This is a genomic window from Modestobacter versicolor (genome assembly GCF_014195485.1).
Classification (GTDB): Bacteria; Actinomycetota; Actinomycetes; order Mycobacteriales; family Geodermatophilaceae; genus Modestobacter; species Modestobacter versicolor.
Map to the genome: position 1 here is coordinate 1411402 of NZ_JACIBU010000001.1, position 56547 is coordinate 1467948.

A 56547-nucleotide genomic window follows, 5' to 3' on the forward strand; every position below is an offset into this window, starting at 1 on the left:
CGAGATCGCCGACCAGGTGTCCTCCGACTCGGTGCTCCGGCTGTTCGCCGAGGGCAGCACCGTCGTCCTGCAGGGCCTGCACCGGCTGTGGCCGCCGCTGGTCGACTTCGCCGGCCAGCTCGCCGAGGACCTCGGGCACCCCACCCAGGTCAACGCCTACGTCACGCCGCCGTCCTCACGCGGGTTCTCCCCGCACTACGACGTGCACGACGTCTTCGTCCTCCAGGTCGCCGGCGAGAAGCACTGGACCATCCACGCGCCCGTGCTCGCCGACCCGCTGCGCACCCACCCGTGGACCGACCGCTTCGCGGAGGTGGCCGCCGCAGCCGAGCGCGCGCCGGTGATCGACACCGTGCTGCGCCCCGGCGACGCCCTCTACCTGCCCCGCGGCTACATCCACTCGGCGGTGGCGCTCGGCGAGATCAGCGCCCACCTGACCGTCGGCGTGCACTCGGTGACCCGCTGGGGCGCGGTCGAGTCGGCGCTGGACCTGGTGCGCACCCTCGCCGCCGAGGACCCCGCGCTGCGCGGCTCGCTGCCGCTGGGCGTCGACCTCGCCGACCCCGGCAGCACCACCGAGGACGTCGCCGCGGTGCTCTCCGGGCTGCAGCGGTGGCTGGGGCAGGTCGACCCGGCCGCCGTCGCCGACGCGCTGCGGGCCCGCACCTGGGCCCAGGTGCGCCCGGCCCCGGTGTCGCCGCTGGCCCAGTCCGGCGCCGCCGCCGCGCTGACCGCCGGCACCGTGCTGCGGGTGCGCCCGCTGCTGCGGCTGCAGCTGCGCGAGCCGGACGGCGACCGGGTCGCGCTGGTCGCCGGGCGGCGCACCCACGACCTGCCGGCCGACACCCGGCCGGCGCTGGCCGCGCTGCTGGCCGCCGGCGAGCTGAAGGTCGGCGACCTGCCCGGCCTGGACGCCGCCGACCAGCTCACCCTGGCCCGGCGGCTGGTGACCGAGTCGATCGCGGTGGTGCCCGACGCCCGGGCCGGGTCGACCGGGCACGATGGGGGTCGTGGCGACACCGGTGGGGCCTGAGCCGACCGGACCGGTGAGCGCCGATCCGGAGTTCTGCCGGGCGCCGGAGGCACCGGTGCTGCGCTCCACCCCCGCGGGCCGGCTCGACGACGCCCGCTGCTCGGTCCAGGCGCTGCTGCGCGGCGACTCCCCGGTGGCGACCGCGCCGCCGGCCCGCCGCTGGCTGCTGGTCGAGCAGCCGGGCCCGTGGGGGCGCGACGCGCTGCTGGAGTCCCGCTTCGACCGCCGGGTGGCCTCGCGGCTGGCCGCCCGCGCCCGCGAGCTGGGCGTCCGGGTCCAGCTGGTGCGCCGGGCCGGCGAGCGGCTGTCGGCCTCCGGGCGGCGGTGGGCGGTCGCCGACACCACCCCCGGCGTGGAGACCATCTGGTGGTCCACCCGGGACACCGACGCCGACCTGCTCGAGGTGCCGTGGGACGGGTCGGTGGGCACGCCGTCCACCACGCCCACCTACCTGGTGTGCACGCACGGCGCGCACGACGTCTGCTGCGCGGTGCGCGGCCGGCCGCTGGCCCGGGCGCTGCCGGCCGGCGGCGCGCCGGTCGACGTGTGGGAGACCAGCCACCTGGGCGGCGACCGGTTCGCCGCGAACGTCGTCGTCCTGCCCTGGGGGTTCGTCTACGGGCAGGTGCCCGAGGACGGCAGCGCCCTGGTCGCCGCGCACGCCGCCGGCCAGGTGGCGCTGCCGTGGCTGCGCGGCCGCGCCGGGCTGGTGCCCGCGGCCCAGGCGGCCCAGCACCACGCCCGCGGCGAGCTCGGCCTGCTTGGGGTGCACGACCTGCCGCCCCGGCGGGTCCGCGCGCTGCCGGCCCCGGCCCCGGGCATCGACCGGTTCGACGTCACCCTCGCCGGGCCGGCCGGCGACGTGCTGGTGACCCTGGAGAGCCGGTTGTCGACGTCGGCGCACCGGCTGACCTGCGCTGCACCCAACCCGGGGCACTGGCGCACCTGGCACCCGCTGGCGCTGCAGGTCGCCGCGCCGGCCTGACTAGCGGAGCGCGCGGCCCCGGGCGGCCAGCAGCGGGATCGCCAGCTCCGCCGGGGTGAGCGAGCCGTGGAACGCGGCGAGCAGCGAGCTGTGCGGCTCGGTGGCGACGTCGGTGAACGCCCAGCTCCCCCGGGCCAGCGCGACGACGTCGCCGACCCGGTCGGCGACCGACTCCACGACGTCGCCGAACAGGCCGCGCTCGATCGCCTCGGCCCGGCTGAGCACCCAGGCGCGGTGGCCGAGCACCGAGCGCCAGGTGGCCAGGACGTCGTCGGCGGCGCCGGGCTCGGTGTGCACGTAGCGGGCCCGCGGCTCGCCGGTGAGCAGCCGGACCCCGTCGGTCAGCCCCGGCTCCTCGCCGACGTCGAGCCGGGTGTGGTCGGGGACGTCGACCATGCCGTGGTCGGCGGTGACCAGCAGGACGGCGTCCTCGGGCAGGCCGGCGGCGAGCTGCTCGACCATCCGGTCGACGACGCCGAGCTGGTGCCGCCAGCTCGCCGAGTCGACGCCGCGGACGTGGCCGGTGAGGTCCAGGTCGGCGGTGTAGCCGTAGACCAGGCTGCGGTCGCCGGTGGCCAGCGCCGCGTGCACCACCGCGACGAGGTCACCGGGGCTGTAGGCGTCGGCGTAGTCGGCCCCGCGGTAGGCGGCCGCGGTCAGCCCGGAGCGGGCGAAGGCGTGCGGGCCCACCGCGGTGCAGGTGACGCCGTGCGCGGTGGCCTGCTCGAAGACGGTCGGCTGGGCCTGCCACTGCCGCGGGTCGGGGTCGTCGCGCCACTGGACGTGGTTGAGCGTGCGGCCGGTACCGGGCACCTCGGTGACGAAGCCGAGCACGCCGTGGCTGCCCGGCGGCAGCCCGGTGCCCAGCGTGGCGAGGCTGACCGGGGTGGTGCTCGGGCAGGGGGCGGACAGCACGCCGGCCGGGGTGCCGAGCGCGCTGAGCACCGGGGCCTCGTCGGGGTGCGCGGCCAGCAGCTCCGCCCCCAGCCCGTCGACGAGCAGCACGGCGACCCGGCGGGCGCCGCCGAGGGCCGGGGTGAGGTCCAGCGGGTCGACCGGCAGGTCACCGCGCCGGACCGGCACCCCGAGCGCGGTGGCGACGCTGGGCAGCACGTCGGCGAGGGTGTTGTCGCCGTACTGCGGGACCGCGAGGTCGTCGGGGACGCTCATCGGGGTCGGTCAGGCCCCCGGGCGGGTGGCCAGCACGTGCAGGGCGGTGGCGACGTCGCGGTAGGGCGAGGTGCCGGCCAGCGAGAGCTCCAGCGCCCGCAGCGCGTCGGAGTCGGCACCGGTCGAGGCCCCGAGCAGGTCGGTGACGACGGAGACGCCCCGCCACTCCCCCGGCTCCAGCCCGGCACCGGCGATCAGGGCGAGCAGCTCGTCGGGGCTGAACCGGCGGCGGGCCGGGCCACCCCGGGCAGGGGCCGGGTCCTGCCCGGTGACCAGCGCCCGCGCCTCGACCGGGTGGCCGCCGATGGCGCGGGCCAGCACGGCACCGGCCCGGTTGGCCGAGGCCGCCGACAGCCGGCCGCCGGGGCGCAGCACGCCGGCGATCTGCTGCAGCGTGCTGGCCGGGTCGTCGACGACCTCGAGGACGTAGTGGCACAGCACCAGGTCGTAGGGCTCGCTCGAGGGCAGGGCGTCGAGCATCCGGTCGCCGTCACCCTGGACGCCACGGACCCGCTCGCCGGCGCCGGCGGTCGCGGCCCGGCGGTGCAGGGTGGCGAGCGCGTCGGCGCTGGGGTCGACGACGGTCACCTGGTGGCCGAGCTGGGCCAGCGGGACGGCGAACATGCCGCTGCCCCCGCCGACGTCGAGCACCTGGAGCGGCGGCCCGGCGCTGACGACCGGGTCGAGGGCGGCCCAGATCGCCGCCGTCCGCGCCGGGGCCTGCGCTGCCGTGGCAGGAGGGGTCGTCACCCAGCGGAGCCTAGTGGCGGGGGTCGCCGGTCACCCGGCGCGGACCGGTCGGCGGTCAGGCTGCGCGGAGCCGGCGACCCGGCTGAAGGACATGGTCCAGTTTGGCGTCCAGCTGGCCCCGTCGTCGAAGGAGAAGGACTGCTGCCAGAGCGGGGTGTCCGGGTCGGCCCGCCACTCGAAGCGGACGAGCACCGGTCGGCCGCCCAGGACGTCGGCGCAGTCGAACACGCCCCGGTCACTGGTGAAACGGCCGACCACCGGTGGGTCGAGCCGGCCGGGCGCGCGGGTCGAGCTCCACCAGATGCGCCAGGTGCCCGAGGTCGGGTCGTACAGCCGCAGGCTGAGGCCCTCGAACGGCGGGCCGTCCGGCGGGTCGGGCACCTCCATCAGGTCGACGTTCCCGAGCCCGTGCTGGACGGGGCGCACCTCACTGGTGGCGTCGAAGTCGACCCAGTCGTGGCAGCCGGGGTCGGTGACGTCCCGGAGCTTGCGGTTGTGCACCTGCCAACGGCCGTGCAAGAAGTCGAAGGCGTCGGTGCCGGCAGCGGTCATGCCGCGGACCATGGCAGCCGGGTCCGACAGGTCCGTCCCGGCACGAGCCGGCCGCGGCGGTGCTGGAGCGCCGCGCGGGACTGTTGGGCTGGATGAGGCCGCGAGTTCGTGCGCCTGCCGCACGGTGTGCGAACAGCGGCCCTACCTTGCCCGCCATGCCGAGCTACCGACTGCTGGACGGGTACGGGTACCCGACCGACACCTTCACCGCTGCCTGCGACGACGAGGCGAAGGCCTTCGGGATGGCGCGCGCCCAGGAGCACCCCCGCCCGGAGCCCCGCTTCGGCGCCCGCCGGGACTTCCAGGTGCACCGCGAGGAGGGCGACCGCTGGCGCCTGCTCGTCGCCTTCGCCCCGGTCTGAACGAGGACCCCGCTGCCCCCCCACCACTCGCACGCTCGTGGCGGGGCCCTGCAGCGGGGCCGTTCCAGCACGTCACCTCCGGGTCCTTCGTCAGTGGCCCGAGCTGCCGGGGCTGGAGTGCCACAGCTTCCGCGGCGGTGCGGCGGCCGCCCGGCGCGCAGCGGTCGCGGCGTCCTCGCCGGCCGGCTTGATGTCCGCGTAGGGCGACATCCGGAACCCGGTCGGGTGCACCAGCACCGGCCGGACGACGACCGGCCGCGACCCGCGGGACGCCGCCGCCCCGGCGATCGCCTGCTCGGTGTACTCCCCCGGCGCGGCCATCAGCTCCGCGACCGCGGCCAGCCCGCCGGTCTCCCACGCCTCGTGCAGCGCCGGCAGCTCCCACGCCCCGGTGGCCCGCATGGACACTCCGCGCGGCCCGGTGCGGCGCATCACCCCGCGGACCACCAGCAGCCAGGAGTGGAAGACCGTCGCGGCGTAGGGGCCCTGCACGTCCTCGAAGAAGGTCGAGTCGGCGCAGCCGGTGCCGTCGTCGAGGGTCACGAACACCACCCGGCGGCCGGACCGGATCGGCGGGGTCTGGGTCGCCACCTTCACCCCGGCCACCAGCACCTCCGCGCCGCTGCGGCAGCCGAGCAGCTCGCCCGCCGGCACCGCGCCGAGCGCGGCCAGGAACGGCCGGTAGAACTCCACGACGTGCCGGCTGGCGTCCAGCCCCAGCACCTCCAGCTCGGCGCGCACCCGCTCGGCGTCGGTGAACTCCGGCAGCCCGGAGCTGACGAACTGCGGCGCCCCGGCACCCTCCTCCTCCACGTCGAACAGCCCGGGGGCGTCGTCGCCGGCCTCGGCACCGAACAGGTCGAGCCCCAGCTGCCCGGTGCCGGCCGCCTTGGCCCCGCTGCGGCTCCACCGGTCGAGCTCGCCGATCTGCAGCAGCAGGTCGCGGCGGGTGACCGACTGCCGGTGCCGGGTGGGGCGGCCGCCCTCGCTGTCGCGCACCTCGAACCCGTAGACCGCGTCGAACCCGCCGGCCAGCACCAGCCGCTCCACCACCGGCCGGGAGACGTTGGCCCGGGTCCAGAAGTCGGCCAGCGAGCGGTAGGGCTGCCCGGCGACGACCCGGGCCACCTCGTCGTCGGTGATGCCCTTGACGTCGGCCAGCGACAGCCGGATGCCGTACCGGCCGGGGTCGGGCATCGACGCCGGCATCCACGCCGGCCGCGGTCGCTCCCCGGCAGCCTCGTCGTCGGCGGCGTCGACCCGCTCGACCCGGTAGCTGCCGGTGGAGGCGTTGACGTCGAGCCCCAGCACCCGCACCCCGAAGTTGCGGGCGTCGTCGAGGATCAGCCGCTTGGGGTACATCCCCGGGTCGTGGGTGAGCACCCCGGCCAGGAACGCCGCGGTGTGGTGGGTCTTCAGCCAGGCCGACTGGTAGGTGGGCAGCGCGAACGCCGCGGCGTGGGCCTTGCAGAAGCCGAAGGACCCGAAGGCGACCAGCACCTCCCACACCTGCTCGACCACCGCGACCTCGAAGCCCTCCTCCAGCGCCCGCGGCGCGAACCAGGCCTTCACCTCCGGGTGGGCGTCCTTCTCCCCCAGCGCCCGGCGCACCTCGTCGGCCTCGGCCAGCGAGCAGCCGGTCATCGCGGACACGATCATCAGCACCTGCTCGTGGAAGACCACCACCCCGGCGGTCTGCTCCAGCGCCGGCTGCAGCGCCGGGTGCAGGTACACCGGGTCGCGCCAGCCGTTCCGGGCCATCAGGAACGGGGTGACCATGTCGCTCTTGACCGGGCCGGGCCGGAACAGCGAGATGTCGACGATGAGGTCCTCGAAGGTCTGCGGGCCGAACTTGCCGACCAGCTCGCGCTGCCCCGGCGACTCGATCTGGAACATGCCGAGCGTGCGGGTGCTGCGGATCAGCTCGAAGGTGGCCGGGTCGTCGCGCGGGACGGCGTCGATCTCCACCTGCTCGCCGTCGACCCGGGCGACCTCGTCCATCGCGTGCGCGATCGCCGACTGCATCCGGATGCCCAGCAGGTCCAGCTTGAGCAGCCCCAGCTCCTCCACGTCGTCCTTGTCGAACTGGCTCATCGGGTAGCCGAGGTAGCTGAGCTCGACCGGGGTGCGGTCCAGCAGGGTCGCGTCGGACAGCAGCACCCCGCACGGGTGCAGGGCGATGTGCCGGGGCAGCCCGTCGAGCCGGGCGACCAGGTCGAACATCAGGTCCAGGTCGCCGGTGCCGCCGCCGCGCCGGGTGCCCAGCCGGCTGGCCCGCAGCTCCGGCAGGTCGTGCAGCGCCGCGTGCACCTGGTTGGCCCGGATGTGCGGGAACGCCTTGGCGACCGCGTCGACCTCCGCCGGTGGCAGCCCCAGCGCGGCACCGACGTCGCGGATGGCGTGCCGGACCCGGTAGGTGTCCATCATCGAGATGCAGCTGACCCGCTGCGCCCCGAAGCGCTCGATCACCGCGTCGTAGACCTCCATCCGCCGGGCGGACTCGACGTCGATGTCGATGTCGGGCAGCTGGACGCGCAGCGGGGAGAGGAAGCGCTCCATCAGCAGCCCGTAGCGGACCGGGTCGACGTCGGAGATGCCCAGCAGGTAGGTGACCAGGCTGCCGGCGCCGGACCCGCGCGCCGCGGCCCGCACCCGCAGCTCCTTGATCAGGCCCACCACGTCGGCGACGGTGAGGAAGTAGGAGGGGTAGCCGAGGGAGTCGATGACCGACAGCTCGTCGTCCAGCCGTTCCCGCACCGCGGCCGACGGCGTCATCGCCCGGCGGCCGAAGCCGGCCTCGCAGCGCGCCCGCAGCACCGCCGAGGGGCCCATCCCGCGCTCGGCCGCGGTGGTGACCACGTCGAGCTCGGGGTAGCGGACCGTGCCGATGCCGAGGTCGTCCCGCACGTCGACCGCGCACTGCTCGGCGACCCGGGCGGTGGTGACCAGCAGCCGCTGGGCGGCGTCCCGGTCGGGGCCGGCCAGGTCGTCGGCGAGGTCGGCCATCTCCTTGCCCGACTTCAGGTACCCCTCGGCGGTGCGCCGGTCGACGTGCCGCTCCCCCAGCGGCACCAGCCGGCGGGCGGCGTCGAGCACGTCGGCGGTGGGGGCGTCGAGGGCGTCGACGTAGCGCACCGCGTTGGTGAGCACCGCCGGCACCCCGGTCTCGGCGGCGAACCGCAGCATCGCCTGCGCCCGGGACCGGTCGCCCCGGCCGCGGTGGTGCACGACCTCGAGGACCAGCGCGGACCCGTCGTCGCCGCTGCCGAACACCGACCGCCAGGCGGCCAGCCGGGCGCGTGCCAGGTCCTCGTTCCCCGCGGCGAGCGCCCGGCCCACCGAGGAGTCCGGGCCCAGCAGCGCCAGCAGGCCCGAGGAGTGCTCGCCGGCCAGCTGCAGCGAGCTCACCGGCTCGCCGCGGGTGCCGCCGAGGTGGGTGGCGCTGGTCAGCCGGCACAGCGACGCCCAGCCGGCACCGTCGCGGGCCAGGAAGGTGACCCGCGGCAGCCGGGGGTCGACGCTGGCCCCGCCCCGGGCCGGTGACCGCCGGCCGGCCGGGTGGCGGGCGCGGTGCAGGTCGGCGGCCCGGACCCGGCCGGGCTCGCCCGGCTCGCCGCCGACTGCCGGGTCGACGGCGAGGTCGACCCCGAACAGCGGCCGGATCCCGGCCGACCGGCAGGCCAGCGCGAACTTCACCGCCCCGTACAGGCCGTCGCGGTCGGTCAGCGCGAGAGCGCCCATGCCGTGCTCGGCGGCCCGGGCGACGAGGTCGGCCGGGTGGTTGGCGCCGTGCCGCATCGAGTAGCCCGAGGCGACGTGCAGGTGGACGAAGGGGTCGTTCACGAACCGGGGCGACCGGCGGGGCGGCGGCGGCCGCCGTCCGTCGAGCGCAGCCGGGCCGGGCTCTGCGGGGGCACCGCGCGGCTGATCGCCGCCTCGACGACACCCAGGAAGGTGGTCACGTCGCGGACCAGGTCGTCGGCCTCCCGCTCGGTGACCGCGTGCGTGATCCCGGCCTCGGCCGCGGCGCGCTTGGCCGCGCCGGCGGCGAAGAACGCCGCCCACTCGGCCAGCTCCGGGGCGACCTGGCCGATGAGCACCCAGGCGCTGCGCGGCCGGCGGCGGCCCGGCTCGGGGCGGGTGCGGGCGGCCAGCACGGCAGCCGCGCCGCGCAGGGCGGCCAGGTGCGCGGTGGCGTACCGCCAGCCCGCGTCGGGGGAGGCGGCCGCCTCGGCCAGCCCCCGGTGGGCCTGGCCGAGCAGCTGGGCGGCGTGGGCCGGCAGCGGCGGGGGCAACGGGAGCTGGTCCTCGAACGACATGGCCCGTGCGGCGCCCATCAGTCGTGCACCCGGACGAGCAGCCACTGGTTGGCCGTGGGCTCCCAGGACAGGTCGAACACCCCGGCGAAGTCCATCCGGGAGCGGCCGGCGCGGACCGCCTCGACCCGCCAGACCTGCCGGGTGGCGACCAGCTCCGCCGACGCACCACCGCCGGCGTCGGCCTGCCACCACGGCGCGGTCTCGACCCAGGAGTCGAGCAGCTCGCCCACCGCGTAGCGGGTCTGCCCGCGCCAGAACTGGGCCGGCCCCGACGACCCCTGCTCGACCTGCACCTCTTCACCGACGCGGCCTCCGGCCCCGACGAGCACCCGGCTCATGACAGACTCCCGCACTCTCAGCCCCCCACCGGCCGGCCCGTCGCCCGGCCCGGCGGGGAAGCGCACGTGCACCGAGGTGCACGGCGGCCCGGGCCGGTGGACGGGTCCACCGGTGTTCGAACAGGTGTTCGAACACCTAGAAGTAGACCGGAGCCCGCCTGCAGCGTCAAGCCGACGCGGGCGTGTCCGCGGCCGTGTCGTTGCAGTCACTGCACCGAACGCCCGGCGGTCGGCCCGACCACCCGCCGGCGGGACCGGCTGACCGGCGCTGAGCACCGCGGATGCCGGGTGCGGCACGCCGCCCGGGCCGGTGGGAGGATCGCCGCATGACCGGAGCGGAGCCCCCGCACCACCCCCGGGTCGCCGAGGTCGCGCAGCAGCTGCGCGCGGCCGGGGCCGCCGGCGAGGTGCACGTGCTCACCGACAGCGCCCGCACCGCCGCCGCAGCCGCGGCGCAGCTCGGGGTCGAGGTCGGTGCGATCGCCAACAGCCTGGTGTTCGACGTCGGCGGTGAGCCGCTCCTGGTGCTCACCAGCGGTGCCCACCGGGTCGACGAGGCCCTGGTCGCCGACCTGCTCGGCGTCCCGGCGATCACCCGGGCGACCCCGGAGTTCGTCCGGCGGCACACCGGGCAGGCCATCGGCGGGGTCGCCCCGCTCGGGCACCCCGCCCCCATCGGCACCCTGGTCGACGTCGAGCTGGCCCGCCACGACCGGGTCTGGGCCGCCGCCGGGCACCCGCACACCGTCTTCCCCACCACCTACGACGAGCTGCTGCGGCTCACCGAGGGCACCCCCGCCGAGGTGGGTCCCGGTCCGGTCGCAGCAGCGCAGGCCGACGCAGAGGCGACCCACCGATGACCGACACCACGCCCGCCACCCGGGTCACCGAGCTGCCCACCCGCTGGCTGCGCGACCACCTGCACGAGGCGCTGGCCATCTACGGCGCGGCGATGGGCTACGGCGAGTCCGTGGTCGCCGGGCGCTACGGCTACGCCGTCCAGCACACCGAGCGCCCCGGCTTCCGGGCCGTCGGCGGCTTCGCCGAGACCGCGCAGGGCGAGCAGCTGGTCGGCTTCGGCTACGGCTACCTGGTGGCGCCGGGCCAGTGGTGGCACGACCAGGTGCGCAACGCGCTGGACCGGCGGACGGCGAAGCAGTGGCTGCCCGGCGCGTTCGAGGTCTGCGAGCTGCACGTGCACCCCGACCACCAGAGCCGCGGCCTGGGGCGCCAGCTGCTGCACGCGCTGGTGGCCGACCTGCCGCACCCCGCCGCGCTGCTGAGCACCCCGGACACCGACACCAAGGCCTTCCGGCTCTACCACGCCGACGGCTTCGTCGACCTGGCCCGCGGCTACCACTTCCCCGGCGACGCCCGGCCGTTCGCCATCCTCGGCGCCCGGCTGCCGCTCGCACCGCCCCGACCGAAGGACTGATCACCGTCGCCGGACTGCCCGACGTCACCACCGACGCCGTCGTCATCGGCTCCGGCCACAACGGGCTCGTCGCCGCCTGCCACCTCGCCCGCGCCGGCCTGCGGGTGGAGGTCGTCGAGTCCGACGAGGTGCTCGGCGGCGCGGTCTCCACCGTCGAGCGCTGGCCCGGCGTGCGGGTCGACCGCGGCTCGAGCGCGCACGTGATCATCCGGCACAGCGGGGTGGTCGAGGAGCTGGAGCTCGAGCGGTTCGGGCTGCGCTACGTCGACTGCGACCCGTGGGGGTTCGCGCCCGCGCCGGTGCCCGGCGACCCGGGCCCGGCCGGCCGGCCGCTGGTGTTCTCCGTCGACCTGGACGCCACCTGCGCGTCGATCGCCGCCGCCTGCGGGGAGGCCGACGCGACCGCCTACCGCCGGTTCGTCGAGGTGTGGGGCCCGCGCAGCGCCGCCGTCGTCCAGGCCTTCGGCGACCGCCCCAGCCCCGGCCGGCTGGTGCGCCACCTGTGGCCGATCGGCTCCCGGCGCCCCCGGACCCCGGGCGGGGAGATCGCGGTGGACTTCCTCGGCTCCGGCGACGCGCTGCTGGACCGCTGGTTCTCCTCCGAGCGGCTCAAGGCCGCGCTGGCCTGGTTCGGCGCCCAGTCCGGCCCGCCGATGTCCGAGCCGGGCACGGCCGCCATGGTCGGCTGGGTCGCGCTGCTGCACGACGTGCCGCCCGGCCACCCGGTGGGCGGCTCCGGCGGGCTGACCCAGGCGCTGGCCGCCCGGCTCGCCGCCGACGGGGGCACCGTCACCCTGGGCGACGGCGCGGCGCGGCTGCTCGTCGACGGGCCGGACGGCGACCGGCGGGTCACCGGCGTGCAGACGACGTCGGGACGGCGGATCACCGCACCTGTGGTCGTCGCCGCCTGCCACGTGCTGGCCACCCGGGCGCTGGCCGGCGACGACGCTCCCCCGGCCCTCGCCGACGCCGACCCGGCGCTGGGCAACGGCTTCGGCCTGGTGCTGCGCTGCCAGACCGACGCGCTGCCCGCCTACCCCGGCGTCGGTGACGAGGCGGTGCAGGGACTGCAGCTGCTGTGCACCGACCGGGCCCAGCTGGCCCGCGCGCACGGCGACTACCTGGCCGGGGAGATCCCCCGCGAGCCGGTGCCGCTGGCGATGTCGTTCTCCGCGAGCGACCCGACCCTGGCCCCGGCGGGTCAGCACGTGGTCACGATCTGGGGCCAGTGGTACCCCTACGCGCTCGCCGACGGCGGCGACTGGGACGCCCTGGCCGAGCCGGCCGCCCAGCAGCTCATCGCGGCGGTCGACCGGTACGCGCCCGGCTTCGCCGACTCGGTACAGCGGCTGTACGTCCAGACGCCGCTGAAGCTGGAGCAGGAGCTGTCCCTGCTGCGGGGCAACGTCATGCACGTGGAGATGAGCCTGGCCAGCATGTTCGGCTTCCGGCCCACCCCGGCGCTGTCCGGGCACCGGGTGCCCGGCCTCGGCGGGCTGTACCTGACCGGCGCCTCCACCCACCCCGGCGGCGGGGTCTCCGGCAACTCCGGGCGCACCGCGGCCCGGGTGGTGCTCGCCGACCGCCGTCCGGCCGCCCGGCTGCGCGCCGGGGCCGGCCGCCGGCTGCGCGGCCTGCGCCGGTGACCCGCTCGCTCGCCGTCCGGCGGCCGGCCACCCGTTCCTGGCTGCCGCTGACCCTGGCGCTGCTGCTGGTGGCGACCGCCATCGCCTACCCGCTCACCGACGGCGGCACCCGGGACGCGGTGAGCTGGACGATCGTGCTGCTGGGCTCGGGCGTCTCGGTCAGCCACGCCGCGCTCAGCCGCGGCCTGCGCACCGGCCTCGGCGTGCTCGGCCTGGTCGCGGCGGTGGCCGTGCTGGTGGAGGCGCTGGGGCTGGCCACCGGGTTCCCCTACGGCGAGTACACCTACAGCGACGCCCTCGGGCCCACGCTGCTGGGCGTCCCGTTCCTGGTGCCGCTGGCCTGGCTGCTGATGGCCTGGCCGAGCTGGGTGCTCGCCGCCCGGCTGGTCCCGCGGTCCCGGCCGCTGCGGATCGGGGTCGCCGCCTACCTGTTCGCCGCCTGGGACGTCGTCCTGGACCCGCAGATGGTGCAGGCCGGCTACTGGCGCTGGGCGCACCCGGAGCCGGGGCTGCCGGGCATCGACACGGTGCCGCTGACCAACCTGGCCGGCTGGCTGCTCGCCGGTCTGGTGCTGATGACCCTGCTGGACCTGCTCGTCGAGCGCACCGCGCGCCCCGGCCCGCCGGCCATCGGCGACGTCGCACCGCTGCTCACGCTGGGCTGGATGACGCTGGGTGGCGCGCTGGCGCACGCCGGCTGGCTGGACCTGCCGGGCTCGGCCGTCTGGGGCGTGCTGCTGGCGCTGCCCGTGCTGGTCGCCGTGGTGCGCCGGGAACGGAGCCGGCGGCGGTGATCCGCGGGGTGGTGCGCGCCGGCGCGGGCCTGTCGGTGCTCGGGGCGCTGCACGCGGCGGTCAACACCCGGCTGCTGCGCCGGCCGCCGGACGCCCCCCGCCCGGTGCGGCGGCCGGTCACCGTCGTGCTCCCGGTCCGCGACGAGGTGGCGCAGGTGGCCGGCTGCCTGGCCGCCGTCCTCGACCAGCGGGGTGTCCCCGACCTGCAGGTGGTCGTCGTCGACGACGGCTCCACCGACGGCACCGCCGAGCGGGTCGTCACCGACGACCGGGTCCGGCTGGTGCGCGCGGTCCCGCCGGCGCCAGGCTGGCTGGGCAAGCCGAACGCCTGCGCGCAGGGCGCCGCGGCGGCCCCCGACGCCGAGGTGCTGGTCTTCCTGGACGCCGACGTCCGGCTGATGCCCGACGCCGTCGCCTCCGCCGTCGCGGTGCTCGACGACGCCGAGCTGGACCTGGTCTCCCCCTGGCCCCGGCAGCTCACCGGCAGCGCCGCCGAACGGCTGGTCCAGCCGCTGCAGCAGTGGCTGTGGGGCACGCTGCTGCCGCTGCGGCTGGCCGAGCGCTCGCCCCGGCCGTCGCTGGCAGCCGCCAACGGGCAGTTCCTGGTGCTCCGGCGGGCGGCCTACGACCGGGCCGGCGGGCACGCCGCGGTGCGCGGTGAGGTGATCGAGGACGTCGCCCTGCTGCGCGCGGTCAAGGCCGCCGGTGGCCGGGGCGTCGTCGTCGACGGCTCCACGCTGGCCGCCTGCCGGATGTACGACGGCTGGCCGGGCGTGCGCGACGGCTACGCCAAGTCGCTGTGGTCGGCGCTGGGCGGGCACCCGGCCGCCGCGGTCGGGGCGGCGGCCGCGCTGAGCGCCGTCTGGCTGCTCCCGCCGCTGGCCGCGCTGACCGGTTCGCGGGCCGGGCTCGCCGGCTACGCCGCCGGGGTGGCCGGCCGCGCCGCCGTCGCCGCCCGCACCGGCGGCCGGGTCTGGCCCGACGCGCTGGCCCACCCGGTGTCGATCGCGCTGCTGGACGTGCTGGTCGCCCGCTCGGTGGCCGGGCACCGGCGGGGCGCGCTGCACTGGCGGGGCCGCCCGGTGACCGTGCCCGCGCCGGACGCCGGGCCCTCGGCCACGATGGGCGCGTGACCTCACCTCCCCGCGTGCACTTCGACCCCGCCGAGATGGAGCCGGGCGCCTTCTACCGGGTGCTGAACTCGGTGGTGGTGCCCCGGCCGATCGCCTGGGTGTGCACCCGCTCGACGGCCGGCGTGCTCAACCTGGCGCCGCACTCCTTCTACACCGTGGCCTGCGTCGACCCGCCGGTCGTCCAGTTCACCTCGGTGGGCCGCAAGGACTCGCTGACCAACGCCGAGCAGACCCGGGAGTTCACCGTCAGCCTCACCCCGGAGTCGCTGTTCGAGCAGGTCAACGCCACCGGCACGGACTTCCCGCCGGACCACGACGAGGCCGAGCACACCGGCGTCCGGCTGGAGCCCAGCGACGTCGTGGGCGTGCCGCGGGTCGCGGAGTCGCCGGTGTCGCTGGAGTGCGTCCTGCAGGGCACGGTGTCCTTCGGCGACAGCACCGTCGTCTTCGGCCGGGTGGTGCACATCGCCGTCCACGAGGACGCCGTGCGCGACGGCCGGCCGCGGATCGAGGCGCTGCGGCCGCTGGCCCGGCTGGGCGGCAACGAGTGGTCGACGATCGGCGAGGTCAAGGAGATCCGCCGGATCCCCTACCGCGACTGGAGCGCGGACCCCGGCATCGGCGAGCGCCTGCGCGGCGGCTGACGAGGGACCACCCTTCCCCCACGCCTCGCAGGCTGGGCGCGGGACCCTGGAGGGCGGCCGTTCCGGTCCGTCACGAAGCGGGCAGGAAGGGGGCGACCTCGTCGGCCGCGTCGGCGCCGAAGGCCTCGGCGAAGCGGGCGAGGAACGGCTCGCGGGGCAGGGTGTACTCCTGGGTGCCGATCACCTCGACCGCCGCCGTCGCCACCGCGGAGCCGACCTGGGTGGCCCGCTCGACCCCCAGCCCCCACTGCCGTGCGGCGACGAAGCCGGCGCGCAGCGCGTCGCCGCCCCCGGTCGGCTCGACCGGCTTGGTCTCCGGCACCGCGATGACGTCGATGGGTGCGGTGTCGGCCTGCTCGACCCGCACCCCGTTGGCCGCCCGGGTGGTGACCCAGGTGCCGACCCGGGCGAGCACCTCGGCCTCGGTCCAGCCGGTCTTCTGCAGCAGCAGGGCGTGCTCGTACTCGTTGGTGAACAGCAGGTCCGCGCCCTCGACCAGCTCGCGGATCAGCTCGCCGTCGGCCCACGCCAGCTGCTGGGAGGGGTCGGCCAGGAACGGGTAGCCGCGGTCCCGGCACTCCTGGGTGTGCTGCGCCATCGCCTTCGGGTCGTTGGGGCCGACGATCACCAGGTCGACGGTGCCGACCCGCTTCTCGACCGGGGCCAGCTCGATCAGCGAGGCCTCGGACATGGCGCCGGAGTAGAACGACGCGATCTGGTTGTTCGCCACGTCGGTCGTGCAGGTGAACCGGGCGGTGTGCTTGAGCTCCGACCAGTGCACGCTGCCGGTGTCGACCCCGTGCCGGGTCAGCCAGGCGTCGTAGTCGTCGAAGTCCGCGCCGACCGCGCCCACGAGCACCGGGCGCAGACCCAGCAGACCCAGCCCGTAGGCCATGTTGGCGCCTGCCCCGCCGCGGTGCTGCACCAGGTCGTCGACGAGGAAGGAGAGCGAGACGTTCTCCATCTTCCCCTCGACGAACTGGTCGGTGAACTTGCCGGGGAAGGTCATCAGGTGGTCGGTGGCGATGGAACCGGTCACGACGACGGGCATGAGGGGGGCTTCCTCCGGGACGGCGGCCACCAGCGGCCGGCGGGCCCGGCCGGGTACGAGCACCGGGGCGGGTCCAGCGTAGGAGCAGCGGCCCGGGGCCGCCCGGGGTGGGCCGTCAGTCGGCCAGCGCGCGGCGCAGCTGGACGCCGAGCTGCGCCGTGCCCACGACGCCGAGCAGGCAGCCCACCGCGGCGCCGGTGGTGACCACCACGTCGGTGAGCCCCGCCCCGGCCACCACCCCGGCGCCGCCCAGCGTGAAGCCCGCCATCGCCACCCGGGTGGGGCGCTCCCACACCGAGATCGCGCCGGTCTCGCTGACCCCGGCCTGCCCGGCCCGGGCCCGCAGGTAGTCCGGCAGCCAGCACAGCGCCCCGAAGGCGACGGCCAGCCAGCCCGGGGCGCCGGCGACCCAGAACGCCACGGCGTAGGCCGCCTCGGTGAGCCGGTCGACCGCGGAGTCGAGCACGAACCCCCGCCGCGACGCCCGCCCGCCGGCGATCGCCAGCGCCCCGTCCAGGGAGTCCAGCAGCCCGGACAACCCGATGAGCACCCCGGTCGCGACCAGCCAGGCACCACCGGCCGCGGCCGGGCCGATCGCGGCGGCGGCGACGGCCAGCCCCAGCGCGGTCGCCACCAGCGGCGACAGCCGGGCCAGCGGCACGGCGAGGGTGTACGCCAGGGTCAGCCAGCCGTGCACCAGCCGGCTGTCGGCCGGGTCGGTGCCGCCGTGCCAGCGGGACCAGGCCACCAGGTACTCGTCCCGGGTCAGCACGGACCCAGTCCACCACGCGCGGCGCTCGGACGAGGGACAGTGGTGGGGTGCTCGCCGGCCTCTCCCCCGCCCGCCGCCGCCTCGTGCTCGGGCTGCTGGCCCTCCTCCTGGTCGCCGCCGCCGTCGTGGCCGCCGTCGTCGTCCCCCGGCTGGCCGGTGACGACGCGGCCCCGGCCGCGCAGGACGACACCCCCGGCCCGGTCCTGCTGGTGCCCGGCTACGGCGGCTCGACCTCCTCGCTGCAGACGCTCGCCGACCGGCTGACCGCCACCGGCCGGGACGCCACGGTGGTCGCCGTGCCCGGCGACGGCACCGGCGACCTCACCGACTCCGCCGACGCGCTGGCCGCCGCGGTCGACGACGCGCTCGACCGCACCGGCGCCGACAGCGTCGACGTCGTGGGCTACTCCGCCGGTGGCGTGATCGCCCGGCTGTGGGCCGCGGACGGCGGCGCGGCGCAGGCCCGGCGGATCGTCACCCTCGGCTCGCCGCACCACGGCACGACCGTCGCCGACCTGGCCTCGGGCATCCTGCCCACCGAGTGCCCCGCGGGCTGCCGGCAGCTGACCACCGACAGCGAGCTGCTGGCCGGGCTGAACGCCGGCGACGAGACCCCCGACGGCCCGACCTGGGTGTCGGTGTGGACGACGGCCGACCAGACCGTCACCCCGCCGGACTCCGCCGAGCTGGAGGGCGCGCTGGACCTGCCCGTGCAGGAGGTCTGCGCCGACTCGCGGGTCACGCACGGGCAACTGCCCTCCGACGCCCTCGTGCAGGGCATCGTGCTGGCGCAGCTGGCGGCCGGTCCCCCGGTCGAGCTGGGCGCCGGTGACTGCGCCCGGCTCCGGCAGGGCTGACCGGCCGCCTCCTAGACTGCGCCGGATGTCCCGCCGCCTGCTCGCCGCCGTCCTGGTCGCCGCCCCGGTCCTGCTCGGCGGCTGCGGGTCCGGCAACGACGGGCCGCTGGACGCCGCCCCCTCCTCGCCGTCCACCTCGTCGGCCGCGCCGTCGACCAGCGCGACGCCGACCCCCACCCAGCGCCCGGTGTCGCAGTGGTTCGACGCCGGCGGGGAGGCGACGCTGGCCGCGCTCGGCGAGACGATGAAGCTCGAGGGCCTCTCCGTCCCGCCGGTCGACCAGGCCACGCTCACCGCCCGCTGCGAGCAGGTCACCGCCGCCACCGAGGCCGCTCAGGCGCTGCCGCCCTTCCCGGTGCCCGAGGTCGAGGCCGCCCTGCGGGGCAGCTACCCGGGGGTGCTCGACGTCGCGCAGCGCTGCCTGGCCGAGGCCGCCGCCGGGGTGCAGGACCTGCTGCGCAGCGGGCTCCTGGTGGCCATGGTCAACGCCTACGGGCCCTTCCAGATCGCCCGGGGCGACGCGATCGCCGCCCTCGCCACCGGCTGAGGGTCAGCTGGTGACGTCCTTGGTGGTGAAGTTCGCCCAGGCGGCACCGAGCAGCACCGCGACGTAGACGCCCTGCAGCGCCAGCCCGCGCACGATGTCGCGCCACTCGATCGGCGAGCGGAAGAGGTCGACGAAGGCCAGCCAGTAGCGGGTCGGCAGGTACGGGGCGAACGACGACGCGGCGTCCAGGGTGAACAGCAGCGACGAGGCGACCAGGATGCCCAGCGCGCCGAGCATCGCCGCCAGCGGTGAGTCGGTGAGCGTGGAGAAGAACAGCGCGAACGCCGCCACCCCCAGCATCGAGACGGCGACGTAGCCGATCGCCAGCACCGTCCGCCCGGCGATCTGCTCGGGGGTGAGCGTGGTCCCCGACAAGGACGTGCCACCGAGGGGCTGGACGTCGAAGAGCAGCTGCCCGGTGACGTAACCGACGGCGGCGACCACCAGGACCGTCACGAAGACGAAGGCGAAGACCGACACCAGCTTGGCCACCAGCAGCCGGGTGCGCCCGGCGGGGCGGGCCAACAGGTAGCGGAGCGTGCCGGCCTGCGCCTCGCCGGCCACCGAGTCACCGGCGATCAGCGCCACCGCGATCGGCAGGAACAGCGGCAGGACGATGGCCAGGGCGGCCAGCGGGTAGAGCGTGCCGTTGGTCAGCACGGCGGAGAGGAACACCGGGCCCTCGCCCGGCCGCGGCGCCAGGTCGGTGAGCGCCAGCAGCACCGCGACCAGCACGGGCAGGGCGTTGAGCAGCCCGATCGTCACCCAGGTCCGGGGACGCCGGAACAGCTTGCGCAGCTCGACGGCGATCACCGGCGCGACCTCTCCCCCGGTGCGTCGACCCGGTCGGCGCTGGTGCTCGCCGCGGCCAGCACCACCTCCTCCAGGGTCGGGCGCTCCAGCGCGAGACCGGTGACCGGCACGCCCGCGCCGACCAGCGCCGCGTTGACCTCGGCCGGGTCGTCGCCGCGGACGACGGCCCGGCCGGCGCCCACGCGCAGCACCCGCCCGTCCAGGGCGGCCCGGACCCGCTCGGGGTCTGGCGTCTCGACGATCGTCGCGCCGGTCGGGGCGGTCAGCGTGGCCAGCTGGTCCTGCAGCACCAGCCGCCCCCGGTCCAGCACCCCGACCCGGGTGCACAGCTGCTCGACCTCGGCCAGCAGGTGGCTGGAGAGGAAGACCGTCGTCCCGCCGCGGTGCAGGTCCAGCAGCAGGTCGCGGATCTCGTGGATGCCCTGCGGGTCCAGCCCGTTGGTCGGCTCGTCGAGCACCAGCAGCTCCGGGCGGCGCAGCAGCGCAGCGCCCAGGCCGAGCCGCTGCCGCATGCCCAGCGAGTAGGCCTTGACCGGCCGGCGGCCCACCCCGGCCAGGCCGACCTGCTCCAGCACGGTGTCGACCCGGGCGGTGCGGGTGCGCCGGGAGCCCCCCGGGCCGGCGGCGTCGAGCAGCGCCAGGTTCGCCCGGCCGGAGAGGTGCCCGTAGTGCGCCGGGCCCTCGATGAGCGCCCCCACCCGGGGCAGCACCCGGCGGGCCGCCCGGGGCATCGGCTCGCCGAGCAGCTGCACCGAGCCCGACGTGGGCAGGACCAGGCCGAGCAGCATCCGCACCGTGGTGGTCTTGCCCGAGCCGTTGGCGCCGAGGAAGCCGTAGACGTCGCCGGCCCGGACGTCGAGGTCGATGCCGTCGACCGCGCGCAGCTGGCCGTACCGCTTGGTCAGGCCCTGGGTGCCGATGACGGTGGTCAGCTGTCCCCTCCGGTCAACTCGGTGGCCGCGGCGGCCAGCGCGTCCAGGCTGACGGTGCCGACCAGCAGCACCGGGCCGTCGGGCCCGCGCAGCAGCATCAGCCCGAGCGGGCCGGCCGAGATCCGGACGCCGAGCTCGTCGACGACCGCCTCGGGCGAGGCCAGCAGGGCGTCGCGCAGCGGCGAGGCGACCCGGCCGGGCAGCGGGCTGACCGCGAGCAGGGTGATGCCGCGGCCGTAGACCCCGACGCCCCGCGGCGCGCCCTCGATGGTGCGCCGCGGCAGCCCGGCCAGCTCCGCCGGGCGGGCGACCCGGTCGCCGTCCCGGCCGGCCCGGTCCGCTGCCTGCAGCAGCCGCGAGTCCTCGCCGGTGCGCACGTCGGCACCCGGCGGGACGGCGAAGGCCAGCACGTCGTCGGCCGGGGTGTCCAGGGAGAAGTCCAGGAAGCCGGTGTCCAGGGCGGCCTCTGCGCCGGCGCCGGCGGCGTCCTCGCCGAAGACCTGCACCCGCAGCGGCACGCCGCTGGCCGCGTCGACCCAGACGTCGACCCGGGCGACCGACGAGGCCGCCTCGGCCGGCACCAGCCGCAGCCCGAGGGCGTCGCGGCCGGCGACCCGGTCGGCGCCGCGCCGGCTGAGCTCCTCGTCGGTGGCCTCCGACAGCAGCCGGCGGCCCAGCGCGCTGGGCAGCAGGTCCGGTGCGGCCGGCAGCGCGAGCGGGCTCGGCGTGCTCCGGGTCGCCGTGGCGTCCTCGTAGTCCCAGGTCCACGTGCCGGCGCCGTCGGCGTGCACGCCGGTCTCCCCGGTCGGCGAGACGACGTCGACCCGCCAGGCGGTGGGCCCGCGGTACCAGGCGCGCATCGTCGTCCGGTCGCTGAGCAGGTCGGCGACGCCGGTCAGCTGGTCGCCCACCGGCAGGTCGAGGCCGCCGGCGGCCTGGGCGTAGCCGGTGAACGCGACGCCGTCCGAGGCCAGCACCGCGCGCCGCAGCTCGGCTGCGGAGGTGGCGGCGTCGGAGGCGGGCAGTGCGGCGATCACCGACGGCAGCGCCACCAGGACGGCGACGGCGGCACCCACGAGCGCCCAGCGACCGGCTGCCCCCGTACGTCGCCCAGCCACCCGGCCACGGTACGACGGACCCCGGCGGCGGGTTGGTTGAAGGTTGCTGTTCACAGCGTCGGCACAGCCGCAGGTCACCGGCCGGCCCTGCGGCGCCGGCGGGGAGCCCCTACGGTCGGTCGTCATGGCCGCCCCGATCAGCGATGCCGTCGTCGTCGACGTGCTGCGCCGCGTGGACCGCGGGCTCGCCCCGCTGGTGCAGCGGCTCGGCCGCCCCCCGCAGCTGCCCCCGGCGCAGCGGGCCGCGTGGTGGGCCGATCAGGTGAGCCGGGTGGCCGCCGGGGTCTCGGCCGCACCGCGGTTCGCCGGCAAGCTCGCCGACCTGCTGCCGCTGCAGAACACCGTCGGGTCGGCCGTGCAGGCGCTCGTCGTCCTCGGGGTCGCCCGCGAGCACCAGGTCACCGACCAGGCCGGCCGGGTCTCGCTGCTGGCCCGGGTGCTGCTGGGCCGCGACCTGCCCGCCGAGCGGGTGGAGCCGCTGCTGGCGCGCAGCCGCGGCGTGTACCTGGACGAGGCGCTGGGCGACGACCGCTCCGGGGTGGACGGCGTCGCCCGCAGCCTGTGGCGGGCCGCCCGGCTGCTCGGCCGGGTCGACGACGCCCTGGACGCCCGGCCCAAGGGCAAGCTCCGGCACCGGGCGCTGGCCCAGTTCCCGGTCGTGGGCGTGCTTGGCGGTTACGCCGCCGAGCGGGAGGGGCTGCGCCGCGCAGCCCGGCGGGCCGACGAGCTGCTCGCCGGCCCGGTGGTCACAGCGCGCTGACCCCGGCCAGCGACTCGTACACCTCGGTGGTCGCGGTCGACCGGTTCATGGTGATGAAGTGGATGCCGGGCACGCCCTCGTCCAGCAGCCGCCGGCACATGTCGGTGGCCACCTCCACGCCGTGGGCGCGCACCGCCCGCTTGTGGTCCGGGGTGTCGCCGTCGAGCTCGGCGAACCGGTCGGCCAGCTCGGTGGGGAACGCCTGGCCGGACAGCTGCACGATCCGGCTGATCTGCCGGGCGCTGGTGACCGGCATGACCCCGGCGATCACCGGGACGTCGCAGCCGCGGGCGGCCACCCGGTCCCGCAGCCGCAGGTAGTCCTCCACCCGGAAGAACATCTGGGTGATCGCGAAGTCGGCTCCGGCGCGGCACTTGGCCACGAACATGTCGGTGTCGGCCTCGAAGTCCGGCGACCGCGGGTGCATCTCGGGGAACGCCGCGACGCCGACGGAGAAGTCGCCGATGCCCTTGATCAGCTCGACCAGCTCGGCGGCGTACCGCAGCCCGTCGGGGTGGGCGACCCACTCGGCCTGCGGGTCGGCGCCCGGCGGGTCACCGCGCAGCGCGAGCAGGTTGCGCACCCCGGCCGCGGCCAGCCGGCTCACCACGTGGCGCAGCTCGGCGACGCTGTGGTCGACCGCGGTCAGGTGGGCCAGCGGCAGCATCGTGGTCTCGGCCGCGATCCGCTCGGTCACCGCGACGGTGCCCTCGCGGGTGGAGCCGCCGGCGCCGTAGGTGACCGAGACGAACGACGGGCGCAGCCGCTCGAGCTCGCGCAGCGCCGTCCACAGCTGGGCCTCGCCGACCTCGTCCTTGGGCGGGAAGAACTCGAAGGACCACGTGGGCCGCTCCGACTGCAGCAGCTCGCGCACGGTGCCGGTCATGACACGCGAGGGTACGGGCGATCGGCCACCCACGGGCGCAGCACCCGGCCGAGCGGGAGTCGCGCCCCGCCGAGTTGCGCAATACTCGCTCTGTGACAGCCGGGACGCAGCAGCGCGACACCACGATCGACGGCGGCGCCGTGCCACCCCTGGCAGCCGCTGACCTGGACCGGCTGCGCGGCGCGGTGGAGTCGGCGCTGCACGCCTTCCTGGCCGAGCAGCGCGAGACGCTGGCCGGCATGGCCGCCGAGCTGGTGCCGGTGGCCGACGAGGTCGCCGCCGTGGCCGGCGGCGGCAAGCGGCTGCGCCCGGCGTTCGCCTACTGGGGCTGGCGCGGCTTCGTCGACCCCGACGACAGCGCGTGCGAGGCCGACGACGCGGTGCTCCGCGCGGTCGCGGCGCTGGAGCTGGTGCACAGCAGCGCGCTGGTGCACGACGACGTGATGGACGCCGCCGACACCCGGCGCGGCCGGCCGGCCACCCACGTCGGCTTCAGCGCTCGGCACAGCGGGCAGTCCCTGGGCGGCGACGGCGTGGCGTTCGGCGTGGGCGCGGCGATCCTGGTCGGCGACCTGGCCCTGGTCTGGTCCGACGAGCTGCTGCGCCGCTCGGGCATCTCCCCCGACGCGCTGGCCCGGGCCCGCCCGGTCTGGGACACCATGCGCACCGAGGTGACCGCCGGCCAGTACCTCGACCTGCTCCGCGCGGCCGGCGGCCTGCCCGGCCCGTCCGGCGCGCTCAAGGTCGCCCGCTACAAGAGCGCCGGCTACACCGTGCAGCGGCCGCTGCAGCTGGGCGCCGCGCTGGCCTGCGCGGGACCCGCGGCGCTGGACGCCTGCTCGGCCATCGGCCTGCCGCTCGGCGAGGCGTTCCAGCTGCGCGACGACGTGCTGGGGGTCTTCGGCGACCCCGCCGTCACCGGCAAGTCCGCCGACGACGACCTGCGCGAGGGCAAGCGCACCCTGCTGGTCGCGCTGACCGAGGAGGGCACCGACGGCGCGGGCCGGGCGCTGCTGGCCGGCGCGCTGGGCAACTCCGCCGCGACCGCCGCCGAGCTCGACGGCGTCCGCACCCTGATGACCCGCAGCGGCGCGCTGGCCCGGGTCGAGGAGCGCATCGCCGCGCAGACCGGCCGCGCCAGGGAGGCGATCGCGTCCGCCCCGCTGGCCGCCGACGCCCGCCGCGCGCTGGACGCGCTGTCCGTCGCCGCGACGACGCGCGCAGCGTGAGCCGCACCCTGCGCACCGTCCCCGGCCGCACCGACCGGGTCGTCGTCGTCGGCGCGGGCCTGGCCGGGCTCTCCACGGCGCTGCGGCTGCGCGGCGCCGGCCGCGAGGTCACCGTCGTCGAGCGCGGCCCCGGCCCCGGCGGCCGGGCCGGCGTGCTCACCCGGGCCGGCTACACCCTGGACACCGGACCCTCGGTCTTCACCGCCCCCGAGGTGCTCGCCGACGCCTTCGCCGCGGTGGGCGACCGGATGGCGGACCGGCTCACCCTCCTCCCGCTGGACACCACCTACCGCGCGCAGTTCGCCGACGGCTCGCACCTCGACGTGCACGCCGACCGGAGCCGGTTCGCCGCCGAGGTCGAGCAGCTGTGCGGGCCCGGCGAGGCCGCCGCGCTGCACCGCTACCTCGACGACCTCGCCGAGCTCTACCGGCTGCAGCTGCGCACCTTCATCGACCGGAACCTGGACTCCCCGCTGGACCTGCTCGGCCCCGAGCTGCTGACCCTGGTCCGCCGCGGCGGGTTCCGCCGGCTGTCCTCGCACGTGGCCGGCTTCTTCGCCGACGAGCGGCTGCGCCGGCTGTTCAGCTTCCAGGCGCTGTACGCCGGTGTCTCGCCGTTCCGGGCGATCGCGGCCTACGCCGTCATCGCCCAGCTCGACATCGGCGCCGGGGTCTGGCACCCGGTGGGCGGCATCGGCGCCGTCCCAAGGGCGATGGCCGCCGCGGCCGCCGACGCCGGCGTGGACTTCCGCTACGACACCGAGGCGGTGCTGGAGCTGTCCGGCAGCCGGGTCACCGCGGTGCAGCTGGACGGCGGCGAGCGGCTGCCGGCCGACGCCGTCGTCGTCACCGCCGACGCCCCGCACCGGCTCGTGCCCGGGCTGCGCGGCCCCCGGCGGCCGGTCTACTCCCCGTCCTGCGTGGCGCTGCACCTGGGCGTGCGCAGCGAGCTGCCCGGCCAGGCGCACCACACGATCAGCTTCGGTGCCGCCTGGGAGCAGGTCTTCGCCGAGCTGACCCGCGAGGGCCGGCCGATGAGCGACCCGAGCCTGCTGGTCAGCATGCCCTCGGCCACCGACCGCTCGCTGGCACCCGACGGTGGCCAGGTGCTGAGCGTGGTCGCCCCCACGCCGAACCTGGACCCGCGCAGCGGCGGCAACGCCGGGCTGGACTGGGACGCGCTCGCCCCGCGGTACCGCGACGAGCTGCTGGGCACCCTGGAGGCGCGCGGCTGGACCGGCATCGGCGAGGCCGTCGAGGTCGAGGAGCTGCTCACCCCGCTGGACTGGGCGGAGCAGGGCATGGCCGCCGGCACGCCGTTCGCCCTGGCGCACACCTTCGGCCAGACCGGCCCGTTCCGCCCGCCGACCCTGCCCCGCAGCGGCCCGGAGAACGTGGTGCTGGCCGGCTCCTCGGTGCAGCCGGGGGTCGGCGTCCCGATGGTGGTGATCAGCGGCCGGCTGGCCGCCGAGCGGATCACCGGGCCGGTGCGGGCGTGAGCGCCGTCCCGCCGGCCACCCGGGCCGAGCAGCAGGCCGCGCTGGACGCCGCCTACGCGGTGTGCCGGGGCATCGCCGCCGAGCACGGCAAGTCCTACTTCCTGGCCACCCGGCTGCTCACCCCTGACCGCCGGCCGGCCGTCCACGCCCTCTACGCCGCCGCGCGGGTGGCCGACGACATCGTCGACGTCGGCGCCGACCAGCCCGGCCGCGACCCCGAGGGCGAGCTGCTGGCCTGGTCGAAGGCGGCACTGGAGGAGCTCGAGGCCGGCTGGTCCGACGACCCGGTGCGGCTCGCGCTGGTGCACACCTACCGCCGGTACGACATCGCGCGGGAGCACCTGGTCGACTTCCTGGCCGCGATGACCAGCGACCTCGACGTCACCGGCTACGCCGACCTGGCCGCCCTGGACCGCTACATGTGGGGCTCGGCGTCGGTGATCGGCCTGCAGGTGCTGCCGGTGCTCGGCACCGCGCCCGGCGTGGCCCGGGAGGAGGCCGCCCCGCACGCGATCGCGCTGGGCGAGGCCTTCCAGCTGACCAACTTCCTGCGCGACGTCGGCGAGGACGTCGACCGCGGGCGGGTGTACCTGCCCGCCGACCTGATGGCCGCCCACGGGGTGACCCGCGAGCAGCTGGAGTCCAAGCGGTTCGACGACCGGTTCCGGCAGCTGATGCGGGAGATGGTCGAGGTGGTCCGCCGCCGCTACGACGACGCCGCGCCCGGCACCCCGATGCTCGCGCCGGAGTCGCGGGACTGCGTCCGGGCCGCCACCGAGCTGTACGGCGGCATCCTCGGCGCGATCGAGCGGGCCGACTACCGGGTGCTGGACCGCCGGGTGTCGGTGTCCCGGCCGCGCCGCCTGGCGGTGTTCGCCCGCCGGTTGACCGCCGCCCAGCTGGCCAGGGTCAGCGTGACCATCGCCCAGCCGAAGAGCAGGTCCTCGACCGGGGCGTAGGCGATCCGCGGCCCCCAGATGGCGTCGGGGTCGTAGGTGACCACGCCCAGGCCGGTCAGCACCCCGTTCATGAGCAGCTGGAAGAACACGATGATGGCGTAGGCGGTCCAGTAGACCGGCCGGGTCACCATCCGGGTCCGGTAGACCGCGAGGTCCAGCACCAGCACCGCGACGACGGCGGTGACCGCCAGGGCCGAGTAGCTCACGCGTCGGCCTCCTCGGCGGGGTAGCCGGCGTCCCAGCCGGTCACCTTTCGCACCGCCTCCAGGGCCAGCACCGAGGCCAGCGGGACGACGAGGAAGAACAGCACCTCCTCGACCGGGATGCCACCGGGCAGCCGCACCCCGAGGGTGTGGTCGTCGCTGTAGTCCCAGTGGCCCTCGGCGATGGCGTACAGCACCCAGACCACGAACACGGCGAACTCCGGCAGCACCGCCAGCACCAGCCGGCGCCAGCGGGCGTAGACCCGCACCCCGAGCAGCAGCTCCAGCGGTGCGGTGACGACGAGGCAGCCGACCAGCAGCGACAGGTAGGTCAGGTGCCCCATCAGCCGGCGACGACTACAGCGCCAGGGCCTGCGCCCGGCGGGTGACCTCGGTGTGCCGGTCGTCGCGCAGGGCCTGGACCGGGGTGCCGGGCAGCGAGTCGTCGGCGCGGAAGAGCCACTCGAAGGCCTCCTCGTCGGTGAACCGGCCGTCGTGGAGCACCGTGAGCAGACCGGGCAGGTGCTTGAGGACGGCGCCGTCCTGCACGAAGTCCGCCGGGATCTTGCTGTTGCCGCTCCCGGGGACCGCCATGAGCTTCCGCTCGGCGATGAGCTGGCGGACCTTGTTCGTCGAGACGCCGAGCTGCTCGGCGACCTCCGCGGGGGTGAGCGTGTCCATAGGCTCCCAGCCTATGGCGAGTGCGCAGGAGCCGACGACCGGTCCCCGGCTGACCCAGCGCCGGCGGGCGGCCGGTGAGCCGGCGCACCCCGCCGACCCGGCGTACCTGGACCTGGACGCGCTGGAACGGCAGGCCCGCGAGCTGCTCCCACCCGACGTCGTCGACCACTTCGCCGGCGGCGCGGACCGGGAGACCACGTTGGGCGAGGCGACCGCCGCCTGGCGGGCCTGGCGGTTGCGGCCCCGGGTGCTGACCGACGTCGGCCCGGTCGCGCTGGCCACCACGCTGCTGGGCACCGACGTCGCCACCCCCGTCGGGATCGCGCCCTGGGCTCACCAGGCGATGGCCCACCCCGAGGGCGAGCGCGCGACCGCGCGGGGCGCCGCCGCCACCGGGGCGCTGGTGACCGTCTCGACCAGCTCCACCACCTCGCTGGAGGACGTGGCCGCTGTGCGCCCGACCGGCCCGCGCTGGTTCCAGCTCTACCGGCTGCACTCCCCCGCGCACACCGACGACCTGGCCCGCCGCGCCGGCCGGGCCGGCTACACCGCCCTGGTGCTCACCGCCGACCTGCCGGTGCTCGGCCGGCGGCTGCGCGACCTGCGCAACGACTTCGCGCTGCCGGCGGGGCTGCCGCTGCCGCACCACCCACCCGCCGACGGCACCGGGCCCGCGCCGGCCGGGACGCCCCGCTGGACCACCGCCGACATCGCCCGCTTCGCCGACCTCTCCGGGCTGCCGGTGGTGGTCAAGGGGGTGCTGCGGGGCGACGACGCCGCCCGCTGCGTGGCCGCCGGGGCCTCGGCGGTGTGGGTGTCGACGCACGGCGGGCGCCAGGCCGACCCGGTGGTCGCCAGCGCCGCAGCGCTGCCGGAGGTCGTCGAGGCGGTGGGCACCGAGGCCGAGGTCTACGCCGACGGCGGCATCCGCTCCGGCTCGGACGTGCTGACGGCGCTCGCGCTCGGCGCCCGGGCGGTCTTCGTCGGCCGGCCGGCGATCTGGGGCCTGGCGACCGGGGGCGCGGACGGCGTGGCGCGGGTGATCGGCGGGCTGACCGGGGAGCTGGCGCACACCATGGCGCTGTGCGGACTCGACGACGTGCGGGCGGTGGGCCGGGACGCCGTCGCCCGCGCGGCATGGCGCTGACCGGGGTGGCGCTGATCAGCGCACCCCGGGACCGTCCGGGCCCGGTGCCGTCGCTGGACGGGGCGCCCGCCCGGCGTCCACCCCGCCCGCCCCACGGGGCGCACCTGGCCACTCCAGGTCACTGGTGTCCAGACCGTGACCGCGACGTCCGTGTTGATCGGTCCACCGGTCGCGATCCGCTCCTAGACTCAGCCCCGTGGACACCGTCGTGACCGACCCCGTGGTCGGCCTCGTCCTCGAGGGGCGCTACCGCCTCGAGGAGCGGCTGGCGCGTGGCGGCATGTCCACCGTGTACGCGGCCACCGACCTGCGCCTGCACCGCACCGTGGCGGTCAAGGTGATGGCCGAGCACCTGGCCCACGACCCGGCGTTCGTCGACCGGTTCACCCGCGAGGCCCGGGCCACCGCGATGCTCAGCCACGTCAACGTCGTCTCGGTCAGCGACCAGGGCTCCGACCAGGGGCTGGTCTACCTGGTGATGGAACTGGTCCGCGGCCGCACGCTGCGCGACCTGCTGCAGGCCCGCGGCCGGCTCACCGTCGGGGAGGCCTTCGCCGTCCTCGAGCCGGTGCTCGCCGGGCTGACCGCCGCCCACCGGGCCGGCATCGCGCACCGCGACGTCAAGCCGGAGAACGTGCTGATCTCCGTCGAGGGCCAGGTGAAGGTGGCCGACTTCGGGCTGGCCCGCGCCGTGGCCGGCACCGGGCAGACCAGCCACACCGGCGGCGTGCTCATCGGCACGGTCGCCTACCTCTCCCCCGAGCAGCTCGAGCGCGGGCGCAGCGACGCCCGCAGCGACGTCTACGCCGCCGGCGTGATGCTCTACGAGCTGCTCACCGGCCACCCGCCCTACGCCGGCGACAGCGCGCTGGCCGTCGCCTACCAGCACGTGCACCACGACGTCCCGGCCCCCTCGGCCGAGGTGCCCGGCGTGCCGTGGCAGGTCGACGAGCTGGTCGCCCGCACCACCCGCCGCGACCCGGCCGCCCGACCGCTGGACGCCGGTGCCTTCCTCGCCGAGCTCACCGACCTGCGCGCCGACCTGGGCCTGGCCCGGGTGCCGGTGCCCACCGGGCGGCCCGCCGACAACCCGACCGCGACGCTGCGGCCCACCAACCGCCCTACCGCGCCGCGACCGCGCCACCCGAGCGCACCCGCGCCCGCCGGCGACCCCCGCACCGAGGTCATCGGCGGCGCCCGGGTCCCCCGCGGGCGGGACGGCCGCGGCACCACGGTGCTGCCCGGCATGGGCGGCGGCCCGACCACCTCGGTCGGCCAGGCCCGTCCCGGTGTCGCGCCCCGGCAGCCGGTCGCCCGGCCCGGCGTGCCGCCGCACATCCGGCGTCGCCGTGCCCGGTTCGCCCTGGCCCTGGTGCTGCTGCTGGCGATCACGATCGGCGCGATCGGCTGGTGGCTCGGCTCCGGCCGCTGGGTCGACGTCCCGGAGCTGGTCAACCAGGACCAGGACACCGCGATCGGCATGCTGCAGGAGGCCGGGCTGGACCCCGCCCTGGCCGACGAGCAGTTCAGCGAGACGGTCCCCGCCGGTGTCGTCATCTCCGCCGACCCCGCCGACGGCGAGGCGATCCGCGGCTCCGACGTCCAGCTCGTCGTCTCCAAGGGCCCGGAGCGGTTCGAGGTCGACCCGGCGCTCACCAGCCTGCCGCTGGCCGACGTCCAGGCCCAGCTGGGCACCCTGCCGATCGCGACCGCCACCCGCGAGCAGTTCTCCGACGACGTCGACGCCGGCCTGGTGCTCGGCTTCGAGCCGCAGGCCGGCACCGACCTCAAGCGCGGCGACACCGTCACCATCGTCGTCTCGGCCGGGCACTCCCCGGTCGACGTGCCCAACGTGGTCGGCCAGTCCCCCGACGCCGCCCAGGGCACCCTCGAGCAGCTCGGCTTCACCGTCGAGCGGGACACCGGCCGCAGCGCCGCGGTGGGCACCGGGCAGGTCATGGGCGTCGACCCCGGTCCGGGCGACGGCGAGCAGCCCTACGGCAGCACGGTGACCATCACGGTGTCCGAGGGGCTCCCCCAGGTCGCCGTCCCCGACGTCACCGGCAAGAAGAAGGACGACGCCGTGAAGGCGCTGGAGGATGCCGGGCTCAAGGTCCAGGTCCAGCAGTTCTTCGGCAACAACGTGCTGCGCCAGACGCCGTCGGCCGGCGAGACCGTCGACGTCGGGTCGACCGTCACCATCCTCGTGACGTTCGGGTGACCCGCCCCTCGTGACAGCGCTCGGCTCCTCCGTGCCCCCGATCGGGGCACACGTGCAGATCAAGGGCGGCCTCGCCAAGGGCGGGCTGGCCTACACCGACGCCGTCGGCGCCCGCGCGGTCCAGGTCTTCGTCGGCAACCCCCGGGGCTGGAAGCCCAGCGCCGGCGACCCGGCGCAGGACACCGCGTTCACCGCCGGCTGCGCCGAGCGCGGGGTGCCCTCCTTCATCCACACCCCGTTCCTGGTCAACGTCGGCTCGCCCAGCGAGGCCACGGTCGACCAGTCGGTGGCCACGATCCGGCACAACCTGCTCCGCGGCGCCCAGCTGGGCGTCCAGGGGGTGGTGGTGCACGCCGGGTCGGCCGTCGGCGAGGACCGCTACGAGGCGGCGCTGGGCCAGCTGCACGAGCGGCTGCTCCCGCTGCTCGAGGAGCTGCCCGAGGGCGGCCCCCGCCTGCTGGTCGAGCCCACCGCCGGCGGCGGGCGGTCGCTGGCCGCCACCGTCGAGGACCTGGGGCCCTACCTGGCGGCGCTGGAGCACCACCCCGCGGTGGGCGTCTGCTTCGACACCTGCCACGCCTGGGCGGCCGGCCACGACTTCTCGGTGCCCGGTGGGATGACCGCCACCCTGGACGCGCTGGTCGCCACCGTCGGCGCCGGCCGGCTGGGCCTGGTGCACGCCAACGACTCGCTGGACGCCTGCGGCTCGACCCGCGACCGGCACACCACCATCGGCGCCGGGTCGATCGGCGCCGCGCCCTTCGCCGAGCTGCTCGCCCACCCGGAGGTGGCTGGGGTGCCGGTGGTGGTCGAGACGCCGAGCGAGGACGACGGGCACGCCAGGGACATCGCGCTGCTGTGCGCGCTGCGCGACGGCGCCCTGCTGCCCGCCTGACCCGCCCCGGGGCGACGCGCCCGGACGCACGAAACGCCGGGACGGGATCGATTGCACCGGCTCATTACTTTCGCTCAGGAAGACGCCGGGCTTCACTCTGCGTGTCTGTGTTGCACCTCAGAGTGCAACTCCCCGGACCGAGGAGAACCACCCGTGCACCTCCGGAAGACCCTGGCCACCGCCGCCGTGACCGCCCTGGCCGCCACCGGCGTCGGGGCCACCGCCGGCACCGCTGCCGCCGCCCCAGCGCCCCCGACGGGCACCTACATCGTCAGCCTCACCCCCGGCTCGCCGGCGGCCGCCCTCGCCGAGCAGGCCGCCGCCCGGCTGGGCGGGCAGGTCGACCACGTCTACACCGCCGCGCTCACCGGCTTCGCCGTCACGCTGCCCACGGCGGTGGCCGAGCGGCTGGCCACGCTGCCCGGAGTGGCGGCCGTGGAGCCGGACGCCCCGGTGCAGCTGGCCGCCACCCAGTCCGGGGCCACCTGGGGCCTGGACCGGATCGACCAGCGCGCGCTGCCGCTGAGCTCCTCCTACACCTACGGCGCGACCGGCGCGGGGGTCACCTCCTACGTCATCGACACCGGCATCCGGCTGTCGCACACCGACTTCGGCGGCCGCGCGGTGTCCGGCTACGACGCGGTGGACGGCGGCAGCGCCGACGACTGCAACGGCCACGGCACGCACGTCGCCGGCACCGTGGGCGGCACCCGCCACGGCGTGGCCAAGGGCACCCGGCTGGTCGCCGTCCGGGTGCTGGACTGCGCCGGCAGCGGCACCAACGCCGGGGTCATCGCCGGCATCGACTGGGTCACCGCGAACCACCCGGCGGGCGCCCCGGCGGTGGCCAACATGAGCCTGGGCGGGGGCGTCAGCTCGGCGGTCGACGCCGCGGTGCAGCGGTCGATCGCCGACGGCGTCACCTACGCGGTGGCCGCCGGCAACGGCGACGCCCGCGGGGTGCCGCAGGACGCCTGCGGCGGCAGCCCGTCCCGGGTGCCGGCCGCGCTGACCGTCGGCGCCACCGACCGGAACGACGCTCCGGCCTCGTTCAGCAACTACGGCGCCTGCGTCGACCTGTTCGCCCCGGGCGTGGGGATCACCAGCGACTGGTACACCTCCACGACCGCGACCAGCACGATCAGCGGCACCTCGATGGCCACCCCGCACGTCGCCGGTGTCGCAGCGCTCTACCTGCAGGGCAACCCCTCGGCGTCACCGGCCACCGTGTCGGCGGCGATCACCGCGGCCACGACCAAGGACCGGGTGCCCACCACCCGTACGGCGAACAACGACCTGCTGTTCAGCTCCTACTGAGCCCAGCGGGCTGCCGGGCCGGGTCGCTCCCCAGGGGGCGACCCGGCCCTCGCGCGTCAGACGACCAGGCTGAGCACCGCGGCGATGGCGAACCCGACCACGCCGATGAGCGTCTCCATCACCGTCCAGGTGCGCAGGGTGGTCTTCACGTCCATCCCCAGGAACCGGCCGACCAGCCAGAACCCGGAGTCGTTGACGTGGGAGAGCACGGTGGCGCCGCAGGCGATCGCGATCACCACGAGGGTGACGTCCAGCCGGGACAGGTCGGCGGACTCGACGGCCGGGGCGATCAGCCCGGCGGTGGTCAGCAGCGCCACCGTGGCCGAGCCCTGGGCGACCCGCAGGCAGGTGGCGATCACGAAGGCGGCGACGATGACCGGCAGCCCGATCGACTCGAGGCTGTCGGCCAGCGCGGTGCCGATGCCGCTGGCCCGCAGCACGCCACCGAACATGCCGCCGGCGCCGGTGATCAGGATGATCGCGCAGACCGGGCCCAGCGAGTCGTTGAGCAGCTTCTCGGTCTCCGCGCGGCTGAACCGCTCGCGGGTGAGCACGACCATGGCCACCAGCACGGTGATCAGCAGGGCGACCGGGGTCTGGCCGAGCAGGGTGACCCACTGGAGCCAGCCGGCCTCCTCGTCGACCGCCCCGGCGGTGGCCAAGGTGGTGAAGCCGGTGTTGAGCAGGATGAGCACCAACGGCAGGAGCAGCAGGGACAGCACCGTGCTGAACCGCGGCGGCGCCTTCCGGTCGACCGCCGTCGCCACGCCCCCACCGCTGCCGTCGCCCCCACCGGCGGACGAGCCGTCCACGTCGGCCGGCACCGGCACGTGGAAGCGCTCGCCGGCCCACTTGCCGTACAGGTAGGCCGCGACGTACCAGGTGGGCAGCCCCACGACGAGACCGACGAGCACCAGCAGGCCGATGTCGGCGCCGAGGATGTCGCCGGCGCCGACCGGGCCGGGGTGCGGCGGCACGAAGGCGTGCATCACGGCGAAGGCACCGGCGGCGGGCAGCGCGTAGGTGAGCACCGACCCGCCGAAGCGCCGGGCGACGCTGAAGATGATCGGCAGGAAGACGACGAACCCGGCGTCGAAGAAGATCGGGAACCCGAACAGCAGCGAGGCCACGCCCAGCGCCAGCGGCGCCCGGCGCTCGCCGAACCGGTTGATCAGCGTGTCCGCGAGCACCTGCGCGCCGCCGGTGACCTCGAGGAGCTTGCCGATCATCGCGCCGAGCCCGACCAGGAGGGCGACGCTGGCCAGCGTCGTCCCGAACCCGGAGAGCAGCGTGGACACCACGTCCCCGACGGGGATCCGGGTGGCCAGCGCGGTCAGCAGGCTGACCAGGACCAGCGCCACGAAGGCGTGGACCCTGAACTTCATGATCAGGACGAGCAGCACCCCGACCGCGGCCACCGCGATCAGCAGCAGGGGCGTGGTGCCCAGGACGGGTTCGACTTCTGGCACGGGAGACCTCTTCGAGTCGACGACGACGCGGTCTCCACCGCGGCTGCGGAGGAGGTCACCACTCTCTCAGTGATGATCACCCGCGCGCCTGCTGCCCGGTCTCGATCCGGACTCGGTGCCGAGCCCGGCCTCAGCGGCCGGTGAGCTCGCCGACCACCTGGGTGAGCACCTTGGCCGCGCGGTCGATGCCGGCCCGGTCGACGTCGAGGTGGGTGACCAGCCGGACCCGCCGGGCGCTCACCTGGCCGACCAGCACGCCCTGGGCCTTGGCGGCCTCGGCGACCGCGGGGGCGGGGACGTCGTCGACGACGACCATGTTGGTCTCCACGGTCGCCGGGTCGACGCCGAGCTGCTCGGCCAGCAGCCGGGCGTGCTCGTGGTCCTCGGCCAGCCGCTCGACGTGGTGGTCCAGCGCGTGCAGCCCGGCCGCGGCGAGCACCCCGACCTGGCGCATGCCGCCACCGAGGCGCTTGCGCCACAGCCGGGCGGCGGCGATCCGCTCGGCGCTGGCGACCAGCACCGACCCGACCGGCGCGCCCAGGCCCTTGGACAGGCAGACCGACGCGGTGTCGGCGAGCCGGCCGTAGGTGGCCAGCGGGACGCCGGAGGCCGCGTGGGCGTTGAACACCCGCGCGCCGTCCAGGTGCACGTTCACCCCGGCGCCGCGGGACCAGTCGAACAGCCGCTGCAGCTCGGCGAGCGGCTGCACCAGCCCGCCCCCCCGGTTGTGCGTGTTCTCCACCGCGATCGCGGCGGTCGCGGTCAGGTGCCAGTCACCGTGCGGGCGGACCTGCTCGATGAGCTGGTCGGCGGACAGCCGGCCGCCGTCGGAGACCACGGTGCGCGAGGAGAGCCCGAACAGCGCGGCCGCGGCACCCATCTCGTAGGTGAGCACGTGCGCGTCGGCGTCGCCGAGCACCTCCTGGCCCGGCTCGCAGACCAGCCGCAGGCCGATCTGGTTGCCCATCGTCCCGGAGGGGACGAACAGCGCAGCCTGGTGGCCGAAGAGCTCGGCGACCCGCTCCTCCAGCGCGTTGACCGTGGGGTCCTCGCGGTAGACGTCGTCGCCGACCTCGGCCTCGGCCATCGCCCGGCGCATCGCCGGGGTGGGGCGGGTGAGGGTGTCCGAGCGCAGGTCGACGGCGCCGCTGGTCGAGCCCGGGCCGTCGGTGTCGATGCCGTACATCAGCCGCGCAGCATCTCGGTGACGAGGAAGGCCAGCTCCAGCGACTGGCCGGTGTTCAGCCGCGGGTCGCACGCGGTCTCGTACCGGCTGTTCAGGTCGTCGTCGCTGATCTCCTGGGCGCCGCCCAGGCACTCGGTGACGTCCTCGCCGGTGAGCTCCACGTGGATGCCGCCGGGCCAGGTGCCCAGGCCGCGGTGCACGTCGAAGAAGCCGAGCACCTCGTCGACCACCCGGTCGAAGTGCCGGGTCTTGTAGCCGCTGGGCGACTCGTGGGTGTTGCCGTGCATCGGGTCGCACTGCCAGACGACCTGGTGCCCGCTGGCGGTCACCTTCTCCACGATCGCCGGCAGCACGTCGCGGATCTTCCCGTTGCCCATCCGGCTGATCAGGGTCAGCCGGCCGGGCAGGCCCTCGGGGTCCAGCCGCTCGACGAGCTCGGTGGCCTGCTCCGGGGTGGTGGTCGGGCCGATCTTGACGCCGATCGGGTTGGCCAGCTTGGAGACGAACTCGATGTGCGCGCCGTCCATCTGCCGGGTGCGCTCCCCCACCCAGACGAAGTGGGCGCTCAGCGCGTACGGGCGGCCCTCGTACATCCGCAGCAGGGCCCGCTCGTAGTCCAGGATCAGCGCCTCGTGGCTGCTGTAGAGCTCGACCCCGCGCAGCGCCGCGTCGTCGATGCCGCAGGCCTTCATGAACGCCAGCGCCCGGTCGATCTCCCGGGCGATGACCTCGTACCGCACCCCGGCCGGGGAGGTGGCGACGAAGTCGCGGTTCCAGTCGTGGACGGCGTGCAGGTCCGCCAGGCCCCCGCGGGCGTAGGCCCGGATCATGTTCATCGCGGCCGCGGAGTTCGCGTAGGCGCGCACCAGCCGGCCCGGGTCGGGGATGCGCTCCTCGAGCACCGGGTTCAGCGAGTTGACCATGTCGCCGCGGTAGGAGGGCAGGCCCAGCGCGTCGGTGTTCGAGCTGCGCGGCTTGGCGTACTGCCCGGCCACCCGGCCCACCTTGACCACCGGCACGCTCGCGCCGTAGGTGAGCACGACGGCCATCTGCAGCAGCGTGCGGGTGGTGGCCTGCAGGTGCGGCTCGGTGTTCAGGTCGAAGGTCTCGGCGCAGTCGCCGCCCTGCAGCAGGAAGGCCTTCCCCTGCGCGACGTCGGCCAGCTGGCGGCGCAGCGTGTCGACCTCGGCCGGCGCCACGATCGGCGGCACGGTCTTCAGCGTCGACAGCACGGCGTCCAGCGCGCCCCGGTCGGGCCACTCCGGCTGCTGCGCGGCCGGCAGCGAGCGCCACCGGTCCAGGTCCGGGACCACGTCAGCAGGCTCAGGGAGGCTCACAGGCCCAGGGTACGGCGGCGCCCGGATCAGCCGAAGAAGACCTCCGCCTCCTCGTACCGCTCCAGCGGCACCAGCTTGAGCTGGGCGATCGCCTCGGCCAGCGGCACCTGCACGATGTCGGTGCCGCGCAGCGCGACCATCACGTCCGACGCCCCCGAGTGCACCGCCCGCACGGCCGCGAGCCCGAAGCGGGTCGCCAGCACCCGGTCGAAGGGGGTCGGCGTCCCGCCGCGCTGCACGTGCCCGAGCACCACCGCCCGGGACTCCCGGCCGGTGCGCTGCTCGATCACCCGGGCCAGCGCCTCCCCGATCCCGCCGAGCCGCTCGTGCCCGAAGGCGTCCCGCTGCCCGGTGGCCGTGGTCAGGTGCCCGTCGGCGGGCACCGCGCCCTCGGAGACGACCACGATCGGGCTGAAGCCTGAGTCGAAGCGGTGCTGGCAGTGCGCCACCACGGCGTCGAGGTCGAAGGGCCGCTCGGGCACCAGCACCACGGTGGCACCGCCGGACATCCCGGCGTGCAGCGCGATCCAGCCGGCGTGCCTGCCCATCACCTCCACCACCAGCGCCCGGTGGTGGCTGTCGCCGGTGGTGTGCAGCCGGTCGATCGCCTCGGACGCGACGCCGACGGCGGTGTCGAAGCCGAACGTGTAGTCGGTGGCGTCCAGGTCGTTGTCGATGGTCTTGGGGACGCCGACGCACCGCAGCCCCGCCCCCGCCAGCCGGTGCGCGACGCCCAGGGTGTCCTCCCCGCCCACCGGCACCAGCGCGTCGATGCCCAGCCGCCGGCAGGTCTCCAGCACCCGTTCCGGACCGCCGTCGAGCGCGAAGGGGTTGGTGCGCGAGGTGCCCAGCACGGTGCCCCCGCGGGGCAGCAGCCCGCGGGTGGCGGCGACGTCGAGCGGGACGGTGTCGCCGTCCACGACCCCGCGCCAGCCGTCCCGGAAGCCGACCACCTCGTCGCCGTGCTGGGTGGTGCCGGAGCGGACCACCGCCCGGATGACCGCGTTGAGGCCGGGGCAGTCGCCCCCACCGGTCAGGATGCCGATGCGCACGTGCGCCTCCGGAGGGCCCGTGGTGCCGGATGAGGGGGCCGATGATGCCGCACCGGCGGGCTCAGCGGCAGGGGCGATCCGCAGGTGAGCGGCCCGTCGGCCCCGGTGTCTCGGTTCGGTCACACCCGTACCGGTGATCGGACCGCCTGCCGATGAGCACGCTGAGGCGGGAGGACTCCCGCCCGGGGAAGCGGGCCAGGGGGCACACGTGCGTTGGGGCATCAGGACGAAGGTGGTGGCGCTGGCCGTGGCCAGCGTCGCCGTCACGGGGGCGGCGATGGTCGGCGTCAGCGCCTGGCAGAGCGGTGAGTTCGCCGACGACGCCAGGACCGACGTCGAGGACATGGTCGGCCACAGCATCGAGCAGACCGCGGACGGCGTGTACGACGTCGTCTCCACCCAGGGCGAGTCGACCGCCGCGAAGGTCGACACCGACCTGCAGGTGGCCAACTACGTGCTGCAGCAGGCCGGCGGGCTGGCCCTCGGCTCGACCACCAAGAACACCGTCACCTGGGACGCCAAGAACCAGGTGACCAGCGAGGTCACCCCCGTCGCGCTTCCCCGCGTCGAGGTCGGTGGCACCTGGCTGGGGCAGAACGCCGACGTCAACACCCCGACGCCGGTCGTCGACCAGATCCAGGGGCTGGTGGGCGGCACCGCCACGATCTTCCAGCGGCTCAACGCCGAGGGGAACATGCTGCGGGTGGCCACGAACGTGGTCAGCGCGACCGGCAGCCGGGCCATCGGCACCTACATCCCGGCCATCGGGGCCAACGGCACGCCCAGCCCGGTGATCGCCGCCGTGCTGGCCGGCCAGACCTACCGGGGGACGGCGTTCGTCGTCGACTCCTGGTACGTGACGGCGTACCAGCCGCTGTTCGACGCGGGCGGCCAGGTCATCGGCATGATCTACGTCGGCGTCAAGCAGGAGGCCATGCCGACGCTGCGGGAGAGCGTGCAGAACACCGCCGTCGGCGAGAACGGGGACGTGACCGTGCTGGGCGCCACCGGCGACCGCGCCGGCACGGTGCTGATCAGCCCGGACGGCAGCACCGACGGCACCAACCTGCTGGAGACCACCGACGCCGACGGCACGGCCTACGTCCAGGAGATCGTCGACGCCGCGCTGACCCTGACCGACGGCGCGCAGGCCACGGTCCGGTACCGGGACGCCGACAGCGGCACCCACACGGTGCAGGTCGCCTACTACCAGCCGTGGGACTGGGTCATCGCCGTCGACGCCCAGGACAGCGACTTCGCCGGCCCGGTCACCCGGCTCGACGAGGGCCGCTCCTCGATGTTCACCGCGCTGGTCGTCGCCGCGCTGCTGGTCGCCGTCATCGGCTTCGTGCTGGCCTGGTGGCTGGGCCGCCGGCTCACCGAGCCGCTGGAGAGCCTGCGGCAGCGGATGGCCGAGATCGCCGACGGCGAGGGCGACCTGACCCAGCGGGTCGACGACTCCTCCCGCGACGAGGTCGGCGAGCTCGCCGGTGCCTTCAACCGGTTCGTCGACAAGGTCGCCGGCACGATCCGCGACATCGGCGTCGCCGCCGGGTCGCTGGCGGTCTCCGCCTCCGGGGTCGCCCGGGTGGCCGACGGCCTCAGCGAGCGGGCCTCGCGCAGCCGGGACCAGGCGCGGCACGCCCACCAGGCGGCCTCCGACATCAGCTCCGGGGTCTCCTCCGCGGCCGCTGGGGCCGAGCAGATGGGCTCGGCGATCCGCGAGATCGCCCGCAGCGCCAGCGACGCCAGCCACGTCGGCCAGGGTGCGGTCGACCTGGCCGCCAAGACCGAGACGGCGATCGCCGCGCTGGGCACCAGCTCGGCGGAGATCAGCGACGTCGTCAAGGTCATCTCCGCGGTGGCCGAGCAGACCAACCTGCTGGCGCTCAACGCCACCATCGAGGCGGCGCGGGCCGGGGAGGCCGGCAAGGGCTTCGCGGTCGTCGCCACCGAGGTCAAGGAGCTGGCCCAGGAGGCCTCCCGCGCGAGCGAGGAGATCCACCAGCGGGTCCAGTCGATCCAGGCCGACACCAGCGCGGCGGTCGGCTCGATCAGCCAGATCGTCGGGGTCATCCGCGAGATGAACGACCACCAGACCACCATCGCCAGCGCGGTGGAGGAGCAGACGGCGGTCACCAACGAGCTGTCCCGCAGCGTCAGCTCGGTCGCCGACGGCGCCAGCTCGGTGACCGAGACCATGAACGACGTCACCACCGACGCCGACCGCACCGCGGCCGACGTCGACCAGGCGCGGACCGCCGCCCGCGAGCTGGACCAGCTCTCCGGTGAGCTAACCCGGCTGATCAACGTCTTCACCGTCTAGGCGGCCCCCGCACGGGCCCAGGGGCCGTCGGCAGCGCTCAGCTGGCGGCGGCCCCTGTCGTCGTCCCCGTGCTCTGCAGCCCCCACATCACCGGTCCGGTCGGCCCGAGCCGCGCCTCCGAGCGGACCCGCAGGCCGTGCGACTCGTAGAACGGCAGGTTGCCCGGGTTCGTCGTGTCCAGCCGCAGGGGCACGCCGGCCGCACGGGACCGGTCCAGGACGCCGGCCAGCAGCCGCGCGCCGAGCCCCCGCCGCCGGGCGTCGGGGTCGACCGCCAGGAAGTGCAGGTAGCAGTGCGGGACGTCGTCCTCCGGCGTCCCGGCGCGGACGGCGGCGAAGCCCGCGGCGACCTCCGCCGCCCGGTCCGCGCCGAGGAGGGCGCGCAGCAGGCCGTCGGCCGTGGGCAGCAGGTCGGCCGGCCCGGCCAGCGTCGTCGACGGGCGGCGCCACAGCGCCACCGCAGCGAGGCGCTCCTCCCGGACGACGTCCACCTCACCGGCCTCGACGTACCGCTCGACCATGAGCCCGAGCCAGGCGGCCAGGGCCTGCTGCCGGTCGTGCTCGTCGGGGAAGACCCAGACCATCAGCGGATCGGCCACGAAGGCCCGGGCCAGCAGCGTCCGGATCTCGGCGACGGTCACGGCGCGGCGGCCTGCATGATCTCCCAGCGCGCCAGGTTGTAGCGCGCGTCGACCAGGGCGTCGTGGGTGCCGGTGGGCTTGGGCGGGAACGCCGGGCGGCCGACGTCGTCCCAGCGCTGGCGGAGCTCCCGGGTGAACCGCGGGATCGGCCGCGGCAGGGCCGGCATCGCGCCCCACAGCTGGGCCAGCGCGACGTGGTCGTAGGCGGCGAACCAGGCCCACAGCTCGATCTCCTCGCCGGGTGCGGTGAGGAAGGACAGCAGGTCCTCGCGGATCCGCTGCCGGCTGCGCCACGCCTTGTCCGCCGGCGGCGGGAGCTGGTCGAGCACGTTGCGGCGCACCCACGGGATCGCCCGGTCCGGGTCGAACTCGGTGCTCACGGCGTAGAACTCCCGGCCCGTCTCGTCGACCACGCCGATCGACACCAGGTCGATGGTCGTGCCGTCCTCGATGAACTCGGTGTCGTAGAAGTACCGCCGCACGCTCACGCCGCCACCGTAGGCGTCGCTGCAGGGCCGGGGCGGCCGGGTCCGGTCGCCGGGTGCCCGGCAACCTGCTCGCCAACCCCGGGCCCACCTGCGAACATCTCCGCCCGTGCCCGTCGAGCAGACCCTCACCCGGGTGGCGGGCGACCTCGTCAAGGACCGGGTCGACCTCGCCCGCCGGCGGCTGCGCGGGCTGGTCGAGGCCTTCCCGCACCGGCTCGACCTCCGGGAGCGGCTGGCCGACACCTACCGCCGGACCGGCGACGCGGCCCAGGCCGGGCGCTGGGCCTACCTCGGGGGCGCGGCCCGGCCGGAGGAGGTGGCCGCGTTCGAGGCGCTGTACCCGCACCCCGACCGGCGGCTCGAGGCGCTGCGCTGGCCCGACGGGTCGGAGCCCGGCGACCCCCTCGGCCGGCGCCGGTTGCAGCACCTCCGCGCCCACTCCGCCGCCCTGGCCGACGGGTCGGCGGTCTGGGTCGGGCCGCCTCGTCGTGATGCCGTCCGGACGAGGACCTCGCCGGCCGAGGTCGCGTCCGCCGCGGGCTGCCTGCTGGTGGCCGTCGTCCTGCTCGCGCTGGTCGTCGTCGGGGCGGTGGTCGTCGTCCGGGCGCTGGTCGGCTGAGCCGGCTCAGACCTTGGTGACCGGGGCGCGGTCGGCCGAGCCGTGCACGGTCTCGGCGGTCAGCGCGCGACGGCGGTCCAGCCAGTTCATCACCGGGGTCGCCGTCACGCCGTGCACGACCACCGAGGCGATCACGACCAGGATGGTGACCCGCCAGATCTGCTCGGCGCCGGCGAACTCCGCCTCGCCCGTGGCGTAGGCGACGTAGTAGAGCGACCCGATGCCGCGGACGCCGAAGAACGAGATGACCGCCCGCTCGCGGGGTCCGGTCGCCCCGCCGGCGAGCCCGAGCCAGCCGGTCAGCGGGCGGACGACCAGCAGCACCAGCCCGACCAGCACGCCCTCGGCCCAGGTCACGTCGGCGAGCGCGCCCCGGGCGACCGCGCCGCCGAGCAGCACGAGCACGACCACGGTGAGCAGCCGCTCCAGCTGCTCGACGTAGGTGTGCAGCACCTGGTGCTGGCCGTGCGACCGCTCCCCCGCCCGGATGGTGCACGCGCAGACGAACACCGCGACGAAGCCGTAGCCGTTCGCCAGCTCAGCGGCGCCGTAGGTGAGGAACACCGAGGCCAGCGCCACGAACCCGCCGGCCCGGTCGGCGAGGCCCGCCCTGCGGGACCGGTGGGAGAAGAACAGCAGCCGCAGCACCCAGCCGACGGCGATGCCGATGGTCACCCCGGCGGTGATCTTCCACAGCACGTCGACGGCCAGCCACCCGCCCAGCCAGTTCGACGGGGCGGCACCGAGGGTGGCCATGGCGATCGCGGCGTAGGTGAAGGGGAAGGCCAGCCCGTCGTTCAGCCCCGCTTCCGACGTGAGGGCGAAGCGCGCCTCGTCCTCGCTCTCGGTGTCGTCGCTGGGCTCGCCCACCTGCACCTCGGAGGCGAGCACCGGGTCGGTCGGCGCAAGGGCGGCGGCGAGCAGGACGGCGGCGGCCGCCCCCAGCCCGAGCAGCCAGCCGCCGAGCAGCGCGGTCACCGCGATGGCCACCGGCATGGTCACCGCCAGCAGCCGCCAGGTCGACGCCCAGCGCCGCCAGCCCACCGGCCGGTCCAGGGCCAGCCCGGCGCCGAGCAGCGAGACGATCACGCAGACCTCGGTGAGGTGCACCGTGATCGTCTCGTGCGCCATCGGGTCGGGCGTGGGCAGCCCGTCGGCCAGGGCGAAGACGACGATGCCGATGGCCACCACGATCATCGGCTCGGACACCGGTGCCCGGCGGAGCAGCCGCGGCAGGAGGGCCGCCAGCAGCGCAGCGCCGCCGGCGATGGCGTAGGTCAGGCCGACGGCGTCCACCGGGTCAGCGCCCCGGGTGGGGCGGTCGGGGGGAGGCGTCGGCGCAGGAGAGCACGGTCCAGTGTGCCCAACCGGACGGCTCCGGACACCTCGCGGCGGGAACGGTGTCAGGCCGGGCGGTGCGCCTCCACGGAGTGGGTGCCGAACTCCTGCCCGTGCAGGTCGGCGATCTCCCCCTCCAGCCGGGGGACGGCGGTGCGGGACCGGGCGAGCACCAGCTTCTCCCCCAGCACCCCGGTCACCAGCTGGCGCCAGGCCGCGACCACGCCCACCGAGCGCGGCACGAAGACCCGCCGGCCGCGGCGCTCGAGGTTGCCCACCAGCGCCTCGGCGCAGTCACCCACCGAGGTGTAGGCGCCCAGCGGCCCGGGGAGCCGGCCGAGCGTCTCGGCGAAGGTCGGCAGCGCGGCCTTGGTGTCGCGCACCATGTCGGTGTCGATCCAGGTGGGGTGCGCGCTGCCGACGGTGATGCCGCGGTGCGCGACCTCCAGCCGCAGCACGTCGCCGAAGCGCTCCAGGCCGGCCTTCGCCGCGCAGTAGGCGCTCATCCCCGGCAGCACGGTGAACGCCGCCGCCGAGCTGACCAGCAGCACGTGCCCGCGGCTCGCGGTGAGCGCGGGCAGCGCGGCCCGGGCGGTGAGCATCGCACCGGTCAGGTTGACCTCGATCGTGCGCGACAGCGACCGCGCCGAGGACGTCGCGACCGTGGTGAGCGGGGCGATGCCGGCGTTGGCCACGACGGCGTCCAGCCGGCCGAAGGTGTCCACGGTGCGCTGCACGGCGACGTCGAGGGCGGCGGGGTCGGTGACGTCGGCCTCCACCCACAGGTGCTCCGGCCCGAGCTCGGCCGCGACGGAGGCGAGCAGCTCGGGCTCCAGCCCGACCAGGGACACCCGCGCGCCCCGGGCGGCGACCCGGCGGGCGAGCTCGGCCCCGATCCCCCGGGCGGCGCCGGTGATCAGCACCGTCGAGCCGGCGAGCGGGGACGGGGTGGTCGAGCTGCGGCGGGAGCGCATCGTCGCGGTCCTCCAGGGTCGTGGGCCGGGTCGGCCGTCCGTGTTGAGCACTGCTCAACAGCCGTTGTAGCGTGTTGAGCAGTGCTCAGCAAGCCGGAGCCGTCCCGTCAGCGAAGGAGCCGATCGGTGACCAGCACGACCACGACCCCCGCCAGCGCGCAGCTCTCCCCCGGCCGCGAGGTGGGGGTCGCCGTCATCGGCTCGGGCTTCGCCGGCCTCGGCCTGGCGATCCGGCTGCGGCAGCGCGGCGAGACCGACTTCCTGGTGCTCGAGCGCGGGCACGACGTGGGCGGCACCTGGCGCGACAACACCTATCCCGGCGCCGCCTGCGACGTGCAGAGCAACCTCTACTCGTTCTCCTTCGCGCCCAACCCGGACTGGCCGCGCACCTACTCGCGGCAGCCGGAGATCCAGGCCTACCTGCGCGACACCGCCGAGCGGTTCGGCGTCTACCCGCACTGCGTCTTCGGCGCCGAGGTGACCGCAGCCAGCTGGGACGACGAGGCCCGGCGCTGGCGGGTGCGGACGACGGCCGGCGACCTCACCGCGCGGGTCCTCGTCTCCGCCGCCGGGGCGCTGGCCGACCCGGCGTACCCCGACATCCCCGGCCTGGGCTCCTTCGCCGGCACGGTCATGCACTCCGCCCGCTGGGACGCCGGCCACGACCTCGCCGGCGAGCAGGTCGCGGTCATCGGCACCGGGGCCTCCGCCGTCCAGATCGTGCCGGCGGTCCAGCCGCAGGTCGCCAGCGTCGCGGTCTACCAGCGCACGCCGCCCTGGGTCGTCCCCCGCGGTGACCGCCCGGTGAAGCCCGCCGCCCGGCGCGTCTACCGGCGGCTGCCCGCCGCGCAGAAGGCCGTCCGCGGTGCGCTGTACGCCGCGCGGGAGGTGCTGGTGGTCGGCATGGCGAAGCAGCGGCGGGCGCTGCGCCCGGTCGGGAAGCTGGCCCGGACCCACCTGGAGCGGCAGGTCCGCGACCCGCAGCTGCGCGCGGCGCTCACGCCGGACTACACGATCGGCTGCAAGCGCATCCTGATCAGCAACGACTGGTACCCCGCGGTCAGCGCGCCCAACGCCGAGGTGGTCACCGCCGGCATCGCCGAGGTGCGGCCGCACTCGATCGTCACCCGGGACGGCGTCGAGCGGCCGACCGACACGATCGTGCTGGCCACCGGCTTCGCCGTCACCGACCTGCCGATCGCGCACCGCATCTCCGGCCGCGACGGCCGCACGCTCGCCCAGGTCTGGGACGACGGGATGGTCACCAACCGCGGCAGCGCGGTGGCCGGGTTCCCCAACCTGTTCCTGCTGGTGGGCCCGAACGTGGGCGTCGGCCACACGTCGATGGTGTACATGATCGAGTCGCAGCTGGCCTACGTGCTCGACGCGCTGCGCACGATGGCCGAGGAGGGCCTGGAGGTGCTGGAGACGACGCCGCAGGCCCAGGAGGCCTACCGGCAGCTCATCGCCGAGCGCTCGCAGGGCACGGTGTGGCTGGCCGGCGGCTGCGGCAGCTGGTACCTCGACCGGCACGGGCACAACACCACGCTGTGGCCCGACTTCACCTTCCGGTTCCGCCGGCTCACCCGGCGGCTGGACCGGGAGAACTACGTGGGGACGCCGGCCGGCGCCCGGGCGGGGGTGGCCGCGTGAGCGCGCTCGTGCAGCGCCGGACCGTCGCCGTCGACGCCGGGGACGGCGCCCTGCTGCACGCGACCGTCGAGGGCAGCGACACGGCGCCGGTGACGCTGGTGCTCGCGCACGGCTGGACGCTGTCCCAGGCCGCGTGGGACGACGTCGCCGCCGAGCTCGCCGCCGAGGTCGCCGCCGGCGGGCTGCGGCTGGTCCGCTACGACCAGCGCGGCCACGGCCGGTCGACGTGGGGCACGACCGAGCCGGTGTCGATCGACCTGCTGGGCGAGGACCTGCGCCAGGTGCTCGACCGGTGCGCCCCGACCGGCCCGGTCGTGCTGGGCGGGCACTCGATGGGCGGCATGACGATCATGTGCCTGGCCGCCGGGCACGCCTCGCTGTTCGGCGACCGGGTGCGCGGCGTGGCACTGGTCGACACCTCCGCCGGCGACCTGCGGCGCACGCCGCGGACCCGGTCGCAGCGGCTGCAGCAGCGGCTGGAGCCGGGCGTGCTGTCCTTCGCGCTGGCCCGGGCGGGGCTGGTGGAGCGGCTGCGCCGGCTGTCCCCGCCGTCGTCCCGGACGCACCAGCGGCTGGTCCGCGGGCTGCTGTACGGCGCGGACGCCAGCGATGAGGTGGTCCGCCGGGGCGCGGAGATCATGCACGCCTCGTCGGTGCGGGCCTTCGCCGTCTTCCACCCCGCGCTGGGCGAGCACGAGAAGCGCGACGGGCTCGCGGCGCTGACCCGGGTGCCGGTCGAGGTGCTGGTCGGCGAGGAGGACAGGCTCACCCCCGTGCGGCACAGCCGGCAGCTCGCCGAGGTGCTGCCGCACGCCGTGCTGCACGTCGAGCCGCGGTGCAGCCACATGCTGCCCCAGGAGCGGCCGGCCCTGGTCGCGGCGTCGCTGCGCCGGCTGCTGGCCGCCGCCGTCGATGGCGACCTGGCGGCGACCGGGTGACCGTGGTGCGCCGCAGCGCCGGCGACCGGCGGGCGCAGCTGGTCGAGATCGGGCTGGAGCTGCTGCCCACCACGCCGGTGCAGGACCTCACGATCGACGAGGTGGCCCGCCGGGCGGGGATCAGCCGCAGCCTGCTGTTCCACTACTTCGCGACCAAGGCGGAGTACTACGCCGCGGTGATGGACGCCGCCGCGGCGCTGCTGCGCGACCACGTCGTCCCGCGGCCCGGCACCGCGCCGGCCGGGCAGCTGCCGGGGATGCTCGACCGGTTCGTCACCTGGGTGGAGACCTACCGGGACAGCTACCTGGCCTTCGTCCGCGGCGCGCACGCCGGCGACCCGGGCGTCGCCGAGGTGTACGAGCAGACCCGCGAGCAGCTGGTCGCGGTGGCGCTGGCCGCCGTCCCGCTGCCCGACGGCCCGCGGCAGCGGCAGCTGGTGCGCGCCTGGTTCGCCTTCACCGAGGACCTGGTGCTGCAGTGGACGCGCGAGCCGACGCTCCCCCGCGCGGAGCTGCTGGAGCTGCTGGTCGAGGTGCTCGGCGGCCTGCGGGCCCGCGCGGCGGGACCACCGGCCGGTCGCGGGTAGCCCCGGGCCCGACGAGCGCCTCGCCGCCGGCGCGTCAGCGGCACGTCAGCGCGGTGCCAGCCCCCGGTGGTCACCTGGCTCCGGCCCGGGACCGGGCCGGAGGCGAGGAGGACCGGGTGGAACCGCTGATCGTGATCGTGCTCGGGTTGCTGGTGATCGCCGCGACCGCGGTGATCGCACCCCGGGTGGGGGTGGCGGCCCCGCTGCTGCTGGTGCTGACCGGGATCGGGGTCAGCGTGCTGCCGGTCGTCCCGCCGGTGCACGTCGAGCCGGAGTGGGTGCTGGCCGGCGTGCTGCCCCCGCTGCTCTACTCCGCCGCGGTGTCGATGCCGGCGATGGACTTCCGCCGGGAGTTCCGCGCGATCAGCGGCCTGTCCGTCGTCCTGGTCGTGGCCAGCTCGCTGGTCATCGGCTGGTTCGCGACCCTGCTGGTGCCCGGCCTGCCCTTCGCCTGGGGCGTGGCCCTCGGCGCGGTGGTCAGCCCGACCGACGCGGTGGCCACCTCGATCGTGCGCCGGCTCGGCGTCTCGCCCCGGGTCGTCGCGGTGCTCGACGGGGAGGGGCTGCTCAACGACGCCACGGCGCTGGTCGTGCTGCGCACCGCCATCGCCGGCGCCGCCGCCTCGGTCTCCCTGGGCGGGGTGCTCGGCGACTTCCTGTTCGCGGTGCTCGTCGCCGGCCTCATCGGGTTCGTGGTCGGGCACGTCGACCTCGCCGTCCGCGGCCGGGTCCGCGACGCGACGGTGAACACCGTCCTGTCCTTCACCGCCCCGTTCCTCGCCTCCGTCCCCGCCGAGCAGCTGGGCGCCTCGGGCCTCGTCGCCGCCGTCATGGCCGGGGTGGTCACCGGGTACGACGGCCCGCGCCGCCTCCCGCCGCAGCACCGGCTGTCCGACGCGCAGAACTGGCGCACCGTCGAGCTCGTGCTCGAGGGCGCGGTCTTCCTCGTCACCGGGCTGCAGCTGGCCACCGTGGTCGCCGACGTCCGGGCCGACCACGGCGGCACCGGCACCGCGGTGGCGCTGGCCGCCGGGGCGCTGGTGATCAGCGTCGTCGTCCGGGCGGCGTACGTCGCGCCCCTGGTGGCCGGCCTGCGCCGTCGCGCCCGCCGGGCCGCCGACAGGCGCGACCGGGTGCTGGTGATCCAGGACCGGCTGCGCGACCCGGAGAGCGCGGCCACCGCCTTCGACCGGCCGGGCGCCCGGGCCCGCCGGGCGCGGGTCCCGTCGACCGGCCAGCTGGAGCGGATGCGGGTCCGGGTCCGCCGGCTCGTCGCCGACATCGACTACTTCCTCGCCGCCCCGCTCGGCTGGCGGGACGGCGCCGTCGTCGTCTGGGCCGGGATGCGCGGCGCGGTCACCGTCGCCGCGGCCCAGACGCTGCCCGAGGACACCCCCAGCCGGCCGCTGCTGGTGCTGACCGCCTTCCTGGTGGCCATCTCCTCGCTGCTGCTGCAGGGCGGCACGCTGCCCCGACTCGTGCGTGCGGTGGGCGCGGCCGGTGCCCGGCCCGCCGACGGCACCGACGACCGGGCCGCCGTCGCGGACCTGCTGGAGAGCGCGGCGGCGACCGTCCCCGACCGGACCGACCCCGACCGACCGCTGGCCGTGGTCCGCGCGCAGCGGCTGGCGCTGCTGGACGCCCGGGACGACGGCACGCACAGCTCGGCCGCGCTGGCCGCGGCGCTGGCCGTGCTGGACGCCGAGCAGATCAGCCTGGAGCTGCGCAGCGCGGGCGGTGCCGCGGGGTGAGCGTCAGCCGGCGAGCGAGCTGGGCAGCCGGTCGGCGGCCTCCTGCGGCGGCGGCTGCAGCCGGCTGACGGCCTCGGTGGCGCTGGCCCCGGTGGTGTCCATCGACTTCTTCACCTTGGCGCCGTAGACGTCGACGTACTCCTGGCCGGACAGCTCCATGATCTCGTACATGACCTCGTCGGTGATCGAGCGCTCGACGAAGCGGTCACCGGACAGGCCGGCGTAGCGGGAGAAGTCCAGCGGCTCCCCGAAGCGGACCACGACCCGCACCATGTTCTTGCTCAGCCGCCGGCCGAGCTTGCCCGGCACCGGCAGCTTCCGCGGCTCGTAGAGCATCGCGACCGGCACGACCGGCGCACCGGTCTCGAGCGTCATCCGGGCGATGCCGGTCTTGCCGCGGAACAGCCGGCCGTCCGGGGAGCGGGTGCCCTCGGGGTAGATGCCCAGCAGCTTGCCCTGGCCCAGGATGCGGATGCCGGTACGGATGGCGTCCTCGGCCGCGGAGGCGTTGGTGCGGTCGATCGGCACCTGCCCGCTGCCGCCGAAGAACACCCGCTGGGCGAAGCCCTTGGGCCCGGTGCCGGTGAAGTACTCGGCCTTGGCCAGGAAGGTGACCCGCCGGCGCAGCGACAGCGGCATGAAGATCCAGTCGGCCGCGGACAGGTGGTTGCTGGCGATGATCGCCGCACCGGTCACCGGCACGTGCCCGGTGCCCTCCGCGCGGGGCCGGAACACGAGCTTGACGATCGGCCCGACGGCCACGAACTTGAGGAACCAGTAGAACAACGCGCCTCCCTCAGCGACTGTCAGACTAAGGAAGCGCACAACACCCCGACAATCGAGACGGCCGCCGCCGTCCATCCCGCCACACGGCTCCCACGCCCGCACCCCCCGGAGGACCGATGTCGCAGGCCGCACCGGTGCTGCCCGGCGCCGAGCCGTTCGACCTGCCCGGTGGCCCGGTCGGCGTGCTGCTGTGCCACGGCTTCACCAGCACGCCGCAGAGCATGCGCGGCTGGGGCGAGCACCTGGCCGCCGCCGGGTTCACCGTCCGCTGCCCGCTGCTGCCCGGGCACGGCACCCGCTGGCAGGACGCGAACGCCAGCACCGAGGACGACTGGTACGCCGAGCTGTCGGCCGCGCTCGACGACCTGACCTCGCGCTGCACCACGGTCGTCGTCGCCGGGCTGTCGATGGGCGGCACCCTGGCGCTGCGGCTGGCGCAGCGGCGCCCGGACGACGTCGCGGCCCTGGTGCTGGTGAACCCCTCGCTGCTCACCGAGCGCCGGGACGCCAAGCTGCTGTCGGTGATCGCCCGGATCACCCCGGTCTGGCCGCCGATCGCCAGCGACATCAAGAAGGCCGGCTCCACCGAGCTGGCCTACCCGCGACTGCCCACCCGGGCGGCGGTGGCGGTGCGCCGGCTGTGGGCCGCCGTCCGCGCCGACCTGGGCACCGTCCGGGCGCCGCTGCTGGTCTTCCGCAGCGTCACCGACCACGTCGTCGAACCGGCCTCGACCCGGCTGCTGCTGGCCGAGGTGGGCAGCACCGACGTCACCGAGGTGCTGCTGCACGACAGCTTCCACGTGGCCACCCTGGACAACGACGCCCCGGCGCTGTTCGCCCGCTCGGTCGCGTGGATCCGGGAGCGGGTCCCGGCCGCCGCACCGGAGTCGGCGTGACCCTCCCCCGCCGCGGGCGCGGCCGGCGGGACAACGGCCTGGACGCCGCGCTGTGGTCCCCGGTCCGCGACGTCGACCCGCGGGTCGGCGAGCACCTGCTGGACCTGCTGGAGGCCGCGGGCATCGCCGCCTACCTCGAGCCCTCCACCGACACCGACGCCTACACCCGCACGGTGTCGCTGCCGAGCCCGCCGTCGGACCGGCTCTACGTCGACCGGGCCCGGCGGCTGGAGGCCGACGCGCTCGTCGACCAGCACGCCGACGCCCACCCCGCTCCCCCGTCGCCGGCCGCGCCCCGGGGCGAGCGCTCCGACGCCGACGCCGACGCCGAGTTCGCCCGGATCGTCGCCGCCTTCGAGGCCGAGCACGGCCGCACGGTGGTCTCCGAGGAGCCGCGGGACGACCCGCCACCGCCCCCCGCCGAGCCCTCGGTGCTCGACGCGCCGGAGGAGCACTACGAGCCCCCACCGCCCCCGCCGCTGCCGGTGCTCGCCCCCGCCACGGTCTACGCGCTGCTGCTGCTGGTCGTCGGGGTGCTGCTGGTCTTCCGGCCCGGCACGGTGGGCCTCACCTCCGACGTCGGGCTGGTGCTCGGGGTCGCCTCGGTGGCCGGTGCGGTGTTCGTGCTGGTGTCCCGGATGCGCGAGCGCTCGATCGACGACGGCGACGACGGCGCGGTCGTCTAGCCCGATACGGTGCGCGGTGTGAGCTCCCCCACGCGCACGCACTCGACCACCGTCACGCTGACCGGGCACCTGATGGACACCGGGATCCTCGCCCGGGTCCTCGACGACGTCCTGGAGTACGGCGGCGACTACCGGATCGAGAGCCTGGACCTCGGCCGGCAGCACGAGGACGAGTCGCGGGCGCTGGTCGAGGTGAGCGCCGCCGACGGCGAGCTGCTCGAGCGGATCCTGATGCGCGTCCAGGTGCACGGCGCGAACGCGGTCGACCCGGGGACGGCGACCACCCGGCCCGCCCCGGCCGACGGCGTCTTCCCCGAGGACTTCTACTCCACGACCAACCTGGAGACCCTGGTCCGGCTGGACCGGGAGTGGCTGCGGGTCGAGCGCCCCGAGATGGACTGCGGGTTGGTCGTGTCCGGCGAGGGCACCGTGCGCACCGTGCCGGTCAGCGACGTGCGGGCCGGCGACGCGGTGGTCTGCGGCGCGCACGGTGTACGGGTCGAGCTGCCGCCGCAGGCTCCGCGCGGCGAGGAGGACGACTTCGGGTTCATGTCCTCGTCGGTGTCCAGCGAGAAGCCGCAGGCGCTGCTCGTCCGGCAGATCGCCGAGCGGATGCGCGAGGTGAAGGCGGCCGGCCAGCGGGTGCTGTGGGTCGGCGGCCCGGCGGTGGTGCACACCGGGGCGGCACCGGCGATGGTGCGGCTGGTGCAGGCCGGCTACGTCGACGTGCTGTTCGCCGGCAACGCGCTGGCCACCCACGACATCGAGTCCTCGCTGTTCGGCACCTCGCTCGGCGTCGACCTGGCCAAGGGCTCGGGCGTGCCGCACGGGCACGAGCACCACATCCGGGCGATCAACACCATCCGGGCGGCGGGGTCGATCGCCGCGGCGGTGGGGTCCGGCGTCCTCACCGGCGGCGTGATGCACGCGATGGTGCAGGCCGAGAAGCCGTTCGTGCTGGTCGGCTCGGTGCGCGACGACGGGCCGCTGCCCGACGTCATCACCGACGTGATCGATGGTCAGCGGGCGATGCGGGCCGAGCTGCACGACGTCGGCTTCGCGATCATGGTGGCCACGATGCTGCACTCGATCGCCACCGGGAACCTGCTGCCGGCGTCCATCCCGCTGGTCTGCGTGGACATCAACCCGGCCACGGTGACCAAGCTGGCCGACCGGGGCAGCGCCCAGGCGATGGGCATCGTCACCGACATCGGCCTGTTCCTCGAGCAGCTGGCCCGCGAGCTCGCCCCGGAGTGAGCGATCAGGCGGTGCCCTCCGCGACGGCCTGGCGGACCAGGTCGGCGGCGCCGACCAGCCCGGCCTGCGCGCTCAGCTCCGCGCCGACCACCCGCGGGCCGGGGCGGAAGCCGCGGCCGGGCAGCGCCCGCTCCAGCCGGTCGCGCGCCGGCGCGAGGATCGTCTCCCCGAGCACGCTGACGCCACCGCCGATCACGACGACGTCGGGGTCCAGGATCGCGGCCATGTCGGCGATGCCCTGACCCAGCCAGGTGCCGACCTCGCACAGCAGCTCGATCGCCAGCGGGTCGCCGTCGGCGGCGGCGGTCGCGACGACCTCCCCGGTGATCCGGGCGGCGTCGCCCCCGACCCGGTCGAGCAGGTCGGCGGCGGCCGCCGGTGAGTGGTCGGCGACCTCGCGGGCGGTGTGCCCGAGCGCGTTGCCGCTGGCGTACTGCTCCCAGCAACCGCGGTTGCCGCAGGCGCAGAGCCGGCCGTCGGGCACCACGCGCATGTGCCCCCACTCGCCGGCCACCCCGTGCGCGCCGCGCTGCAGCCGGCCGTCGATGACGATGCCGCCACCGATGCCGGTGCCCAGGGTGATCATCAGCATCAGGCTGCTGCCGCGGGCCGCGCCGTAGCGGTACTCCGCCCAGGCGGCGGCGTCGGCGTCGTTGCCCACCCACAGCGGTCGCTGCAGCCGGTCGGCGAGCTCCTTGCGCAGCGGCTGGTTGCGCCAGGCCAGGTGCGGGCTGAACAGCACGGTGTCGCCGGTGCGGTCGAACCAGCCGGCCGCACCGACACCGACCCCGACGAGCTCCCCGCCGTGCCGCTCGGCCAGCTCGTCGACGACGGCGGCGATCGCGTCCTCGGTGGCGCTGACCGACTTGCCGGGGGTGGCCCGGCGGGCGGTGTCCAGGATGCTGCCGTCGGGGGCGACGACCCCGCCGGCGACCTTGGTGCCGCCGATGTCGATGCCGATGGCGGGCAGCTGGGTGACGTCCACGGGGGCGGTCACGCGACGTCGATCCGCTGGACGGCGGGGGCGGGGGCCGGGTGGGGCACGGTCTCCTCCGGAGGGGTGCTCGGCTCGGGTGCGGGGGCGCCGGTGCCGGCGTCGCTGCCGTCCGGGGTGGTGCGCGTCGTGGTGCCCGCGGTGGTCCGCAGGGCGTCGGCGGCGCCGGCCAGCACGTCGGCCAGCGCCTCCAGCAGGTCGGGCCGCCGGCCGCGCAGCGCGGCGAGGCCGGCGCACAGCGGGCAGGAACGGCACTCCGCGGCCTGCTCGCCGGCCTGCTCGCCGGCCTGCTCGGCCGGGGCGGGCCGGGCGGCGCCGAGCAGCCCGCCCAGGGCGTCGGTCAGCCCGGGGTGCTCGGTGGCCAGCCCCGCGGCGAACCGCCGGGCCTGCTCGACCCAGTCGGGTCCGGGGGCGGTCACGCCCGGCTCCCCTGCGCCTCGAGGAGACCGGCCGGCCACTGCTCGGGGTCGGGGGTGAACCGCACCTCCAGCGTCGCCGCCGCGGTGCCGGGCGAGGTCAGCGCGCCGCCGGAGACCGTGCAGCGGCGCAGCAGGGCGTCCAGCGGCAGCGAGCGGCGCACCCCGGCGGCGGTCAGCACCAGGTCGTCCTCCCAGCGGGTCAGCTCGACCTGCCCGGTGCCGGCGAAGGGCAGCGGGACGTCGAGGACCCAGCCGCCGTCGACCCGGCGAGAGCCCGCACCGGCGGGTGCCTGCGCGGCGACGTCGGGGACGGCGGCGTCCAGCGCCGCCAGCTCGGCGACCGAGGACGGCGCGGCGGCGGCCTCGGCCACCTCCCGGACCGGGCCGGCGACGTCCTGCAGCCGGCGCAGCGCGTCGGCCTGGACGGCGGCGCGGCGGGCCCACCACTCCCCCGGGCCGTCGGGCAGCACCCGGGACACGGTCACCGAGGCGATCCGCTGGCCGAGCACCCCGAGCGCGGTGGCGCACTCCTCGAGCCGGTCGGCGGCGTCGGCCTCGGGGCGCGCCACCAGGTGCACGGCGGTGCGGGCCGGGTCGGCCAGCGGCGCGTCCTCCAGCAGCTGCTCCACCCCGGCCGCGCCGGCGAGCAGGCCCGCGGCCACCCCGGGCCGCCCGGGTGTCGCGGCGGCCCGCAGCGTGGCGAGCACCCGCAGCCGGGTGGGCGCCACCTGGGCCAGCCACCAGCGCAGCGCACCCGGCAGGGCCAGCAGGGCGGTGGCGGTCGGCGTCGGGCCGGCGTCCAGCACCACGACGTCGACGTCACCGGACCGGGCGTGCCCGGCCAGCGCGGCGAGCACGGCGAACTCGGCGACGCCGGGCACCGGGACGACGGAGGCGGCCGGCGGGACGGTGAGCACCGGCACCGCGGCGGACAGCGCCTCCGCGTGCCGGGCCCACAGCTGCTCGAGCGCGGGCTGGGCGGTGACGACGTCGACCCGCACGGCCTCGGGCAGGCCGGGGGTGGCCGGCGGCCGGGTGGTGAGCAGGACGCAGCGCGAGCCGGCGGCGGTCAGCCCGAGCGCGGTGGCCGCGGCCACCGTGGAGCTGCCGGCGCCGCCCGGCCCGGTGACGAGGAGGGTCTGCACCTCAGGCCTCGACGCGCTTCTTGAGCTCCTTGAGCGCGGTGTCGAGGATGACCTTCTCCGCCTTGCGCTTGATGAGCCCGAGCATCGGGATCGACAGGTCGATGGTGATCGAGTAGGTGACCGTGGTGGAGCCGCCGGACTCGACGAGCACGTAGGAGCCGTCCTGGCGCTTCTGCATCTGGCCCTGCACCAGGGTCCAGTCGACCCGGCGGTCGCCGTCCCAGGTGTAGGCCAGGACGTAGTCGTCCTTGACCGCACCGGCGTCCAGGACGAAGTGCACCCGGCTGGCCCGCCCGTCCGGGCCGGTCTCCAGCACCTCCACCTGCTTGGCGGCCGACACCCACGTGGGGTAGGCGGGGAAGTCGGCGATGACGGCCATGACCTGGGCCGCGGGGGCATCGACGACGATCGACTGGGTGGACTGGTCCGCCATGGGCCGCAGGGTAGTCGCTCGGCCCCTCCCACCTGGCCGGTCTCCACGACCGGCTGCCCCGGCCGGGTGGGCGTTCGGCTACTGCCCGGTACGCGGTGCGGGATAGATTGATCGAACCGACCCCACGTCCGGGGCCCGGGGGCGACGGCGCCTTCGACCGGGCGGGGCAGAGAGGACCGGCGTGCGCGAGCTGAGCGTTCCCCCCACCGCCACCGTGGGGCCCGACGACGCCCTGACGGACATGGTCGCCCGCAACGCGGCGGAGCACCCGCACGACGTCGGGCTGCGGATCCAGCGCGGCGGCACCTGGGAGGACGTCACCTACTCGGCGTTCGCCACCCAGGTGGCCGGCGTCGCCAAGGGCCTGGTGGCCGGTGGCGTCCAGCCCGGCGACCGGGTCGGGCTGCTGGCCAAGACCCGCTACGAGTGGACCGTCCTGGACTTCGCGATCTGGACCGCCGGCGCCGTCGTCGTCCCGATCTACGAGACCTCCAGCGCCGACCAGATCGCCTGGATCCTCTCCGA

General features: G+C 76.0%; 56 protein-coding genes and 1 pseudogene (2 of these 57 cut by a window edge). 29 read left to right on the plus strand and 28 right to left on the minus strand.

From position 1 onward, the window contains the following. Together FHX36_RS06830 and FHX36_RS06835 are read left to right on the plus strand one after the other, a co-directional pair. Positions 1–1033 carry the 3' portion of a JmjC domain-containing protein gene (locus FHX36_RS06830; RefSeq protein WP_183513633.1) on the plus strand. 299 nt of this gene lie to the left of the window's left edge, so the window shows 1033 of its 1332 coding nt (coding positions 300–1332); its start codon lies off the left edge, out of view; the stop codon is at positions 1031–1033. A gap of 13 nt (positions 1034–1046) precedes the next feature. Further along, complete coding sequence (locus FHX36_RS06835) at positions 1047–2018, plus strand: ferredoxin family protein (RefSeq protein WP_258372792.1); 972 nt, start codon at positions 1047–1049, stop codon at positions 2016–2018. On the opposite strand, the gene FHX36_RS06840 is transcribed toward FHX36_RS06835, so the two are convergent. The 3 genes from FHX36_RS06840 to FHX36_RS06850 are packed head-to-tail and all read right to left on the minus strand — an operon-like array spanning position 2019 to position 4490. Then, a complete protein-coding gene (locus tag FHX36_RS06840) occupies positions 2019–3188 on the minus strand; it encodes an alkaline phosphatase family protein (RefSeq protein WP_110552663.1) in 1170 nt (389 codons plus the stop codon). A gap of 9 nt (positions 3189–3197) precedes the next feature. Beyond that, positions 3198–3938: a methyltransferase domain-containing protein gene (locus FHX36_RS06845; protein ID WP_110552664.1), complete on the minus strand. Its 741-nt coding sequence runs from the start codon at positions 3936–3938 to the stop codon at positions 3198–3200. A 30-nt stretch (positions 3939–3968) separates the two neighbouring features. Next, positions 3969–4490, minus strand: a complete 522-nt coding sequence (locus FHX36_RS06850) for a hypothetical protein (RefSeq protein WP_110552670.1) — start codon at positions 4488–4490, stop codon at positions 3969–3971. A gap of 155 nt (positions 4491–4645) precedes the next feature. Between FHX36_RS06850 and FHX36_RS06855 the strand changes: the two genes are divergently transcribed. Then, the gene (locus FHX36_RS06855; protein ID WP_110552665.1) at positions 4646–4852 is read left to right on the plus strand and encodes a hypothetical protein; all 207 of its coding nucleotides are present in this window, start codon (positions 4646–4648) and stop codon (positions 4850–4852) included. Between the two features lie 90 nt (positions 4853–4942). Here the strand turns inward: FHX36_RS06855 and FHX36_RS06860 are convergent, their stop codons facing one another. From FHX36_RS06860 to FHX36_RS06870, 3 genes are read right to left on the minus strand one after another with little or no spacing between them, the layout of a single operon-like run. After that, positions 4943–8695, minus strand: a complete 3753-nt coding sequence (locus tag FHX36_RS06860) for a DNA polymerase III subunit alpha (protein WP_110552666.1) — start codon at positions 8693–8695, stop codon at positions 4943–4945. Continuing rightward, the gene (locus FHX36_RS06865) at positions 8692–9189 is read right to left on the minus strand and encodes an SAV_6107 family HEPN domain-containing protein (RefSeq protein WP_181428805.1); all 498 of its coding nucleotides are present in this window, start codon (positions 9187–9189) and stop codon (positions 8692–8694) included. The genes FHX36_RS06860 and FHX36_RS06865 overlap by 4 nt, the downstream gene beginning before the upstream one ends. Next, positions 9189–9509: a DUF6504 family protein gene (locus FHX36_RS06870; protein ID WP_110552667.1), complete on the minus strand. Its 321-nt coding sequence runs from the start codon at positions 9507–9509 to the stop codon at positions 9189–9191. Before FHX36_RS06870 ends, FHX36_RS06865 begins: the two co-directional genes overlap by 1 nt. Before the next feature lie 326 nt (positions 9510–9835). On the opposite strand from FHX36_RS06870, the gene FHX36_RS06875 reads away from it, so the two are divergent. From FHX36_RS06875 to FHX36_RS06900, 6 genes are read left to right on the plus strand one after another with little or no spacing between them, the layout of a single operon-like run. Next, positions 9836–10369 carry a YbaK/EbsC family protein gene (locus FHX36_RS06875; RefSeq protein ID WP_110552668.1) on the plus strand — a complete coding sequence of 178 codons (534 nt, stop codon included), beginning with the start codon at positions 9836–9838 and terminating at the stop codon, positions 10367–10369. Further along, positions 10366–10944, plus strand: coding sequence for a GNAT family N-acetyltransferase (locus FHX36_RS06880; RefSeq protein ID WP_110552669.1), 579 nt, complete (start codon positions 10366–10368; stop codon positions 10942–10944). The genes FHX36_RS06875 and FHX36_RS06880 overlap by 4 nt, the downstream gene beginning before the upstream one ends. Positions 10945–10988: 44 nt before the next feature. Beyond that, positions 10989–12590, plus strand: coding sequence for a phytoene desaturase family protein (locus tag FHX36_RS06885; RefSeq protein ID WP_343056679.1), 1602 nt, complete (start codon positions 10989–10991; stop codon positions 12588–12590). Beyond that, positions 12587–13384, plus strand: coding sequence for a carotenoid biosynthesis protein (locus FHX36_RS06890; protein ID WP_110554408.1), 798 nt, complete (start codon positions 12587–12589; stop codon positions 13382–13384). Before FHX36_RS06885 ends, FHX36_RS06890 begins: the two co-directional genes overlap by 4 nt. Then, positions 13381–14517 (plus strand): glycosyltransferase family 2 protein, encoded by a 1137-nt coding sequence (locus tag FHX36_RS06895; protein ID WP_343056581.1) that lies wholly within the window; start codon positions 13381–13383, stop codon positions 14515–14517. The genes FHX36_RS06890 and FHX36_RS06895 overlap by 4 nt, the downstream gene beginning before the upstream one ends. Next, complete coding sequence (locus FHX36_RS06900) at positions 14514–15161, plus strand: flavin reductase family protein (protein WP_220036110.1); 648 nt, start codon at positions 14514–14516, stop codon at positions 15159–15161. The genes FHX36_RS06895 and FHX36_RS06900 overlap by 4 nt, the downstream gene beginning before the upstream one ends. A 70-nt stretch (positions 15162–15231) precedes the next feature. Here FHX36_RS06900 and FHX36_RS06905 read toward each other — a convergent pair whose 3' ends face one another. Next, entirely contained in the window at positions 15232–16212 is a 981-nt protein-coding gene (locus FHX36_RS06905) for a carbohydrate kinase family protein (protein WP_110554263.1), read from the minus strand. A gap of 115 nt (positions 16213–16327) precedes the next feature. Further along, positions 16328–16984 (minus strand): CDP-alcohol phosphatidyltransferase family protein, encoded by a 657-nt coding sequence (locus FHX36_RS06910; RefSeq protein WP_183513635.1) that lies wholly within the window; start codon positions 16982–16984, stop codon positions 16328–16330. A 47-nt stretch (positions 16985–17031) separates the two neighbouring features. Here FHX36_RS06910 and FHX36_RS06915 point away from each other — a divergent pair, with 47 nt between their 5' ends. Together FHX36_RS06915 and FHX36_RS06920 are read left to right on the plus strand one after the other, a co-directional pair. Next, positions 17032–17841 carry a lipase family alpha/beta hydrolase gene (locus tag FHX36_RS06915; RefSeq protein WP_110552281.1) on the plus strand — a complete coding sequence of 270 codons (810 nt, stop codon included), beginning with the start codon at positions 17032–17034 and terminating at the stop codon, positions 17839–17841. A gap of 25 nt (positions 17842–17866) precedes the next feature. After that, positions 17867–18388 (plus strand): hypothetical protein, encoded by a 522-nt coding sequence (locus FHX36_RS06920; protein WP_110552280.1) that lies wholly within the window; start codon positions 17867–17869, stop codon positions 18386–18388. A gap of 3 nt (positions 18389–18391) precedes the next feature. Here FHX36_RS06920 and FHX36_RS06925 read toward each other — a convergent pair whose 3' ends face one another. From FHX36_RS06925 to FHX36_RS06935, 3 genes are read right to left on the minus strand one after another with little or no spacing between them, the layout of a single operon-like run. Further along, a complete protein-coding gene (locus tag FHX36_RS06925) occupies positions 18392–19201 on the minus strand; it encodes an ABC transporter permease (RefSeq protein ID WP_110552279.1) in 810 nt (269 codons plus the stop codon). After that, the gene (locus tag FHX36_RS06930) at positions 19198–20133 is read right to left on the minus strand and encodes an ABC transporter ATP-binding protein (protein ID WP_110552284.1); all 936 of its coding nucleotides are present in this window, start codon (positions 20131–20133) and stop codon (positions 19198–19200) included. The genes FHX36_RS06925 and FHX36_RS06930 overlap by 4 nt, the downstream gene beginning before the upstream one ends. Further along, positions 20130–21251, minus strand: a complete 1122-nt coding sequence (locus tag FHX36_RS06935; protein ID WP_258372722.1) for a LolA family protein — start codon at positions 21249–21251, stop codon at positions 20130–20132. The genes FHX36_RS06930 and FHX36_RS06935 overlap by 4 nt, the downstream gene beginning before the upstream one ends. Before the next feature lie 124 nt (positions 21252–21375). Here FHX36_RS06935 and FHX36_RS06940 point away from each other — a divergent pair, with 124 nt between their 5' ends. After that, complete coding sequence (locus tag FHX36_RS06940) at positions 21376–22011, plus strand: hypothetical protein (protein WP_110552277.1); 636 nt, start codon at positions 21376–21378, stop codon at positions 22009–22011. Here the strand turns inward: FHX36_RS06940 and metF are convergent. Beyond that, a complete protein-coding gene (metF, locus tag FHX36_RS06945; protein WP_110552276.1) occupies positions 21998–22897 on the minus strand; it encodes a methylenetetrahydrofolate reductase [NAD(P)H] in 900 nt (299 codons plus the stop codon). The two genes, FHX36_RS06940 and metF, sit on opposite strands and share 14 nt — an antisense overlap. Positions 22898–22989: 92 nt before the next feature. On the opposite strand from metF, the gene FHX36_RS06950 reads away from it, so the two are divergent. Genes FHX36_RS06950 through FHX36_RS22685 form a run of 3 tightly spaced genes read left to right on the plus strand, consistent with a single transcriptional unit; the run spans position 22990 to position 26584 of the window. Further along, positions 22990–24126, plus strand: coding sequence for a polyprenyl synthetase family protein (locus FHX36_RS06950; RefSeq protein ID WP_110552275.1), 1137 nt, complete (start codon positions 22990–22992; stop codon positions 24124–24126). Then, positions 24123–25625, plus strand: a complete 1503-nt coding sequence (gene crtI, locus FHX36_RS06955; RefSeq protein WP_220035935.1) for a phytoene desaturase family protein — start codon at positions 24123–24125, stop codon at positions 25623–25625. Before FHX36_RS06950 ends, crtI begins: the two co-directional genes overlap by 4 nt. Beyond that, a complete protein-coding gene (locus FHX36_RS22685; protein WP_258372721.1) occupies positions 25622–26584 on the plus strand; it encodes a phytoene/squalene synthase family protein in 963 nt (320 codons plus the stop codon). Before crtI ends, FHX36_RS22685 begins: the two co-directional genes overlap by 4 nt. Here FHX36_RS22685 and FHX36_RS22690 read toward each other — a convergent pair. From FHX36_RS22690 to FHX36_RS06975, 3 genes and pseudogenes are all read right to left on the minus strand, one after another. Further along, positions 26581–26790: pseudogene (locus FHX36_RS22690) on the minus strand (lycopene cyclase domain-containing protein); the annotation flags it as partial. The gene FHX36_RS22685 and the pseudogene FHX36_RS22690 sit on opposite strands and share 4 nt — an antisense overlap. After that, positions 26787–27131, minus strand: a complete 345-nt coding sequence (locus FHX36_RS06970; RefSeq protein ID WP_110552273.1) for a lycopene cyclase domain-containing protein — start codon at positions 27129–27131, stop codon at positions 26787–26789. The gene FHX36_RS06970 and the pseudogene FHX36_RS22690, both read right to left, overlap by 4 nt. A 13-nt stretch (positions 27132–27144) precedes the next feature. Continuing rightward, complete coding sequence (locus tag FHX36_RS06975) at positions 27145–27468, minus strand: Rv2175c family DNA-binding protein (RefSeq protein ID WP_110552272.1); 324 nt, start codon at positions 27466–27468, stop codon at positions 27145–27147. Positions 27469–27481: 13 nt separating this feature from the next. Between FHX36_RS06975 and FHX36_RS06980 the strand changes: the two genes are divergently transcribed. The 4 genes from FHX36_RS06980 to FHX36_RS06995 all read left to right on the plus strand — a co-directional run bounded on the left by FHX36_RS06980 (position 27482) and on the right by FHX36_RS06995 (position 33048). Next, positions 27482–28615, plus strand: a complete 1134-nt coding sequence (locus FHX36_RS06980; RefSeq protein ID WP_110552271.1) for an alpha-hydroxy acid oxidase — start codon at positions 27482–27484, stop codon at positions 28613–28615. A gap of 196 nt (positions 28616–28811) precedes the next feature. Continuing rightward, complete coding sequence (pknB, locus tag FHX36_RS06985) at positions 28812–30836, plus strand: Stk1 family PASTA domain-containing Ser/Thr kinase (RefSeq protein WP_183513636.1); 2025 nt, start codon at positions 28812–28814, stop codon at positions 30834–30836. Between the two features lie 10 nt (positions 30837–30846). Further along, positions 30847–31731, plus strand: coding sequence for a deoxyribonuclease IV (locus tag FHX36_RS06990; RefSeq protein WP_258372795.1), 885 nt, complete (start codon positions 30847–30849; stop codon positions 31729–31731). 153 nt (positions 31732–31884) lie between these two features. Then, positions 31885–33048 carry a S8 family peptidase gene (locus FHX36_RS06995; protein ID WP_110552672.1) on the plus strand — a complete coding sequence of 388 codons (1164 nt, stop codon included), beginning with the start codon at positions 31885–31887 and terminating at the stop codon, positions 33046–33048. 56 nt (positions 33049–33104) lie between these two features. On the opposite strand, the gene FHX36_RS07000 is transcribed toward FHX36_RS06995, so the two are convergent. The 4 genes from FHX36_RS07000 to FHX36_RS07015 form a co-directional block, all read right to left on the minus strand. Beyond that, positions 33105–34517 carry a GntP family permease gene (locus FHX36_RS07000; RefSeq protein WP_110552673.1) on the minus strand — a complete coding sequence of 471 codons (1413 nt, stop codon included), beginning with the start codon at positions 34515–34517 and terminating at the stop codon, positions 33105–33107. A 130-nt stretch (positions 34518–34647) separates the two neighbouring features. Then, positions 34648–35703, minus strand: a complete 1056-nt coding sequence (locus FHX36_RS07005; protein ID WP_110552674.1) for a threonine aldolase family protein — start codon at positions 35701–35703, stop codon at positions 34648–34650. Further along, entirely contained in the window at positions 35703–37040 is a 1338-nt protein-coding gene (locus FHX36_RS07010; RefSeq protein WP_110552675.1) for a class II 3-deoxy-7-phosphoheptulonate synthase, read from the minus strand. The genes FHX36_RS07005 and FHX36_RS07010 overlap by 1 nt, the downstream gene beginning before the upstream one ends. Before the next feature lie 26 nt (positions 37041–37066). After that, on the minus strand, positions 37067–38092 hold the full coding sequence (locus tag FHX36_RS07015) for a 6-phosphofructokinase (RefSeq protein WP_110552676.1): 1026 nt from the start codon (positions 38090–38092) through the stop codon (positions 37067–37069). Positions 38093–38300: 208 nt separating this feature from the next. Between FHX36_RS07015 and FHX36_RS07020 the strand changes: the two genes are divergently transcribed. After that, positions 38301–40418: a methyl-accepting chemotaxis protein gene (locus FHX36_RS07020; RefSeq protein WP_110552677.1), complete on the plus strand. Its 2118-nt coding sequence runs from the start codon at positions 38301–38303 to the stop codon at positions 40416–40418. A gap of 37 nt (positions 40419–40455) precedes the next feature. Here FHX36_RS07020 and FHX36_RS07025 read toward each other — a convergent pair whose 3' ends face one another. Continuing rightward, complete coding sequence (locus FHX36_RS07025) at positions 40456–41058, minus strand: GNAT family N-acetyltransferase (RefSeq protein ID WP_183513637.1); 603 nt, start codon at positions 41056–41058, stop codon at positions 40456–40458. Continuing rightward, positions 41055–41546, minus strand: coding sequence for a polyadenylate-specific 3'-exoribonuclease AS (locus FHX36_RS07030; RefSeq protein WP_258372905.1), 492 nt, complete (start codon positions 41544–41546; stop codon positions 41055–41057). The genes FHX36_RS07025 and FHX36_RS07030 overlap by 4 nt, the downstream gene beginning before the upstream one ends. A gap of 106 nt (positions 41547–41652) precedes the next feature. Between FHX36_RS07030 and FHX36_RS07035 the strand changes: the two genes are divergently transcribed. Next, positions 41653–42165: a DUF6584 family protein gene (locus FHX36_RS07035; protein WP_110553251.1), complete on the plus strand. Its 513-nt coding sequence runs from the start codon at positions 41653–41655 to the stop codon at positions 42163–42165. Positions 42166–42171: 6 nt separating this feature from the next. On the opposite strand, the gene FHX36_RS07040 is transcribed toward FHX36_RS07035, so the two are convergent. Both FHX36_RS07040 and FHX36_RS07045 read right to left on the minus strand, forming a co-directional pair. Then, the gene (locus FHX36_RS07040; RefSeq protein ID WP_220036021.1) at positions 42172–43461 is read right to left on the minus strand and encodes a cation:proton antiporter; all 1290 of its coding nucleotides are present in this window, start codon (positions 43459–43461) and stop codon (positions 42172–42174) included. Positions 43462–43568: 107 nt separating this feature from the next. Beyond that, positions 43569–44477 (minus strand): SDR family oxidoreductase, encoded by a 909-nt coding sequence (locus tag FHX36_RS07045; protein ID WP_110553252.1) that lies wholly within the window; start codon positions 44475–44477, stop codon positions 43569–43571. Between the two features lie 126 nt (positions 44478–44603). On the opposite strand from FHX36_RS07045, the gene FHX36_RS07050 reads away from it, so the two are divergent. The 4 genes from FHX36_RS07050 (at position 44604) to FHX36_RS07065 (ending at position 49406) form a co-directional block, all read left to right on the plus strand. Next, positions 44604–46130, plus strand: coding sequence for a flavin-containing monooxygenase (locus tag FHX36_RS07050; protein WP_110553253.1), 1527 nt, complete (start codon positions 44604–44606; stop codon positions 46128–46130). Next, on the plus strand, positions 46127–47068 hold the full coding sequence (locus tag FHX36_RS07055) for an alpha/beta fold hydrolase (RefSeq protein WP_181428854.1): 942 nt from the start codon (positions 46127–46129) through the stop codon (positions 47066–47068). Before FHX36_RS07050 ends, FHX36_RS07055 begins: the two co-directional genes overlap by 4 nt. Positions 47069–47073: 5 nt before the next feature. Beyond that, a complete protein-coding gene (locus FHX36_RS07060) occupies positions 47074–47655 on the plus strand; it encodes a TetR/AcrR family transcriptional regulator (protein WP_181428855.1) in 582 nt (193 codons plus the stop codon). Positions 47656–47771: 116 nt separating this feature from the next. Beyond that, positions 47772–49406, plus strand: a complete 1635-nt coding sequence (locus FHX36_RS07065; RefSeq protein WP_183513638.1) for a cation:proton antiporter domain-containing protein — start codon at positions 47772–47774, stop codon at positions 49404–49406. Positions 49407–49409: 3 nt separating this feature from the next. Here FHX36_RS07065 and FHX36_RS07070 read toward each other — a convergent pair whose 3' ends face one another. Then, entirely contained in the window at positions 49410–50192 is a 783-nt protein-coding gene (locus tag FHX36_RS07070; RefSeq protein WP_110554312.1) for a lysophospholipid acyltransferase family protein, read from the minus strand. A 116-nt stretch (positions 50193–50308) separates the two neighbouring features. Between FHX36_RS07070 and FHX36_RS07075 the strand changes: the two genes are divergently transcribed. From FHX36_RS07075 to FHX36_RS07085, 3 genes are read left to right on the plus strand one after another with little or no spacing between them, the layout of a single operon-like run. Next, positions 50309–51088: an alpha/beta hydrolase gene (locus FHX36_RS07075; protein ID WP_110554313.1), complete on the plus strand. Its 780-nt coding sequence runs from the start codon at positions 50309–50311 to the stop codon at positions 51086–51088. Further along, the gene (locus FHX36_RS07080) at positions 51085–51774 is read left to right on the plus strand and encodes a hypothetical protein (protein ID WP_183513639.1); all 690 of its coding nucleotides are present in this window, start codon (positions 51085–51087) and stop codon (positions 51772–51774) included. The genes FHX36_RS07075 and FHX36_RS07080 overlap by 4 nt, the downstream gene beginning before the upstream one ends. Before the next feature lie 18 nt (positions 51775–51792). Next, positions 51793–53031, plus strand: coding sequence for an ornithine cyclodeaminase, nickel-pincer nucleotide-dependent (locus tag FHX36_RS07085; RefSeq protein ID WP_258372953.1), 1239 nt, complete (start codon positions 51793–51795; stop codon positions 53029–53031). A 4-nt stretch (positions 53032–53035) separates the two neighbouring features. On the opposite strand, the gene FHX36_RS07090 is transcribed toward FHX36_RS07085, so the two are convergent. From FHX36_RS07090 to FHX36_RS07105, 4 genes are read right to left on the minus strand one after another with little or no spacing between them, the layout of a single operon-like run. Beyond that, positions 53036–54028, minus strand: coding sequence for an ROK family protein (locus tag FHX36_RS07090; RefSeq protein ID WP_110553518.1), 993 nt, complete (start codon positions 54026–54028; stop codon positions 53036–53038). Next, positions 54025–54444 (minus strand): hypothetical protein, encoded by a 420-nt coding sequence (locus FHX36_RS07095; RefSeq protein ID WP_110553520.1) that lies wholly within the window; start codon positions 54442–54444, stop codon positions 54025–54027. Before FHX36_RS07095 ends, FHX36_RS07090 begins: the two co-directional genes overlap by 4 nt. Continuing rightward, entirely contained in the window at positions 54441–55589 is a 1149-nt protein-coding gene (locus FHX36_RS07100) for an ArsA family ATPase (RefSeq protein WP_110553522.1), read from the minus strand. The genes FHX36_RS07095 and FHX36_RS07100 overlap by 4 nt, the downstream gene beginning before the upstream one ends. 1 nt (position 55590) lies before the next feature. Continuing rightward, positions 55591–56022, minus strand: coding sequence for an SRPBCC family protein (locus FHX36_RS07105; RefSeq protein ID WP_110553523.1), 432 nt, complete (start codon positions 56020–56022; stop codon positions 55591–55593). A 181-nt stretch (positions 56023–56203) separates the two neighbouring features. Between FHX36_RS07105 and FHX36_RS07110 the strand changes: the two genes are divergently transcribed. Beyond that, positions 56204–56547 carry the beginning of an AMP-dependent synthetase/ligase gene (locus FHX36_RS07110; protein WP_181428883.1) on the plus strand. Its footprint extends 1507 nt past the window's final position, so the window shows 344 of its 1851 coding nt (coding positions 1–344); the start codon lies at positions 56204–56206; its stop codon lies beyond the right edge, outside the window.

Coding starts and splice junctions, on each gene's coding strand:
- FHX36_RS06840 (WP_110552663.1), bottom strand. CDS start 3,188: ATGAGCGTCCCCGACGACCTCGCGGTCCCGCAGTACGGCGACAACACC.
- FHX36_RS06850 (WP_110552670.1), bottom strand. CDS start 4,490: ATGACCGCTGCCGGCACCGACGCCTTCGACTTCTTGCACGGCCGTTGG.
- FHX36_RS06855 (WP_110552665.1), top strand. CDS start 4,646: ATGCCGAGCTACCGACTGCTGGACGGGTACGGGTACCCGACCGACACC.
- FHX36_RS06865 (WP_181428805.1), bottom strand. CDS start 9,189: ATGGGCGCCGCACGGGCCATGTCGTTCGAGGACCAGCTCCCGTTGCCC.
- FHX36_RS06870 (WP_110552667.1), bottom strand. CDS start 9,509: ATGAGCCGGGTGCTCGTCGGGGCCGGAGGCCGCGTCGGTGAAGAGGTG.
- FHX36_RS06875 (WP_110552668.1), top strand. CDS start 9,836: ATGACCGGAGCGGAGCCCCCGCACCACCCCCGGGTCGCCGAGGTCGCG.
- FHX36_RS06880 (WP_110552669.1), top strand. CDS start 10,366: ATGACCGACACCACGCCCGCCACCCGGGTCACCGAGCTGCCCACCCGC.
- FHX36_RS06905 (WP_110554263.1), bottom strand. CDS start 16,212: ATGCCCGTCGTCGTGACCGGTTCCATCGCCACCGACCACCTGATGACC.
- FHX36_RS06920 (WP_110552280.1), top strand. CDS start 17,867: ATGTCCCGCCGCCTGCTCGCCGCCGTCCTGGTCGCCGCCCCGGTCCTG.
- FHX36_RS06940 (WP_110552277.1), top strand. CDS start 21,376: ATGGCCGCCCCGATCAGCGATGCCGTCGTCGTCGACGTGCTGCGCCGC.
- metF (WP_110552276.1), bottom strand. CDS start 22,897: ATGACCGGCACCGTGCGCGAGCTGCTGCAGTCGGAGCGGCCCACGTGG.
- FHX36_RS06970 (WP_110552273.1), bottom strand. CDS start 27,131: ATGGGGCACCTGACCTACCTGTCGCTGCTGGTCGGCTGCCTCGTCGTC.
- FHX36_RS06975 (WP_110552272.1), bottom strand. CDS start 27,468: ATGGACACGCTCACCCCCGCGGAGGTCGCCGAGCAGCTCGGCGTCTCG.
- FHX36_RS06980 (WP_110552271.1), top strand. CDS start 27,482: ATGGCGAGTGCGCAGGAGCCGACGACCGGTCCCCGGCTGACCCAGCGC.
- FHX36_RS07005 (WP_110552674.1), bottom strand. CDS start 35,703: ATGTACGGCATCGACACCGACGGCCCGGGCTCGACCAGCGGCGCCGTC.
- FHX36_RS07045 (WP_110553252.1), bottom strand. CDS start 44,477: ATGCGCTCCCGCCGCAGCTCGACCACCCCGTCCCCGCTCGCCGGCTCG.
- FHX36_RS07075 (WP_110554313.1), top strand. CDS start 50,309: ATGTCGCAGGCCGCACCGGTGCTGCCCGGCGCCGAGCCGTTCGACCTG.
- FHX36_RS07105 (WP_110553523.1), bottom strand. CDS start 56,022: ATGGCGGACCAGTCCACCCAGTCGATCGTCGTCGATGCCCCCGCGGCC.